A 57,671-nucleotide genomic window follows, 5' to 3' on the forward strand; every position below is an offset into this window, starting at 1 on the left:
GAGGGCTTCGGCCTTATCGATATGGCGCCCACCAAGGGTAAGCCTAATCTTGGGGTTTTTGCCCAAGACCTTGCTGATATAACGCCCAAAATTACCATAGCCACCAAGAATAAAAATATTTTTTACCATTGCCCTGTTGACCCTGGGATTTGATAGGAGCTCTGCTTAACAATTTATATTGATTTAGCTACCTTGTCTGTAAAAATTTTTTGCCCTATATACAAAATTTTCGTACTCTGCTTAAAGAGCTTTAGTTCTTTGTAGGGGGGCAAAGCCCAGAAAAGGCATGAATTCTCGGCTTGATCTCGGGATCTAGCAGTGGTGCAAGATACATGGATCCCGCGGTCAAGCCCATAGGTCTCTACACAAGTGTCTGTAATAGATGAGCCCTGTGTCTCCCTAAGGCACGTCATCCAGAGCGCAGCGAAGGATCTCCTGAATGTGGCAGGGTGCTAATCCCGGAGATCCTTCGCTGCGCTCTGGATGACGTAGTGTTGAAACAAGGAAGGACGTGACCTTATTACAGACACTTGTGTAGATACCTATGGGGCAAGCCGCGGGAATTCGGAGTGGTTAAGTGGATTTGTAATTTTTATCCTGCACAAAAACTTAGCTTTTAGGAGGGAAGATGTTAATAAAAAACATTTATGTTTATGAGGGTGAGAATTCTGAGCCCCAGCTAAGAAATGTAGCTATCATCGCTAGTCAATCTTGGAAAATACTTAGAACCGAGGCTGAATGGGCAGAAGCTGAGCTTGCTGACCCTGAGCAACTGGATGCAAATGGTTGCTATACGCTAATGCCGGGCATGCTCGACGCTCATGTTCATGGTCAAGGTGGCATTGATTTTTCGGCTATTAATTCCCCAGATGATCTTGCAGCAATTTGCCTGGCCTTAGGGGCGACAGGGCTTTCCTACGCTATGGCGACCTTTGTTTCTTTACCAATCCCGCTTCTAAAAGAAAAATTAAGTTTGCTCAATGAGTATCTCAAACGGGAAGGCTTAACAGGGGCAACCTTGCTTACAGGGGTGCATCTCGAAGGGCCCTTTATTTCTAAAGATTGTAAGGGAGCACATGATCCAAACGTTCTGCAAGATTCAATTTCAATAGACGTCTTTAGAGATATTATCTCGGCTGCCCCAGAAATTAAGGAATGGAAAGTAACCTTGGCTCCAGAGCTTCCTGGAGCAATCGATTTCATCAAAGCCAGCAAAAAACTGGAGGAGGAAGGGATTTCAGTCAAGGTTTTCCTAGGCCATTGTAACCCGGATAATTTAGAACTTATCACAGAAGCTATTGCAGCTGGGGCAGTTGGTTTTACACATCTGGGTAATGCTTGCCGCGAGACTGGCAGCCGCAAAACGGATATTTGTACGACCAAAGCCGTCGATAGTGTTTTGGTGCGATGGGTTTTACAAAATCCTGGGCGTTGTCCTCCCGGGGTCGAGCTGATTGTTGATGGAGCTCACCTTTCACAATCCTTTGTTTCTCTAATCTTTAGTGCAGTGCCTGAGAAAATCGTTGTTGTCACCGATGATTTAGGGGCTGCAGGTTTGCCAGATGGTTTATACATGTTGGCTTCATTACCGGTTTGCAAAGAACAAAACAGTTTTTATCGGGTCGATGAGGAGGGACATTTTGAGATGAAGGCAGGAGCCCATGGTCCTGAAAGAGTTTTGGCCGGAAGTGCAGCACCTTTATCCTATTGTGCGGAAAAATTTGCCGAGTGGATTGGTCCCTATGCAGAAAAACAGAATGAGCTAATGCGCTTCATTTATAGTGGGATTGTTAAAAACCCAAGGATTTCATCCTTATCTGCAAGAGCTATTGCTAATTTACCTGATGAGCAGAACTTCGTTATTTTTAACAAGCAGGGGCAGCTAGCCTTGTCAATGTGCCAGGGCAGCCTCATTTCTCATGATGGATTAAAGAAAGCGGTAAAAGAAGTTCTACCTGTCGTGCAAAGCGGTTTTTTTGCCGGTTCTTTGGCTGGTCAGAGTTCCAGGAGCCCTGGTTTAAATTTTACAGGGCCTTCTTTTTAAGAGTTAACTCCCATCTCCCCTCAGGGGAGATGGTGCCCAGAGGGCGGATGAGGGTTAACCCGGTTGTGAAAGCTCGTCTTCCTCGTCTTTTGCACCAAGAAAAGAGGGTAATTTAAGCTGTGAGAGTTTGGTATGCAGCTTGGTAAACATAATGGGAAAAGCACCATTAGCAGTAACATTGGCTGTTGTACCAAAGGGATCACAAATTAAATAAACAGCTGTAATCAAACCAACCATGTCGCTTGAGAAGCCAAGATGCGCTTCTAAAATTGGGGCAACAACAATGATAACCCCGCCAGGAACGGCTGCGACGGCGTATTTTGCCAGTGCGGTGTAGAGGGCAAAAATCGCAAAGGTCGAAATTGAGGGTAGGGGCAATCCAAAGGTTAGGATTGTTGCCAGACTTAAAATTGGAATGCCGATTGCGGAACCCAGCGTATGGATATTAATGATAGCGGGTACAAGCATTCTTGCTTTTTCAGGGTCGTTAAGGTTTTTCTCTGTCGATACAAGCAGAACAGGCATTGCTGCTGCGCTGGAGATAGTACTAAATCCAACCAAGCTTGCTGGTAAGACATTCTTAAAATAGAAAAGAAACTTTTTAAACTTGAAGTTAGCAGCTACGAGGTACCAGAAGCTGATATAGAGCCATTGGCTGAAAACGATATAAACGAGAATCGGCCCATATAAGGTCAGCGCAGTTTGTAAGAGATGCTCATATTCAAGCTTAAAAATGAACCCTAAAATGAATAAAGGCAGGAAGGGAATAAAAACTTTCTTCAAAAAGCCATTGGCCAGTTGGTTCAATTTGATGGCGACAGCCTTTGCTTTGACGCTTGGCCATAAAGAAAAGAAAATGCCCGTTGCAAAACCAATTATTAGCGCGATGTCGTTTGAAATCAGTTTCTTTAAATGGAATTGCCAAGCGGGTATTAATTGGGGAGCAGCTTCAATGGGTGCTGCTTTGAAATGCATTAGGTTAAGACCAATATAGCCGGAACTATAACCAAACATCAATGCAGTAAAATTAGATACAAAGACACAGGTTATTAATAAAAATACAAAAAAGAGAGCGCCCTTCTGCAAATTTGAAAGACAGGAGAATACAAAGCTGAAAATGATGAATGGCAATAAAAACTCTAAGATGCCCTTCATACTCAAGCTAATCGCATAGCTAACAGATTTAACTGAAACGGGAATGTGTTGACCGAGAAATATTGGAAGAATAAGTATACTTAACAGAAAAAGAGGAAGTTTTAATTTTTTTAATGATTCGGTAGACATATTAATCCTTGTAAAAAACAAAATTCTGGCTCTCTGGCGCTTAAGAACAAGCTCATTTATGAGTCTTAGTGCACAAAATACCGAAGAGCGGCAAAACCCCAGCAAGCATATTACAACTATGTGCCTCGATTTTGCAAAGAGTGTATAGCAAATTCTTAGACTCTAAAATCTTGGCAGCTTTATAAAAGTGCGCATTATATCACAAGGTAGTCCATTGTTTGTACTTTTTGCGGTTATGAGGGGATATAATTGAGCGCACTGCCATTAAGTTAAGGGCGCTACATCAAAGCTGTTCGGGTTGAGGAGGCCTTTAGGCCGTCTCGAACTGAGGTACCCTCAGGAATTTGTAACTCAAAAAATAGTTATTTATTAAATCATTGTGCTCTTTCTTATGTCGTTCCCGCGTAGGCGGGAATCCATTTCTCAAGCAAAGGCCATCAGTCTGTTTGGGAGATAGATTCCTGCCTGCGCAGGAATGACAGAAAAATAGATCAACTTATGCGAGTAATACACATTTTTTTAATCATACATCTGAATTTCAAATTCGTGGGGATACCTCAGGTCTCGAAGCCATGTACAGTGTGATGCTTCAGACGGCCTAAAGGCTTCCTCAGCATGAACGGTTATAAAATCCTTTAACGTAAGTGATAGTTGAGTTGAACGGTGCTACGGGACCTAGCAATCTTCTGTTAGAATGAGCAGCCCTTTTATTTTGAGGTCTATTATGTTGGCAAAAGATAAAATTCTGGTCGTCTGGTCTGACTACTATCAAGAGCTGGCTAAAAAGCAGCTAGATAGTTGCCTCACTCTCCTTGACCAATCTGGTTATGCTTATGCTGTTGAAACAGTGGAAGCTGGAACCTATGAAATTCCCTCTGTCATCCAGCATTATCATCGCCATAATCCGCATGCTGGTTACCTACCCCTTAGCTTGCTGCTAAAAGGTAGTACCGATCATTACGAATTTATCTGGGAACACGTTAAGGAATGCTTTATCAAATTTGCTTTGGATGGCATTTTGCTTGGCAATGGCATTATTTCTGCACCCACTATGGACGCGATGGTTGCTCGGGTAGAGAATCATGAGCGGGTAGAAGAGGCTGTGCGCGCGCTGGATTACTTAATACGTTTCAAGGCAAAATTTGTTTATGACTAAACTATTACTTATCTCCGCAAACGTTCATCAAGACTTATCTGCCAGGCAACTTGCTTATTGCGAAAGGCTAGTTAAAGAGTCTGAACATGACTATCAGATAGAGGTGGCGGCGGCAGGTACTTATGAGATCCCTTTTATCATTAATGCCTATCAACAGAGAAATCCTTTTGATGGTTATATTGCTTTGGGCTTGGTATTAAAAACGAACCTTGACCACTATGACTATATTATGTCGCATATCAAGGAGTGTTTTACTTCTTTTGCCCTGAATAGTATTGCCGTAGGCAATGGTATTGTTAGTGGGAATTCCCTCGACGAGTTGACACTTAAAATTGATAGCTCTGACCCCTGTCTTTCAGCCTATCCATCCGCTGTTAAAGCAGTTGATTATCTGGTCAAATTGAAAAAAAATCTTTCCATCTGAATTTTAGGCCTGGTCAGTAGTTTTTCTATAAAACGAAGAGTTACAGGCCTTTCTCTTTGATTAATAAAGCAAAATTAACAGTAAAAAAACAGGTTGTATTAAATTTCATCTCGTGTAAAATTTTTGCCAGCTATGATACGAATACTAATATACCTAATAATGGGGTGCATTTACCCCACATCGAGCGTTCATTGGGATTCCTTGGTTCTTAAGAGCCAAATACCAGTGATTCTATTTAAATCAGAGACAGCAAGTGCTAAGGCTCCCGCTGAAACTGAGGCCAAAGTGCAACCTAAGCCTAAGGCAAAATTAGTGGCTGCGAAGCCCACTCAGCCTAAGGTTGCAAGTAAAAAAGCAAAGGAAGAAACCAAAAAAGTTACTATCAATAGCGTGGCTTTAAAGAAGGTCCCCTTTGAGGAGCTGCCTGGATGGAATGAAACTGACATTAAAAATTCTTTATTGGCCTTTCAAAACTCCTGTAAGATTTTTTTGAAACAGGCGCCCTCCCATCGAGTAGGTTCGCGCTATATCAATTTACAGGCAAAGGATTGGCAGCCTGCTTGTAAAGAAGCAGCCGCTATGGATTCCGTTTCTGACACCGCAGCAAGGGACTTTTTTAGAAAATGGTTCCACCCTGTTGAGTTTACGCAACGAAAGCCGATTCGCGGTTTATTTACCGGTTATTACATGCCGCAACTAAAAGGCAGTTTAACCAGGACAAAGGAATATAACACCCCGATCTATAGTATGCCTGATGATTTGCAATGGAATTCCGGGCGTCGTGGTTATTACACGCGAGAGCAGATTGATAATGGTGTGCTCAAGAAAAAGGCTTCAGTTATTGCCTGGATTAACAGCCCTGTCGAGCGCTTATTTCTGGAAATTGAGGGGGCAGGTGTTATTCAACTGCCTGGTGGTGAGAAGCTATACCTTGGTTATGCAGGCGAAAATGGTGCACCCTACACTTCAGTGAGCGGGGTACTGATCAACAAAGGAATCATGAACAGGGATAATGCCTCCAAACGTGCAGTTAAGCGATATCTAAAAAATCATCCACAAAGCGCCAGATCGATTCTTCATAGGAATAAGTCCTTTGTTTTTTTCCAGGATCTTAAAGAGAAAAAGGCCTTAGGTGCCCAGGGAATGGCTTTGACGCCAGGTTATTCTTTGGCAATTGATAGAAAATGGATTCCACTAGGTTCTCCCTTATGGCTAGCTACTAAGAAGCCCTTACAGCAAAGCGAGAAAGTGAAAAAATTCCACCGTTTGGTTATTGCCCAAGATACCGGAGGGGCAATTCGCGGCTTAATGCGTGGTGATATCTATTGGGGCTCCGGCAAGAGAGCTGCCTATTTGGGGGAGCATATGAAAAACTCTGGCCGTTTTTGGCTGCTCTTGCCTAAGCATATTTTTGAGAAACTTATCAAGATGGCTTAAACAGACTTTAGCATAGCCCGTCATCCCAACCCCCTCCGTCATCCCGAACATAGTGAGGGATCTCCGGGATTGGCACTGTGCCTCATTCAGGAGATGTCTCTCTACGTTCGACATGACGTAGGTCTTTGGGAGCGTAGCGAAGGAGCTCCTGAATGAGGCACAGTGCTAATCCCGGAGATCCTTCGTTGCTGACGGGGTGGCTGACCTATTATCGATAACTCTCTTCAAGAGCCTTAATAGTCTCGACGGTATCATCCTGCGTTTCATCAACTTCGCCAAACCAAGATGCCAGAATTTCTTTAGCCACATCCTGACTAAGCAGGCGGTTTGATAAGACAAGGACGTTGGCCTTGTTCCATTTGCGGGCGCCAGCAGCAGTTTGCGCATCGGTACACAAAGCGGCTCTTATCCCCGGGATTTTATTGGCAACAATAGCAGTGCCTGTGCCTGTCCAACAGAAAAAAATGCCTTCTTCACAATGCTCATGAAAAACTGCTTCGGCGGCTTCTTGAGCAGCTTGTATCCAGGGCTCCTCTTTACCTGATTTGAGAGCGCCGAATAAGATCACCTCATGGCCTAAACGTGCTAATTCTTTAACAACAAAATCATTAACTGGATAATGCTCATCGCTACCAACTGCAATTCTCATGAAGTGTTTACTCCTTAATTAATAATAGGTCTGTTCCCCTGACGTTCGTCATCCAGAGCGCAGCGAAGGATCTCCGGGATTAGCACTCCACCACATTCAGGAGATCCTTCGCTGCGCTCTGGATGACGGGCTAGGAAAGGCTGCCTCAACCCGATTGAAATGCACAATATAGCTGCTATGCCACTGTGGCCAGCTTTCCTGATTTATATCGATACTAAAGGACTTTACCATTTTGCTATCTAACTCGGTCTCCTGATCATAGAGCAAAGCAAATTCAGCCGTGTTTTCAACCAGCGGAGAGAGCAAGAAGCCGGATTTTGCCATAGATGCGATGAGGCGATACGTCCTTTGCGAGCCGTCTTTGAGTGAAAATCTAATTTCTAGTTGCTTGGGTTTGAGCAAAATAGTGGCCAGCTTACCCCATAGGGTCGCTCTCATTTCAATTTCGACAAAGACTGCTTCATTAAGAGATGGCAGAGTGACAGATTCACCAAGCTGATGCTTCTCAGTTCTTAAGGGAGTCATTATTTTGCTTGCGAGCGGCGGGGCTTCTCTTTTTTTGAGAAGGAGAAAATCTTGCACGGCTTCATTGGGTCGATAATTCGCTACTAATAAGGGCCAACTAGAACCATCTTCCAGAGCGGGTACTCGATTATCTATCGGTTCAATACGAAAGATAATATTATCGGGGCTGTTTGGGCTTAGTAAATGATTTCTATTTTTCTCTGCTAATTGCGAGTTAAACACTGAATAGCTTTGAAATATTGGTCGGGGAGACCATTTATTAGGTGAAGAAAGCAAAAAAGCCTGTTCAAAAGAGTAGATATCTGTTGTTCCTGTTAGTTGGGGAAAGGAGGTTTGGCTATGGAGAAAGCCTGTTGTTGCTGCAAAATTTTGCTCTAGCCAGTTTTTATCGCTGAACCGGTTTTTTAGGCCGTGCCAGGCTGGTGCATAGGTTGATATCGCATTATTGCGCAGTGAGAATCTGCTATGTTGCTCAATGATGAAACTCCAGGTACAAAGAGCAGCAAAAATAATTGCTAGAGACCTTTTGCTGTCATGCACAAAGCTGAATGCTAGGGCTGCCAATAGAATTGACGTGCCGGGTATAAAAGAATGGCCAAAATGACGGGCAAAACCGGCTTTAAATGAGATAAACAAAAATACAAAAAAGAGGCTGAATAGAAAAAGCTTAGCAGCTAGAGGGCTTTGCTTTTGCCAGAAAAGGATTGCAAAAAGGAAGCCTGTACAGAGTATATAAACAAGGATTTCTGCGGGATTGCCATCAAGAGCCATCGCCTCTGAAAAGCTGGCCGCCAGGGAAAAGGTTTGCCAAAGGTAGCTAGGTAGATCGACTAAGGTTTGTCCCGCAGCAAGCCAGAAGAGTTGCATTGAACCTAGAAATGAAATCAGGCAAAGACCTGCCAATAAGGGCTTACGATAGCTAAGGTAGAAGGCGGAGCTTAGTAAGGTTGTGAACAGGCATAAAATTAAGAAAGAGCCTTTCACCAAGGCTAATAAGCCAAAGGGCGCGAACAACAGTCCAATATATTTCCTTTCTAAGCCCTCAGTAAAGAATAAAGACTTATAAGCGATTAATCCAACCAATAAAGGGTAGGAAAACAGCAGTGAATCTCGTGCATAAATCATCCCGGAGAAGAAGATAAAAGCACCTACTATCCAAGGCCAGCGCAGGGGTGTCATCAATAAAATCATTGCGAGCCAATAGGACAAGGCTAAATAGCAACTACCGGCAATCATCATAAAATCAGTAGCAGGGTGATAGGCCTTGGTATAAATAGAGGAATAAGGTCCGAGGGTGAAAATGATATCTTTGCCAAAGGCAAGTCCTTGTGCAACTGCCTGATTAAGGCCCATAGCCCAGGATGGATCTAGTCCGGGGGCGGGCATCTTAGGAGAGAGAGGGACAAAAACACAGAGCAGAATGACCAAAAGAAGAAGTTTCAATAGACTGTCAAAGAGCGGTTTTATTGGTTTCTCAGGGTTAAAAAAGGCTTTCACTACCATCCCCCTTCATAGGGACGATGCTTTTTCATCTCAGAGCTGGTGTTACCGCGATGGTAATGCAATTTCCAGTGCTTTTGCTGAGTTGTTTTATCCCAAAAAGGATGATAGTCAATTGCAAAACGGCGATCTAACTGCCCATTGTCTTTTTTTTTGTAAAGATTCAAACCGCCACCACCGGTTTTAGGATAAAGGCGCATAGCTATCTGATAGCTTCCTCTACGCAATAAGGAGTAGGTCGCAATCGACAGGGCCAAAAAGCCTGTTAGAGTTTTTTGCGCCCATTTCGATTCGGATTTTTCTCCTTCTTTTTCTGGCATTATTTGTTAATCACCACTCTAAGTGCCTGTAGCTTTAAGGTTGCGTGCTTAAGGTAATTTTCGCTCTCACTAATTTGCTCTTTAAAAAATGCGATTTCCTCCTTGCGAATGGAGGGATTAATTTTTTGCAGAGCCTCTAGACGGTTAATCTCCTGGCTAAGGTTGTCGGTCATTTGATCCTTTGCCTGTTCAAGAATCACAGACATTTGCTGGTCAGCAAAATGACTGCTATGCCCAATCATGGTATCAAGCTCATGGCGAACCTGCTTAATAATAGCTGGACCGTTATGACGTTTTAAGGGGGTGCAAAGACCATTTAGCTGTGAATAGTCCAGTATTTTTGTCAGGTTTTTACCGGAAACATCAGTTAATATCCTGATGGGGATCGTTGGCAGAAAGCGATCAAGCTGTAAATGTTTGGGGGCCGCACAGTTGATCGTATGAAAGGATTCTAGCAATAAGGTGCCAGGTGTGAGGCCTTTAACTGCAATAGTCACCATTGTCACATTACCCAGCTCGGAATCAAGTATCATTTCTACTGAATCTGCAACCATAGGATGTTCCCAGCTGAGAAATTCCATCTCTTCTCTGATCAGTGCCTTCGCCCTTGAATAGGTAACAGTAACGCCATCTTCCTTTAGCCCTGGAAAATGACTGGTTTTCATATGATCAGTGGGGCGTAGAATTTCTGCATAATCAGAATGGTACTCATGTTCTATACCGTACTCCTGGAAAACAGAGGTCATATAGTTTTCAAGTTCGAGGCTATTTTCTGCTGTTTCGATGGCGGCAATCAGTTCTTCGGCGACTTCGTTATTACAGGAATTAAGCTCTAATAAACGATCGCGACCTTCTTGAAGGGCATGAAGAATTTGCTCAGAATAATTTTTTGTTTCAGCAATTAGGGCATTAAATTGCTGTTCGTCTGGGGTATTGATTAGTGTTAAAAGTTGATTGGCAAACTTCTCATAGATAGAAAACCCAACGGAACAGCTTTTTTCAAAGGAATTAATCCCTTCGTTAAACCAACGAAAGAGCTTCTCTTGAGCGCTATTTAATAAGTAGGGCACATGGATTTCTACATTATGGCGTTGGCCGATACGATCCAGGCGGCCTATACGTTGTTCCAGCAAATCCGGATTGAGGGGTAAATCGAACAAGACAAGATGATGGGCAAATTGAAAATTACGCCCTTCACTGCCAATTTCTGAACAGATGAGGGTTTGCGCACCGTTTTCCTGCTCGGAAAAATAAGCTGCAGAGCGATCCCTTTCGACAATAGACATCCCTTCGTGGAAAGAGGTACTGCGGATTCCTTCCTGCAACTTCAAATGTTGCTCAAGTGCTATTGCAGTACTAGCTTTTGCACAAATCACAAGCACCTTTGCCGGTCGAAGTTCTGTCAGTTTGCTACTAAGCCATTGCACCCGCGGGTCAATTTTAAGCCAATCTTCGCCTGGAAGTCTTGTTTCAGGATAGAGGTTAATACCCTCTGGCTCAGATGGGAGCTCAGCATAGATTTGCGGTTGGGCTAAGGGATAGGCCTGCAATTGTCGTTCAGGAAAACCCTGAATTGCTGCTCGTGTATTACGAAAGAGTACCCGTCCAGTACCATGGCGGTCGAGCAGCTGCCTGATCGTTTCACTGATAGAATTGGTTGAATCCTCATGGAGATAATTGGCTAGCTTTGTTTTTAATTCTGCTGTTAACTCATCAGTTTGCCATTCTTCCCGGTAAGCAATTAATTGTTGCACCAGTTGGTTGAGGGCTTGATAGCCTGCTTCCTCTTTCTTGAAGGCAGACAAATCATAAAATCGTGAAGGGTCAAGGAGGCGAAGGCGGGCAAAATGACTTTGGATGCCTACTTGTTCAGGCGTTGCTGTGAGTAAGAGCAGGCCTTTGGACTGCGCTGATAAGTCTTCAATGAATTGATATTCTGGACTAGCCCCCTCTTCTGACCAGTGTAGATGATGGGCTTCGTCAACGATCAAGAGATCCCAGCCTGCCTCAATGGCTTGCTCGCGGGCTTTTTCATTGCTCATTAGAAAATCCAGACTACAGAGAACTAGCTGTTCTGTTTCAAAAAGATTTTCTTTTGTGGGATCACTATCGAATTCAATTTCTTCATCTTCAAGGCTGTCTTCAATCGCCTCGAGCTGATCATAGCGGCCTTGATCGATAATGGAGAAATACAAATTAAAGCGGCGGATCATTTCAACCAGCCACTGATGAATCAGTGAGTTTGGCACAATAATAAGCACTCTTGTCGCTCGCCCTGTCTGTAATTGATAATGCAGGATCATGCCAGCCTCGATGGTTTTACCCAGCCCTACTTCATCGGCGAGTAATACACGGGGTGCATAGCGTTGTGCTACCTCATGAGCAATATAAACCTGGTGAGGGAGATGATTTGTTCTTGAGCCTAACAATCCTCGAGCTGGAGATTGCTGCTGCTTGGCTAGCTGATTTAGAGTGTCTATTCTGAGTTTAAAGGCAGGGAGTTTATCAAACTGACCACTGAGAAGCCTTTGCTGCGGTGAAATTAGTTTGATAAAACAGTCCAGACTAAGTTCATCAATAGTGACAGGAATATCATTTTCATCCAGGCCTGAATAAAATAAGAGCCCCTGCCTTTCGTGGATTTCAGTGATTTTTATTTTCTGTTGGTCGAGTGTGAAAATCTCATCCTCTTCTTTATAGATAATACGAGTTAAGGGTGCATTGTCGGCAGCATAGATTCGTTCTTCACCTGCTGCAGGAAAGCTAATAGAAACATGCCTACCGCTTACATCGGTAATGATTCCTAAACCTAATTGAGATTCTGTGTTAGAGATCCAGCGTTGGCCAATTGAAAAGGTCATCGAGAATAAGTCCTGTCTAAACTTTAGAGTTGTTGCTAATAACTGACGTTAATAAAGTAGCCGTGGATTTTATCACGAATTTTAAATTTTCGATGGGGTTAAATTAGAAAATTAGATGAGCTAAATATTTTATTAAATACCTAATTAATACATTTTTATTTATATTAAATAGTAAATTTAATTATTTTATAGTAGGTTATCGTCGTACTGACGAATAACTAATATTTATCTATACTCTTTAAAGCTTGTTGACATTTAAGGGCGCAAGCATAAAATCGATTTTAAACGATTTTTAGCCCGAACTGACGTTAATTTATAATGGACTATACCAAATGAAGTTTTATCGCGCAGTTTTCATTTGCTTCCTTGCTTTCACTTCTGTGCTTCACGCTGATGAAAGGATATTAAAGGTAGCGGTTTCCGCCTATGAGCCGCCTTTTGTGATTCAGGAGTCAAATAATAAATTTTATGGGTTTGATATAGCGCTTATAGAAGCTATTTGTAGATCGATAAATTATCGATGCCAATATATTCCCATGCCTTTTAGTCGATTATTACCTGCTATTGAATCCAATCAAGTCGATATGGCTGTTGGATCGATCTTTATTACGCCTGAACGAGCTAATCGAGTCTTGTTTTCATCACCTTATTTCTTGAGCAGGTTACGTTTTTTGGTACGTGGAGCGACGAAAGATGGTAGTTTAAATGCACAAGCATTTGCTGGTAGAAATATTGGTGTAACCAACACCTCATTTACAGCACCCCTCAAACAATGGGGAGTAAAGAATTCTCAAATTGTTAACTATAAGCAAGAAGATGCCTTGGTTAAGGCTTTAAATAATGGCTATATACAATTTGCTCTTTTGGATAATTCTACAGCTGTTTATTGGCATCAGAATTCATCAGGGAATCTTAAGGTATTTGGACCACCCATAATTTTTGGTTACGGCGTTGGTATTGCAATTAGCCCTAAGAATGCTGCATTGGTGAGCCCAATCAATGAGGCTTTGTTGAAATATCAAAACAGTCCTGGCTTTACCCTCAATTTTCACAAATATCTCGCTGCAATCTACGACTTCTAAAGGGAAAAGCCATATTTGGCGCATCTTGAACGAAACAGGGGGCTAAAAAATACTCACATAGTGATCTATGCTCCGTTTTTTTAGCCCCCCGTTTCGTTCAACCTGTACTCAAATCTGACTTTTCCCTGCGGGATCTGAGTGATCCCCACGAAATATAATTCGCTTTGCCCGCAATGGCGTCAGCCTCACGTTCGAAGACGATATGTCCTCTCTCCCCTTGGGGAGAGAGTTAGAGAGAGGGGGGAGATGTGGCATCAATTTACTTATGTTGACGCCATTGCGTGAACGTTTACTTTCTTTGTGTCCTGGAGTTTATGACCAAGTAGAGCTAAGATGCCGGCCTTAAATTATCAATTTTAAGGTGTTTTCTGATGTTCTATAGAAAAATGTTGAAATCGAAGATTCATCGCGCCACTGTGACCCATGCTGATTTGGATTATGAGGGTAGCGTGACTATTTCTCCTGAGTTGCTTGAGGCGGCTAATATTTTACCTAATGAAGCAGTGAATATCTGGAATGTGACTGCAGGTACCCGTTTTGAAACCTATGCAATTAAAGGCGAGGCTGGGTCAAGGAATATTTGTATTAATGGCGCTGCCGCTCATCTCGTAACGCCTGGGGACCTGGTTATTATTGCTTCATTTATCCAATTGCCAGAGGAGCATTGCGCTAGCCATAATCCTACCGTTGTTTTTGTCGATCAAGCTAATCGGTTAAAAGAGATTCGGCCAGAATTTACGGCAGAGCTTGACGCGGTATAATCTCAGTTATGGATAAAGGTATATACTGGGATCATAACCAAGCAAAAAAAAGATTCTATGTTAATGCTTTTTATCCAGGGACTGGTGATTGGATTCGCTATCTCTGCACCCTTTGGCCCTATTGGTATTCTTTGTATTCAGCGAACCCTGCAAAATGGATTTTGGGTTGGCCTTGCAACTGGGATGGGGGCTGCTTTTGCCGATAATATCTATGGTTTGATCGCTGCCTTTAGTATTAGTGCAATCACTAAATTTCTTTTTGCCTTTGAATATTGGATTCGTGTTCTTGGTGGTTTGGTGCTGGTTTATTTTGGTTTGAAACTGTTGATGATTGAATCAAAATTAATGAAGACTAAAACGGATGCCATGGAAAGTATATGGCGCGCTTTTGGTTCCACCGTTTTGCTTACTCTCACTAGTCCTATTACCCTGCTTTCTTTTATGGCTGTATTCTCTGTACTAGGCTTGGGTGGTAAAAACATGGATTATTTACAAGCCCTGGCTTTAGTTTCAGGCATTTTTATCAGTTCTACATTGTGGTGGCTTGCCCTAACCTGTTCTGTGACTTTTTTTCTCGATGAGTATATCAGCCAAAGATGGATGAAATTTGTTAACTGGATTGCTGGGAGCATTATGCTGGCATTCAGTGTCTATGCACTAAAAATCATTTTTTAACGTAATAACAACTCTATCCCCAATTCCCGCGGCTTGACCCATAGGTATCTATGGGCTCAGAGTGGACACCGGATCCCGCGGCCAAGACGCGGGAATTCAATACTGGGGTGGGGGCTGACCTATTATGTTTTAACGGATACTTTTATACATTAGGTTACCAGCCCTGCCTCAGTAGTTTTCACCTGGCAGAGCTGAAGGAAGATCAAGAACAAGTTATATTGATGTTTATCACATTCGCACCAGTAACAGCACCTGAGCCTGTTCCTGGTATTATGTTACAGGTTTGATTCAAAGGTTGCTGCAAGATAGTCACATCATATGCAGTACCATTCGTTAACGCGCTAGGGAAGGTAAAGGTTCCATTCCTGATGTTCGCGGTAGTTAATGGTAAGTAATCATCAATTGTAGCGGTCTGCGAGCCTTGTGTGGTTGAAAATTCATTTTGCAAAATAATGGTTTCTCCATCGGCAAGGCCTGAAATAGTGCCTTGTATGGTATATAAAGAACCATATTTACTTACAATTAGGTCGGATATCTCCTGAATATTTTTACCCGCGGCTCCAGCGTAACCAAGAAATACTTCTCTCGGAATACTATCTAGGTTAGCGTTTGTGTTTAAAGCGAGCGCTCTATTCAATTGGCTATTAACATAGACGTTCAAGCAAGCATTGGATGCTGTAACAGCATTAGCTTCTGCAGAGCATTGACCAGGTGCGATCTCTACTCTATACACCTTACGCCCCCTCGCTATCTCAGAGGTACAGGACGGATTAGTACAGGATAAAGAGGTTGGGGGATTCAGCAAGCTTGCTGGTCCTTGGATATTAATACTATTAGGTCTCGGAGTTGAGCCGTTTGTTGCAGAGGAACTTTCATGCTCATCGAAGCCAATTCTTAGGAAACTATTTTGGAGTGCGGCAGTCTGCAATTCTCCTTGCTCATTAGCACTTGTTCCATCAACTAAGAAGAAGGAGAAGCCGTTTGCCTCTTGAGCAGCTATGTCCTCACCATAGGAATAAGCCGTAAATTGAATTGAGAGTCCCTGTTCCAAGTTAAGCAAGGGTTTAAATACTACACTCCTTTCTTGATCCATGATTACATCGGTTAATCGCAGGGCACCAAAGCCTTGACTATCTGGTGTGGGCTTATACCAGCTATTGCTGTCACAACCAGGAATTTGTCTAGATGTTGCAGATTGAGTCGAGGCGGTTAAGCAGACGCTATTAGCTGAAGAGGCTAGCGGGGTTTCCCAAGGAAATACTGTCGTTGAAAATCTAAAAGACTCAATATATGGAAGTTTTAAGGTGCAGACTACAGTTAAAGATACATCCCCTGTCAGCGTTCGAGTACCTTTACCTTGTAATACCATACAGACTTGGTTCGCTGGTTGAGTTACTACCTGAACATCGTAGTTGGAACCACTAACTTGAGGAGAAAAAGTGAAGGCTGCAGAGGGGTTCGCATTCGTACCTATTACAGATAAAGAATCTTGGTCATTATTCTGCAAGATAAGTGTTTCATCATTATTAAGGCCTATAACCGTACCGCTGACTGTATAACTTTGGGTCTCTGTTTTTCCAGCATTAAGTGCAGTTTTAGTTCCACCTAGTATAGAGGTTTGAGGAGTGGCGCTAAAGATAACTGAACAGGTTTGGGTAATTGCTCCTGTAGTATAGATAATGCCATTCCATTGACCGGCAGGACAGTCGCCGTTAACTGTAGGTGAGACGGTGAAGCCGGGATTGGCGATGACGGTAATTGACAGCGTCTGATTATAGAAAACTGGTTGCCCAGTTCCAGTCGAAATAGTCTCGTTGCCATCACCCTTGGTTGAAACATTGTAGATATTAAGATCTGCATTAAAGCTGACCGAACAAGCAGCGTGAACAAGGCCAGTTGTATACACATTACCTGACCAGCTGCCCTTTGGACAGTCACCGCCAATGAGCGTCTTATCAAGGGTATAACCAGTTTGAGGGGTTACCGTGAAAGTTGCACTGTGATTATAGTCTACGATTGTGCTGCCAGGAGATACCGTGACAAAGCTATTATTCTTGGATGATACAATGAATGTGTTAATTTTGGCCCCAAAAGAAACTGAGCAGTCACCAGTAATTTGCCCAGTTGTATAGACATTGTCTGCCCAACTACCTGCTGGACAAGTGCCTCCGACGGGTTGGAGAGTATAGCCAGTATCGGGTGTTACAGTGAACGACAGAGTATGGTTATAGTCTACTATTTGCGCTGCGCTCGATGTCACAGTGACATGGCTGTCTGCCATTGGTGTAACAGTGTATTTATCGATGGGCGTAGCGGTTGCCCAAAGAATGGGTAGCGGAACACGATTATGATTTCTTACATCACCGTAAACAAGTTGGATCCTAGATAGTCCTACTTGCTGGGGAATGAATTTAATGGTTACTGTGCAACTTGTATAGGGTACTAAGGGCAAGTTACTACAGTTATCGCTAATCTCGAAAACTCCAGGGCTATAATCATAAGCTATGGAAGGAATTGCAACTGAAGGAACCCTGTTAGTGAACGTGTAAGTAACTGAAGATGTTTTGCCCAAGGATGTGGTAGCTATCCCCATTGCAGGCGAAATAGACCACGCTACCGGATCAGAAGAAGCCATACTTTCATTGATTAAAAAAAATGACAAAACCCAAGCTAATCCTATCCGAACTATATTCATGTACATCCTCCAACTCGATAAAGCTGCTTAAGTAAACTGCAATTAAATTTGATCACAAATCCTTACTAAGAAATAAATTAATTTCTGTAAAAATAGTTAAGAAATTGGCTGTAAAAAACGGTTTTTATTATTCTTTTTTATCAATAAGATAACCTTGGATTGATGGTTTTTTTGATAAATAAAAGGAAGTCTTAAACTAGAAAAAAAGTGGGTTATCAATAGAAGTACTAATCCCTTAACCAACAAAACTGATAAAACCATTCTGCGCCTCTCTTGAATAATTGGACACTACTTTTATGCGGTTATTCCATGACTAATGGGAGTTAAAATCCAAAAACATTAGCAAAAGTGTTGGCGATTATAGAACACTTTAAATGAATCGAATATAGCAAGTTTTAAAAATATTTATAATTTTAAAACTAATTTTAAAACATAGTATTGCAATATTTTTATACCTAGGATATTTTCCTGCTAGACATTTTATAGGGATAATAAATGAAGCGATTATGCTTTAGAGTGGCAGCCCTCCTTTTAATATCAACAGCTGCGGAACCGGCTTTTTCGGCTAATACTCGAATATACGGTTTAAAAAACGCCCAAAGTTTTCATAGTAAAGCGCATGGGCCTTACTATATTCAGCTAGAGTATTTCTCATCTAAGCGAAATGCTTATCACTATAAAGAGAAAATTCAGGCAAAAACCAATCACAAAATCAGCATAGAAACACGAAAGAATCATTTCGCTGTTGTGCTTGGTCCTCTGCAATCTTCTGCAGAAGTTAGAGAGGTAAGTCATGAAATTAGTGGAAGGGTTACTCCTGTTTATAAACCCAAGCCGAAGATTTCATCACAGCCCATGCTTTCGTCAAAGCCTATGCCGTCGTCAAAGGTGGCGCAGAAAGAGACAATAAAAACCACTCGATTCAGTCCCTCTAAATTCCTTGTGAAGCCAACTATGCATTGCTCAGGCTGTTACCTTGGTATTGGCGTCGGTGAGCAATGGAATGATTTTGATCGGAACATTTTGGTTTCTAATGGTTCTGGTTCTCCTAGACCCAATGATGTGGATCGATTCTCAACCAATCAAAAAGGCCAAACTCAGCTTGCTGTGTCAGGGGGCTATCGTTGGAGCCGAGATGAGCAATGGCTGCCTAACTACAGTCTTGGTTTGCAATATAAGCACATCTTTGCAAAAAACGTTGGGCAAACGATTATGCAGTATTCCCTACCAGAATTTACCAATTACAACTATGACTGGAAGCTTCAATCCAATGTAATATTGGCTAATACGAAATTGAATATCGTCAATTATTCGCGATTCTCACCTTATCTAACAGGGGGTATCGGGGTCGCTTTCAATAACGCGCATGGTTATAAAGAAAGGGCTTTGCCAGATGTAACTCCTCGTGTAAGTCCTGCTTTTAGTAATCATGCATCTAATGAGTTTGCCTTCAATGTAGGAGCTGGTTTGGATTATCAATTATCCGATTCATTCTTATTATCCCTGGCTTATGAATACCAAGATTTAGGAAAGGTATCTTCTGGCAATGGTCGCGCGACTTGGGCTGGGCAGAATTTACATATGAGTTCTTATGCATCAAACGGGGTATTACTAAGCCTTAGTTATCTATTTGGTGAAGAGTATCATGGCTATCAGAAATAGAGCGACGTGCAGGGAGTTGGTGCGTTAAATGAACAAGAATCTATAGCTTTATCTTGAATCAACTTACCTTTTTCTCTATTTGCATTAATGCTGTGCCCTATCAGCAATAGTAGCCTGGATGTAGCGGAGCGAAATCCGGGAATTCGGAGCCACTGCTCCCGGATTTCGCTCCGCTACATCCAGGCTACATTCTATCTACATCTATCCACTAGAAATTCTCGTAATAGCTCACGTGCGATGTAGTCTCTTCGGTGCTTAATTCATGCTTCGAATAATTACGTATTTCTTTCACGCACAATATGAATGGTACTTTCGGTAACATAGCTGCCCATCTTTTCCTTAAGACTATTCCCATATGGAATCAAGCATAACCAAAAGTCATTCAGAATTAATTTTGCCCTCATAGTGGGCTTATAAAATACAGCCGAAGTTTAGAGTGTATTTTGTGCCCATTATTAATCCTCTAAACCTTTATCTTAAAATTATTTATCAAGGGGATTATTATGCATTTAGTTATTAATTTTTGTGGAACTGGCGACAATGGTTCGGGATTTCTTGATGGCTATGATTATGTTCACTCTGAGCAAGTAAAAACCCTATTTGTTGAAGGATGTGATAAAGAAGAGGTTTGCGATGCTGCAATTTTTCCAGACTTAAAGAACTTTGCCCAACGCTTTGCTCAAGGTGTATTCAGCGCTGAGGGGGAAAACCTAAGGTTAACAACTCACGATCTACACAATCTCGCGATGGGAATCAGTCGAGCAAACGTCAACGCAGGTGATGTGGCTAAATCGATAACAGGGATCACTCTCTGTGGTTATAGCCGTGGAGCTGTTACTTGTTTTGAAGTGGCAAAAGTACTAAAAGAGATTGCGCCTTCGATACCTATCGATATCGTTGCAGATCAACCTGTTCCAGGAAATATTTTTCAGGTCCCAGGCGCCAATGCGAATAGTATCGCTGATTGCTCTAAGCTTGATAATTTGGAAAACGTGAGTGTTATTCTTGGGGCTTATACTGGCCAACTTTATATGGATGATTCTAACATTCCTACTCGTATAGCAACACAGCTTGGACGGTTTGTACATCGTGCAGCCTTTTCACAAGTTGTTCCAAAATTATCAAACAAAACTAATCGTGACCTTATTGTTATTCCTCGAGAAAGTCATCATCAATTGCTAGCCAATATGCCTGTTGGTGCAGAGCATCTACACATGCAAATAGCAAAATATTTGTCTCTTAAAGGATTGGTGTCAACAGAGGCGTTGGATCGGAAAACCAGGGAAGCGGGAAGGACTTATACGAGGGATTATGGGAAGTCCGTTTATCCCTACCCACAAGTTAATAAGCTACAAAGCTTTTTTGGTCTCAGCAAAAAAGAGGCTTATCAACATCTTGATAAATTACATCCAAGTGCGCTTCTAAAAAAAGGGATGGAATGGGATTTTAGGGCGGAGAATTTAGCAGAGTGGTGGGAAAGACAGGAACGTAATTCACCAATAATTGCCTCTGGCTTTACTCAGCATTTGGCCGTAATAATTCGTCAGACCGATATATACGATGCGAACTCTCTTATGACATTATATCGTACTGCTAATAATTGGTTAGCTTATAAACCGGATAGTAAGCGTTCCTATCAAGTAGAGGCGCTAAGGGAGCACGTATTCGGCTGTTTGTTAGATCATAAATACTCAGCGAGTGATTTGCATCGAATAACCTTAGACCAATTTCATGAGGATAGCTATTTTCTGAAGCAGTGGAACCGTATTATGAATTCCTCATTCGTTAAAACTGAAGCAACCAAAATATTAGGAGATGCTTTTGTTAAACATGATCAACGGGAGTTAAGTCATAGCGAATTGCTTGGAAAAATTAATGATTGGATTGAAGGGAAAAAAGCAAGTCACAGTAGTCGTTTTCAAGAAATTGTTAAATTAAGAGATCAATTACAAGATATGATTTCCGATGCTTCTCTAGATCTTGACCAGCCACTGTCATTAAATTTAAGTCTCTGGTAAAGGTCTGCCTCACCCCAGTATTGAATTCCCGCGGCTTGACCGCGGGATCTGGTGTTCACCCTGAGCCCATAGATCCCACGGTCAAGCCGCGGGAATTCGGTATGAGGGTGACCTATTACATTCCGCTTTGCTGCATCCAGGCTACGGTATCGCTCGGCCTAAGCAACAGCGTTCGCGCAATAAAGACCGTTCGCAATGACGGGTTACCAAATTACACAGCGATTCATATTTACCATCAGACTGTTAGCCGGTGCTGCGAAAGCGGCTTGAAACTGCGGCATATTCGCAAGAGTCCCGTTAACTCGGTAGATCATTGGTGGATGTGGATCAGTCGTGACTAAATTACGAGCTTGCTGTGGGCGGATATTAGATGCCCAGACATGTGCTGTACCCAAAAAGAATTGTTGTTCAGGTGTGACAGAGTTGATAGTAGGTGCATCTTTATAATATTGGGAATTACGGAAGGCATGGTAGGCCAGAGTTAACCCGCCTAAATCAGCAGTTGCTTCACCAACAACTAACTTGCCCTGCACAGGGAGATCACCATCAACCTTATATTTTGAAAATTGCTCGACGATACAATTGGTCGCAGCTTGAAATTTTTTCAGATCTGCTTCTGTCCACCAGTTTTTTAAATTGCCGTGGCCATCAAATTGGGCGCCCTGATCATCAAAACCATGGGTCATTTCATGCCCCATCACAAAACCTATCGAGCCATAATTGACTGCTGCTGGTGCATTGGGGTCAAAGAAGGGCGGCTGTAGAATACCGGCGGGAATATTGAGGTTATTCATTGAGGGATCATAATAAGCATTGATTGTCTGCGGTGGCATTGCCCATTCACTACGATCAACCGGTTTGCCAATTTTATTGAGATCGCGTTTATTTAAAAACTCATTGGCACGAATGACATTTAAAACATAGGGGCCACGATCAACCTTTAAGGTTGAATAATCCCACCATTTGTTGGGGTAGCCGACTCGCTCTTCCATCAGGGCTAATTTTTTCAGAGCGGCTTGCCGGGTTTCTGGGGTCATCCAGCTCAGTGTTTTTAAATCATTCTGTAAGGCTTTACGAATATTATTCAAAATTTCTAGTGCAGCTTGCTTTGATGATGGGGGAAAATATTTTTCCACATAAAGTTTTCCAATAGCGAAGCCTAGGGCCCCATTCTCAGTATTTATCACTCGCTTCCAACGAGGTAATAATTTCTCTGTACCTGTCAGAGCAGAGGTCATCTTGAAATTTTGATCAACAAAGGGCTGTGATAAATAAGGCGCGTAGGCATCAATCAGGTGCCAGCGCAAATAGGTTTTCCAATCATCAAGGGGAACAGATTGCAGCTGCTCATTTAAGGCTTTAAAGAAACCTGGCATGGCCAGGTTGATGTGTTTAATTTCAGGCTGGCCAAGGCCAGTGAGATATTTGGCCCATGAAAAATTGGGTGTGGTTTGCTGAAGCTGCTGTAAATCCATCATGTGATAAATTGCATGCGGATCGCGTTGTTCAGTTTGTGACATTGACTCTTTAGCCAGGGTGGTTTCAATCTTCATTACGGTCGCGGCTTCCATCGCTGCTTTATCTGGACTATCCCCTAGCAATTCAAACATTTTAGCCATGTGCTCGACATAGGTCGCACGTATTTTTTGAAATTTTTTATCATCTTTCAGATAATAATCACGATCGGGCAAACCAAGACCGCCTTGCATTGCTGCCCCTATCATCTCTTGGCTATTCTTGAAATCCTGCATGGAGCCAAAACCAAAGAGCGCATCAACGCCAATTAGCTGCAAATGGGTGATAACAGTTTGTAGGTCAGCCAGATTTTTAATCGCTTCTATACGCGCTAACTCAGGTCTCAAGGGCTCAATACCTACTTTATTGATAAGCGCCTCATCCATACCTGAGAAATAAAAGTCCCCTACCTTTTGTTCCGTACTACCAGGCGCTGCTTTTTTATCCTCGGATGCGGCGATGAGCATTTGATGGAGCTGGGTCTGAACTTTCTCGTTAAGGATATTAAAACTTCCCCAGGTCGCATATTCCGGCGGGATAGGGTTCTGTTTTTGCCAGCTGCCATTGGCATAGGCGAAGAAATCTTCAGTGGGGGAGGCTTTGTTATCAAGCCAATCAAGATGTAATGCTTCTGCTGGATTGCTAATTGTTGCTGTCGCGAAGGCCGCAGGTATACACAGCATTGCGCTAAAAATTGCAATTGTAAATCGCATGACTTTTCCCTCTATTCAAAAATGATAAGCATGATACCAATAGCTGTGCTTTGCAAGATTAGCTTAATGCGCTTCGTCCCAATCCTTGCCAACACCAAGCGAAATCAGCAAAGGCACGGACAATTCCACAGCATGCTCCATGATTTCACGAATACTTTGTTTGGCCAGCTCTACAGCAGTCTCATGTACCTCAAACACCAGTTCGTCATGTACCTGCATGATCATTTTAACTAGCTGTTTTTCCTGAGTTGTCTGCCATTGGGCGACGGCCAGCATTGCTTTTTTAATAATATCGGCTGCGGTTCCCTGCATGGGGGCGTTAATTGCAGCGCGTTCTGCGGCTTTTTGACGCATCATGTTTTGGGCATTGATTTCAGCAAGATAGAGGCGGCGGCCAAAGATGGTTTCAACATAGCCCTGCTTATGAGCCTGGGTACGGGTGCGTTCCATGTAGTCAAGAACTCCGGGATAGCGCTGGAAATAGCGGTCCATATAATATTGCGCATCCTGTCGTTCGATACCCAACTGTTTGGCTAGGCCAAAGGCTGACATGCCATAGATTAGGCCGAAATTCACCGCTTTGGCGCGGCGACGGTGTTCGCTATCGACTTTATCAATATCGACCTGGAAGATTTCACTGGCGGTTGCACTATGAATATCCCAACCCTTGGCGAAGGCTTTCAGTAAATTTTCATCCTGAGATAGATGCGCCATGATGCGCAGCTCTATTTGTGAATAGTCTGCCGCTAAAATCAGGTGATTGGCAGGTGCGATAAAGGCTTTACGAATCATGCGCCCTTCTTCGCTGCGTACTGGAATATTCTGTAAATTCGGATCGCTCGAAGATAAACGGCCAGTTGCGGCAACCGCCTGATTATAGGAGGTATGCACCCGATGAGTTTTAGCATTGATTCGTTTGGGTAAGGCATCAATATAGGTTGATACCAATTTACTTAGGCTGCGATATTCGAGAATTACAGCTGGCAAACGGTAGTCAAAGGCAAGTTCTTGCAAAACGGATTCTGCGGTTGAGGGCTGACCTGTCGGTGTCTTGGTGAGTACTGGTAATTTTTGCTCTTCGAATAAGATTTCCTGCAGTTGTTTCGGTGAATTGAGATTGAAGGGTTTGCCTGCTAATTGCACCGCTTCTTCCCCTAAAACCTCCATGCGCTCCTTGAGGCGAGTACCTTGTTTTACTAAGGTTTGCTCATCAATGAGTACGCCTTGATATTCCATATCGGCAAGCACAGTGAGCAGTGGTACTTCAATAGTATTCAGCACGCTTCGCAACTTCTCATCAAGCATTGGATAAAGCTTATGATGTAATTTCAGCGTAATATCTGCATCCTCTGCTGCATAGGGCGCTGCTTTGCATAGCGGAATTTCATCAAAGCGCAGTTGCTTGGCACCCTTACCGGCGACATCTTCGTAGCTGATCGTTTTATGACCAAGGTATTTCAACGACAGGGAATCCATATCGTGACGATTTGCATTGGAATTTAAAACATAGGACTCAAGCATGGTATCAAAGGTGATCCCCTGCATAGTGATGCCATGATTCTTAAATACATTGAAATCATATTTCAAATTTTGGCCAATTTTACCTATCTTGGGGTTTTCAAGAATCGGTTTTAGCGCTTTGAAAACTAAGTCAGACGGGAGTTGCTCGCTACCGTCTTTGTGAGTAAGCGGGATATAGACTGGCTTATCCTCTTCAATAGCCAGGGAAATACCAACAATTTCGGCTTCCATGACATCAAGGCTCGTTGTTTCTGTATCGATACAAAAGAGTGAACAAGTTTGCAAGTCTTGCAACCAGCTATCTAATTGCTGCTGGCTGTTAATTATTTCATAGCTGGCTTCTTTAGGAGGAGCTGATTCAGTTACGGTTTCTTTGCCATTGCTCTCCTGGCCTAATAATTCTTTTAGCCAGTTTTTAAATTCCAGTTCGCGCGTCAATTCAATTAAACGCTCTTGATTCGCTGGCCTGGGCCTGAGATCGGCTATTCCAAGGTGCAATTCAACATCGGTTTTGATGGTCACCAGCCTTTTGGATAGGGGGAGTTGCGGCAGGCTGTTACGTAGATATTCGCCAATTTTACCGCCTATTGCGGCGGAATCAGCGATGAGATTATCAAGAGTGCCATATTGTCCTAACCATTTGACCGCTGTTTTAGGGCCGCATTTTGTAACTCCAGGAACATTATCAACGGTATCACCGATCAGCGTCAGATAATCGATAATTTGCTCTGGGCTGACACCAAATTTTTCCTTTACTCCGGCGATATCCAATGTTTGATTGCTCATGGTGTTAATGAGGGAAACATGCTCATTCACCAGCTGCGCCATATCCTTATCGCCTGTAGAGATAATAACCTCTTGTTTCTGCTCTGTAGCCATCCTTGCCAGGGTGCCAATGACATCGTCCGCTTCGACATTTTCGACGATGAGCAGTGGCAAACCCATTGCTTCGAGTACTTCAAGCAGGGGCTTAAATTGAGAGCTTAACTCCTGGGGCATAGGCGGGCGGTTGGCCTTATATTCTGGGTACCATTCATCTCTAAAGGTCTTGCCCTTCGCATCAAAAATTACCGCGATCTGTTCTGGTTGGTAGTCTTTGATCAGGCGTTTAACCATATTGGCTACGCCATAGACAGCCCCTGTTGGCTGTCCTTTGGAGTTTGTTAAGGGAGGGAGTGCGTGAAAAGCACGAAAAAAATAAGAGGAGCCGTCAATCAGAACAAGTGGAGAGGCCATTATTCTTCGGCCTCGTATTGCGCTAGTCGTTCGCTAAGAGCGTCTACTTTCTCGCTTAGGTTCTTTAAATTTTTGCGCATTAAAGGAATACGAGTGACAGATAATTCCTGCTCAATTGCCTTGTCTTTGGGGCGCGCTGGATTGCCGAGATAAACGTTGCCATGCTTGAGGTGCTTTTTCGGTGGTACACCGGCACGGGCTGCTAAGATAACGCCGTCATCAATGCGAACATGATCGCTAACCCCGACATTGGCTGCAAAAATAACATGGTTGCCACTGGTTGTGCTGCCCGCAATCCCGGTGAAGGCACAAAGAATATTGTGTTTGCCTAATTTCACGGAATGAGCAACTTGTACGAGATTATCAATTTTTGTTCCTGCGCCAACAATAGTTGCGCCTAAGGTCGCTCGGTCAACAACGGTATTTGCACCAATTTCGACATCATCTTCAATGATGACGTGACCGATATGCGGAACTTTTAAATGCTGGTTATCAACAAAGGTATAACCAAAACCATCTGAACCAATGACGGTCGATGCATGAATTGCGACTCTGGAACCAATATGGCATTGATCATAAACCGTTACATGAGGATGCAGTGTGGTATCTGCGCCAATCTTAACATTAGCACCAATACTGACATGACTTTTCAGCACAGAATGATCGCCGATAACGGTACCTGATTCGATCACCACATAGGCGCCAATGGAAACATTGTTCCCTAGACTAACATCCTCAGCAATCACTGCTGTAGGATGAATGCCTATAGCTTGTTTTTTGCCTGGATAGAAATGATTTAGCAGTTGAATAAAGGCCTTAAAAGGATGAGCAACTTGAATAACGGGTTTTACTTCGCTAGATGTTGAGTTGCTAACCAGGATAGCTGCTGCCTGTGATTTTTCTGCCAGTTGTAATTTGTCATTTCCGTCAGCAAATACCAGAGCGTCAGCAACAATATTTTCAATCGGTGAAAGCGAAGAAACTGTTACTTTTCCGTCACCTACAACCGTACCCTGCACTAACTTGGCTATCTCATACAACGAAGCATTCATCAATTGACCTTATAAAGATGCAAAATAGAGCGATTATAGCGCGATGTTGCCATAGTTGCGAATGATGTTTCTCTAAAATTTTATAGGCACATGGTTACCTAATTAGCAAGATGTGTATACTAGGGCTTTGTACGAGATAAAAAATAGAAACTCTCTAATTCGTTCTGAATATATAGTCCGTCATCCTGAGCGCAGCGAAGGATCTCCGGGATTAGCACGGTGCCTCATTCAGGAGATCCTTCGCTGCGCTCAGGATGACGGAATGTAGGGGCAAGGGGGCGTTATTTATTATAAAGAGTACTCGTTTCAGGATAGGTAAATATGTATGGACTACAGCCCAGACGATTAACAATAATGATCATCCTAAGCATGGTAATTTATCTTCTGCTTATGCCGTTCACCCAATTTCCTGTGAATGCCTTGTTTAAAATTATCCCTATTCTTTTGTTAATTCTATTAACCTGCCAAACAATAGCAAAAAGCCAAACAAGGACCTTGCTAGTCCTAGCCCTGTTTTTCTCGGTGTTGGGTGATGCTGTGCTAACGACGGGATGGTATTTTGCTTTGCCGATAGGTATTCTATTGTTCATCTGTGTTCATTGTAGCTATATTCGCTTATTTCTATTGCATAGCCAGTATAGGCGCCTACGGGTTATCGTTTTCCTTCCCATTGCGTTTTTTATAGCTCTAAGTTTTTATTATGAAGAACCTTCTTTGCACGAGATGAAGATACTGGTTATGGTCTATGGGGCTATTATCAGTCTAATGATATTTGCTGCCTTACAGGTCAAAGAAAAACAAGGTCTAATAGCTAGCGGTGCGCTCTTATTTTTATTTTCTGACTTTATCTTCTCCTTGAACCAATTTGTTTTTCCTTATAGTAAGGCAATCAATGGCCTGGTCATCTCTCTTTATTATTCAGCCCAGTTTTTGCTAGTTAGGGGTATTCGTTCTTTAGAAGGGATAAATCCTAATTTCAAAACCCTAACGCAGCCCGTCACCCTAACATAGCCCGCCATCTTGAGAGCCCTAAAGACGTACGTCATGTCGAACGTAGAGAGACATCTCCCGAATGTGGCAGAGTGCTAGTCCCGGAGATCCCTCACTATGTTCGGGATGACGGGGTCTTTATCGATATTTGCCCCAAAGGGGCTGGAGTTCTTTGGATAACGAATCAAACCGCAATAGGCGCTTTAATTGCTGGATGCGATTGATAATTAGTAAATTCAAAATCCTCGTATTGATAGCCAAAAAGTGAAGTGGGCTTCTGTTTTATAACTAACTTCGGCAAGGGAAGAGGGCTGCGCTCCAGTTGTGTTCTGGCCTGTTCCAGATGATTTAAATATAAGTGGCAGTCCCCACCTGTCCACACAAAATCACCGACTCCAAGATTGCATTGTTGCGCGACCATATGGGTGAGCAAGGCATAGGAGGCAATATTGAAGGGAACACCTAAAAAGACATCCGCAGAGCGTTGATACAACTGGCATGACAGGCGATTATCCGCGACATAGAATTGGAAGAGTGCGTGACAGGGCATCAAGGCCATCTTATCCAGTTCACCGACATTCCAGGCACTTACCAATAATCGGCGTGAATCAGGATTGGTCTTTATTTGGCTAATAACATCCGATAATTGATCGATTGTTCGTCCATCGGCAGTTGGCCAGGAACGCCATTGACGGCCATAAACTGGACCTAAATTGCCCTCGGCATCAGCCCATTCATCCCAGATAGTTACGCGATTATCATTGAGATATTTAATGTTGGTATCCCCACGTAAAAACCATAGTAACTCATGAATAATACTGCGGGTATGCAGTTTCTTAGTGGTTACTAAGGGGAAACCTTCGCCTAGGTTAAAACGCATTTGGTATGCGAAAACAGACAGCGTGCCTGTTCCAGTTCGGTCTGTTTTTTCCACACCCTGTTCGAGAATATGTTCGAGTAACTGTAAATAGGTTTTCATCGTTTACTCCACTTTAACCACCATAGGCCTATTAATAACATAGGAATGGATAATAATTGCCCCATTGTTAGCCAATTAAAGGCTATAAAACCAAGCTGAACATCAGGCTCACGGAAGCATTCAGCAATCAATCGGCAGATAGAATAACCGATCAAAAACATTGCCGATACATTGCCAACTGGCCGTGGCTTCGAGGCGTACCACCAGAGAAAAATAAATAGAGCAATACCCTCCAAGCCAAACTCATAGAGTTGTGAAGGATGACGAGGTTGGCCATCGGAGTTCGGAAACACCATTCCCCAGGGCGCATCAGTAATTCGTCCCCATAATTCGCCATTAATAAAATTACCAATTCTTCCCGCGCCAAGCCCTAGGGGAACAAGGGGGGCGAGAAAGTCTGTGACTTGCATAAAGGGTTTCTTAAATTTACGAGCATAGAGCCACATCGCAAGAGCAACACCGAGCAGGCCACCATGAAAGGACATCCCTCCTTCCCATAACTTGAAAATGATCCAAGGTTGGGTAAAAAACTGATAGGTATTGTAAAACAGCATATAACCCAAACGGCCGCCTATAATGACACCTAGGGCGCCATAGAAGATCAAATCGCTAATCTGTTCTGAGGTCCAATCCAGCTTGTAATGTTTAGCACGCCAATGCGCTAAAGCCCAGGCACCAGCAAAGCCTAGAAGATACATTAGGCCATACCAATGGACTTTGATTGGGCCGAGTGAAAAGGCTACAGGGTTAATTTGCGGAAATATTAGCATGTAGATACCTTAAAAAATCTTATTTAATCCCACTGCTAAAGAGGCGCATATGGGCTTTTACAGATAATGTCTAAGGCTGGGCTTTTCAGTCCAATGGCACTTAGAACGCTATGTAAAAAATGTTTTTTGTTCTCTCTCCACCGCGCTCACTGCCATTAAGTTAAGAGCATTTGTCATTCCCGCGAAGGCGAGAAACCATCTCTACATTGGCACTGTGTTTAGCTAGAAATAGTTTCCCGCCTTCGCGGGAATGACAAAACCTTCCTTAACTTAACGGCAGTGTCCCCCACGCCCCACGCAGTGGAGAGGGGAGCCTTTATACAAAAATTACAGCCACACATCCATTAAAAATTTAACAGAAATAGCTAGCAACAATAAAATAAAACAGCATTTTAATAAGTTAGTGGGCAAAATATAAGCTAATCTTGCGCCTATAGGGGCAAAAAAGACAGAGGTTAGCGCAATACAGAATACCGCTGGCCAATAAACAAAGCCGCTGCTGTAAGCAGGTAAATCTGGAGTATAAAACCCGACAATAATATAGGATAGTGTGCCTATTATAGCCACGGTCACAGTGACTATTGCTGAAACAGGTATTATCTCTCTTATATCAAGCCCGCAATGGTTGAGATAGGGGACTACCATAGCTCCACCACCTATTCCCAATAAACCAGACAGGCAGCCAATAACATAACTCGTTAAATGATTGAGCCAGGCCTTTGGAAAGCCATGACCTGTTGTTGTGGCTTTTTTGATGATGGATAGCAACATTTTTACTGCAATAGAGAGTAAGAATAGGGCAAATATAATTTTAATCTCGTTGGTGGGTAATTTTTTAACGATAAAGGCGCCCGTGATTGTGCCCAAAATAATGCCAACTGCCAAACGCTTATAGATTTCCCACTGAACCCCTTTTTGCTTTTGGTGAGCACGAACGGAGGCATATGCGGTAAAGATCATGACGGCCAGTGAGGTGCCTATGGCCACAGGCATAATTAAATTTTGCGCAACATCATGATTATATTGAAAAAGGAACATCAGCGTGGGTACAACAACAATACCGCCTCCAACACCTAAGAGCCCTGCCGATAGTCCAGCAAAAACACCCGCTAAGGCATAGGCAAGGCCATTTATAACTACAAAAGGCAACATACTATTTACCTGCTCTTATTAAACCACCCAAGCCTTCAGCTTCCAGCGTACGCTGTAAATGCATCCTAATTTCAGCAGGATGTTCAAGCTCTAACACCTCAGCGAGCACCCTGCGGGCGTGGGCTAGAGAAATGTTTCTGATGACCCATTTTATTCTTGGTAAACTTGCCGAGTTCATACTCAGGGTATCAAAGCCCATCGCAAGCAGGAGAATAACCGCAAGTGGATCGCTTGCCATTTCACCACAGATACTTACTTCGACGCCTGCTGCATGCCCGCCTTCAACTACTTTCATCAGTGTGCGTAACATGGCTGGGTGAAAGGAATCATATAGGCCGGCGACTCGGGCATTATTGCGGTCGACAGCGAGTAAATATTGGGTTAAATCATTAGAGCCAACGGAAAGAAAATCAACGCGCTTTGCTAGCTCACGAGCGAGATAGACTGCGGCGGGCACTTCAACCATGACACCTAGTTTGGGTTTTTCAATTAGACAGCCTTCTTCAAGCAATTCTTCAAAGGCTTGTTCAACTAAGTAGGTGGCTTCTTCAACTTCACTAAGATTGGTCACCATCGGCAGCATAATGCGTAAATTGTCTAGTTCTTCGCTGGCACGCATCATCGCGCGTACTTGCATCAAGAATACATCGGGATGGTCAAGCGTGACGCGAATCCCGCGCCAGCCCAAATAGGGATTATCTTCAATAACGGGAAAATAGGGCAGAATTTTGTCGCCACCGATGTCTAGTGTTCGCATGGTGACTAATCTTGGGGCAAAGGCCTTGAGAATCTGGCGATAAATAATGTGTTGCTCATCTTCTGAAGGGAAGCGATCACGGCTCATGAAGGGGACTTCCGAGCGATAAAGTCCTACGCCCTCTGCTCCAACACTCATTGATAAACCGGCATCAAGAGCAAGTCCCGTATTAACCTGTAAGGAGACGCGATAATTATCCAGTGTTTCTGCGGGTTTATCACGCAGGCTAACCAGGCTTTGATTCAACTCCTGCTCTTCCTGGGCGAGCTTTTTGAATTCGCTAAGCACTATTCTGTTAGGCGAGACATAAACATGGCCATAAAAGCCATCGACGACAATTGCCCGCCGCGATATATGTTCTACCTTCAGCCCGCGAACGCCCATAACTGTTGGGACGCCTAGCGCCCGAGCTAAAATGGCTACATGTGAATTATTAGCGCCCTTCGCAGAGACTACACCCGCTAATTGCCCTTCGGGAACTTCCGCAAGGGCTGAGGCGGTAATTTCTTCGCCAATCAAGATTGTTCGTCGTGGATAAGCAATTTCTTCACGTTGTGAGCGCTGTAGTTCGGCAAGGACTCTTCTGCCCAAATCTCGAAAATCACTGGCTCGCTCTCGCAGATAATCGTCTTCCATGCTTTCAAATTGCTGGATATGCTTCTTGATCACTGTCGATAAGGCTGCCTGAGCGCTGATTTGCTCCTCACGGATCACATGCTCAACTTCCGCTCCTAAACTATCCTTATCAAGGATTCGCACATAAACATCGAACAAAGCATGCTCATCTTCGGCCACCGTTGACTTCATCCGCCTGGATAAGCGCTGCATATCTTCTCGGGCAGCTTGTAAGGCCTCATAAAAGGTAGCTATTTCTTCTTCAACGCCATCTACTGTATGGCGCGGAACAGCATCGATGTCTGCTGGTGGATAAATAATAACGGCAGTACCAATTCCAATACCGGGAACAGAGCCAACGCCGGTCAAGGCTGTAGGTGTTATAGCTTCGCTTTTATTAGTTCCAGCCGGTTTAGGTTGAGTAAGCTGGGCTAACTCGCCAGTTGCTTCGGCATGGGCAATAATTCCACCTAGTTGGGCTGCTAGGGTAATTAGAAAAGCTTCTTCTGCATCATCAAAACAACGCTGTTCTGAGCGTTGTACAGTTAAGACACCAAAAAGTTTGCGGTGCTGGATAACCGGTACCCCAAGAAAGGCGCGTAAATGTTCTTCGCCAAGCAAGGAGTGTTGATAAAAATCCGGATGTGCGGGGGCATTTTCTATATTGATAGGTTCTTCGCGGCGGCCAACCAAACCAATCAGGCCGTTGTCCATACCTACACGTACTCTAGATTCGGATAATTTATTTAAACCATCAGTCGCTATCAAAACGTATTCGGCGTGCTTGTTATCAATGAGAAAAACAGAGACAGCTTCAGCATCAACGGCTTTGCGTACTCGCTGCACTAAAATAGTTAATGCCTCGGTCAAATGGGTTGCTGTGGTTACATCCTGTACTATTCGTTTTAATATTTTTAGCATTTATCGACTTTGATTACCTCGCCTACGTCGTGCACCAAAGGGGGTGCGGCGTTTTTTTAACAAATGTTCCAATTCTTTCATTGCCTGAGCATAAACCTGTCTTTTAAAAAAAATGACCTGCTCTTGTGGTTCGTGGTAATCAATCCAGCGCCAACTATCAAATTCTGGAGAGTCACTTAAATCCAGCCGTAGCTTCTGCTCAGAAGAGACGAGTCTCAGCAAATACCATTTCTGTTTTTGGCCAATGACTAAAGGAGAGCTCCCGTGACGCAGATATTGTTTGGGTAACCGATATTTAAGCCAGCGTTTGGTAGAACCTAGCACCTCGACATCTTCCCTGTCCAACCCTACTTCTTCACGTAATTCTCGAAACATTGCCTCTAGGGATGTTTCCCCTGCAGCCAGTCCACCCTGCGGAAATTGCCAGGCATCGTGGCCGTTTCGTCTCCCCCAAAAAACTCGACCCGAGGAGTTGGCCAAAATTATACCAACATTCAACCGGTATCCGGCGCGATCAATAACCATCTTGTCACTGCTTAGAGTAAACCGTTAATGCATTGATTTTTCCACAAACTACAAGAGCTTGGCAAATAAATCTATACTTCCTCATTAATTATGGTATTTATCCAAGAAAAATAGGGGTTAAAATACCCCATAATCAGCCCAAGGCACTCTAAAAAGATGACAATGAGAAAGCGTATTTTAATTATCAATACTGGTGGAACGATCAGTTCAGTTAAAACAGATCATGGTTATGAACCCGCTTTGGGTTATGTGCAATCGGCTTTGGCACAAATACCCGCCTTGAATCATGCAGAAATGCCCGATTATCAAATCAATGAATATCAGCCCCTATTGGATTCCTCCAATATGACAGTCAACGAATGGAATCGCATTGCTAATGATATTGCTAATGAATATCAAAATTTTGATGGCTTTGTTGTTTTCCATGGTACAGATACGATGGCCTATACGGCATCAGCCCTGTCTTTCATGCTAGAAAATCTGGCAAAACCGGTCATTGTGACGGGCTCGCAAATCCCCTTATCTGAGGTGCGTAATGATGCGGTGGATAATGTAATTACTTCTTTATGGCTCTGTGCACATCAACCGATCAATGAGGTGTGCATCTATTTCAATCAGCAATTATTGCGAGGGAATCGAGCACAAAAAATTTCTGCCCAACGGTTTAATGCCTTTGGCTCACCTAATTTTCCTCGTTTAGCTGAAATCGGGATAAGTATTGAATTGCAGAAAGAACTTTTACTGGCAGCACCGAACCAAGCTTTTCAGCTGCAAACAATAAGCCCGCAGTTTATTGCTAATTTCCGGCTTTTCCCTGGGTTTGCCACTAAGGTTCTAGATTTTATTTTGCAACAGCCCATACGTGGTTTAATTCTTGAAACCTATGGTGCCGGCAATGCGCAAAACAATGATCCGCATTTTTTAAAATTACTGGAAGAAGCCTGTGCAAGAGGCGTTGTTATTGTTAATTGCAGCCAATGCCCGCAAGGGCGGGTCGAAATGGGGCAATATGCCACTGGTCATACGCTAAAACTAGCAGGCCTAATCAGCGGCCACGATATGACTCCTGAGGCCGCACATTGCAAGTTGCTTTATTTGTTCAGTAAGAATCTGGCAAATGATGAAGTGAAAAAGCTGATGGAAACCAATTTATGTGGGGAGCTGAGTGCTTAGACTAGTGTGATCCTCATCCTTCGGGCACCTTCTCCCCGTTCACGGGGAGAAGGTGCCCGAAGGATGAGGGGCTTCTGATTCGAAGTTCTTTCCTGATATTTGTCCCAAAGGGGCTGAGTTGCTCAGCGCGAACGGTTTTGCGGTAGCATCCTTATTTTTCCAGCTATGTACCGCGCATAAAGCGCGGCTTAGTCCCTACATATTTAGGTCAATCCCTATAACCTTTCTCTCTCCTATTGGCTGATGAGATGCTGCACGAGGTTGAGAAAACAAGGTCCTCACATCAGCGATGGACAAACTACCCGTCGAACGCCTGTCTTTTTTCTTAGCTTTTTCTACACTGTCATCGACAGAACTACTTACTACTGGAGCAGACATTCGTCTATCTCGACTATCGATGGGGGGTATCTGTTGTTTTTGCTCTTGTCTGGGCTCCTCATGTGGTTCCTGTGGTAAATCTGCCAGTCTGACGTCGGGCGGAACCATTGTGTTAATTTCCTTATAGGCCTTAGTCATTTCCTCTTTGAGTACACCAGTTGCAGGTTCCCAGATCGGTAGTGCCAGGCGAGGAGTTATTGGCTGATAACCATAGCTAAGAAGCAGGCTAGTACTTCCACCCAGAATAGCGTTTAAGGCGAGTAAGACCGCTCCTTTTCTTCCCATACGATAGAGTATTTTTTGTTGGTCAGAGCTTTCCAGCGCGCCATGCAAGTTATCTATGGTTTGTGCAAGAAGATCAAAGGTTTTTACATCTGCTTTAACCTTGGCCGCGGTACCAGAAGTTAAACTCTTCCAATAACTTTGAGCAAGGCCTTCCTGATCGGGTTCTTTATATTTCAATACAAAAAAAGAAGCACAGTAATAGAGAAATTTATCGAAGGCATCGTTATATTTGTAACAAGGGCTGAACTCTTGCTCAATGAGCATAGGTAGAGACTCAGGGGGAGGACTGGTATTGAGTTGAATATCTGGATTGATGTCGGGATGAATGTTCAGCAAATTATTGAGCGCAAAAACATGGAAATAAATTCCATCAACTAAGGAGTTCGCATTAATCAGGACTGTGCGAAGTGTCCCTTCATTGATTTCTGCTTCTTGGCATAAAGTCATATTAGATCGTTGGTATTTAAAAAGAATTCGTTTCAGAGCAAGCCAACTATTTTCATCATTCTCAAGGCCTTTAAATTGTTTTATCTCTTCTCGCAAGTCTTTAACTAAGCTACGTTTTTTCTCCGAATGGTCAAGATTTCTTACTTTGCTTCCTATGTATGATTCATTGGCTTCTTTGGCTCGTTTACGTTCCTTGTCTATCATTTCAACCAGGAAGTTTTTGACTATATCAATGAATAGCGTTATTTCGGGATTAGCAAGACTAACTGCTGATTTCACCTCCTCTGCCTGATGAACTGGAAGACTAACAGGTTGCTCATCACTTGAACCCTCTTGCTGTACCTGTGGTGGCTCAATTTGCGGGGCATTAGAACTATTAACAACAAGCGGTGGTTGTGAGGGTATTAGGCTTTGTGCTTCAGGCTCCTGTTGCCCAAGATCAGTCTGAGGTTTTGGTGGCGAATCTGGGACTTTGGAGACAATCTTGGATGCCCGTTTGATTGGCTGCATTTCAGCGATTTCTTTATAAGCTAAGGTCATGGTGTCTTTGAGTTCACCTGTAGCAGGTTCCCAGGTGGGTAATTTCAGTTCGATAAAGCCAACTCCAATACCACTGACGGGTAAGATGGGTTGAAAAGAATGAGTATGGCATAAACTGATATTTCCTCCCAGGATAGCATTTAAAGCGAGCAACACAGCGCCTTTTCTCCCTATTTGATATTGCTCTCGGTCTTCTTCCGAGCTTTCCAAAGCGGTATTCAGGGTTGCCATGGTTTGTTCAAGAAGAGACAACTTTTCTGTACCTACTTTTACGGAACCAGAAAAAGGTAAGCTGCGCCAATAGCTTTGAACAATAGTTTGCTCTTCTGGTTGCCTGTATTTCTGTACTAAATAATAAGCAGAATAATAAAGGAACTTATCGAAGGCATCAGAATATTTCGTGCTTGGACTGGTGGTCTTTGTTGAACTGGAGCTAGCACTCATTACCGGGTTAAGGTCGGGATTAATATTTAGCAGATTATTAGATTCAAAAACATGGAAATAGATGCCATCAAGGAGTGCATTCGTATCAATTAGTGCTGAGCGAAGCTCACCATCTTCAAAATCTGCTGCCTGACATAAAGTGTTGTTCGCTTTTTGGTATTTAAAGATAATATGCTTCAAGGCAAGCCAGTTAGTCTGATCATCTCCAAGATCTTCAAAATTCTTTATTTCTTCACGTAATTGTCTAGCAAGGCCGATTTTTTTTGCGGAATGCGAAAGATCTCTTGTTTTACTACCTATGTAGGATTCATTACTAGACTTTGCTCGTTTACGTTCCCTGTTTATGACCTCAACTAGAAAATGTTTTGCTATATCAAGAAATATGGTCATTGCACTACTCCTTTTGTTGCAATTTTTTTATCATATCTAGTAATTACATGGTTCGCAACATAAATACAGATTGTTTAATTCCATAACTATTTATGCTGCATTAACACAGGGATATCAAAACTTATGTCATTGCAAATTGTTATTTTAGCTGCCGGACAGGGAAAGCGGATGTATTCTGCAACACCTAAGGTTCTTCATCAGCTTGCTGGAAAACCGATGTTAGAGCGAGTAGTAGAGACCGCCCAGCAACTAAATCCAGATGCTATCCATGTTATTTATGGTCATGGTGGCGAGAAAATTAGAGACGCTTTGCCTGATTTACCAGTGAATTGGGTTTTGCAGGCCGAACAATTAGGAACAGGCCATGCCGTCATGCAAGCCTTAGCTTATATCCCTGTCGCTTCTGAGGTTTTGGTGTTATCAGCCGATGTTCCCTTAATTCAGACTAGCACTTTACAAGCCTTGATTGATAAGAGTCGTGGGCAAGATGCTGCGCTAACCTTATTAGTGGCATTGCTGGAAAATCCTACAGGCCTAGGTCGCATTATTCGTAATGAGCAGGGAGAAATCCGTACAATTGTCGAAGAAAAGGATGCTACAGCAGAGCAGCGAGAAATCAGGGAAATTTACAGTGGTATTTGTTGTGCACCAGCAGTTAATTTGGCACGTTGGTTACCCCAATTACATAATGATAATGCGCAGGGCGAGTATTATCTCACTGAAATAATTGCTATGGCTGTAGCAGAGCAGTCGACTGTCGCGTCAATGCAGGCTAAGGATCTTATCGAAATTCAGGGTGTGAATAATCGCTTGCAATTGCAACAGTTAGAGCGTGTCTGGCAACAGCGAACAGCAGAGAAATTCATGCTTGCAGGAGTCACTATTGCTGATGCAAGCCGATTTGATATTCGTGGGGAGCTCCGCTGCGAACAAGATGTATCTATTGATATTAATGTGATTATCAGTGGCCAGGTGAGATTAGGAAAAGGGACAAAGATTGGCCCTAATTGTCAGTTACACAATGTGACTACCGGTGAAGGTTGTGAGATTTTTGCAAATTCGGTACTTGATGGCGTTGACTTGGCTAATGATTGCCATATTGGCCCCTTCGCTCGTTTAAGACCGGGCACAAGATTGGCTGATCATTGCAAAATTGGTAATTTTGTTGAGACCAAAAATGCCATAGTGGCTGAGGGCTCTAAGGCTAGCCATTTAAGTTATTTAGGGGATGTCTCCATTGGTAAAGAGGTTAATATTGGCGCTGGCACCATTACTTGTAACTATGATGGTGTGAATAAGCATAAAACGATCATTGAAGACGGTGTTTTTGTTGGCTCTGATACGCAACTTGTTGCGCCAGTAAGAGTCGGAGCTAATGCCACAATTGGTGCAGGCAGCACTATTCGCAAGGATGTTCCCGCTGATGAGCTTACGCTGAGTGTGAACCCCCAGAAAACAGTTTATGGTTGGAAAAGGCCGGTGAAAAAATCTTAGTCGAAACAGGTGTAATAGGTCAGCTCCTACTCCAGTATTGAATTCCTGCGGTCAAGCCGCGGGAATTCGGGATGGGGGTCACTGCCATTAAGTTAAGGGCATTTGTCATTCCCGCGAAGGCGGGAAACCATCTCTACATTGGCACAGTGCTTAGCTAGAAATAGTTTCCCGCCTTCGCGGGAATGACAAAACCTTCCTTAACTTAACGGCAGTGGGGATGGGGGTGACCTATTACAAACAGGCTACGATTCAGAGATAATTCTTAATTGATCTTTCTTTTGTATTAGGCATGTAACGTCCCATTTGTTTTTGACAAAGATTATATAGCCATAAAACCAGTGGCAAGGAGACGACTGTCGCAAGAATTTTGTAGACCCAAGAGGTTAGGGTTAGATTGAATATTTGTTCATAGGGATAAACGCCGCCATAGAGCAGGCTGTAATTGACTAGGCAAAGCAGGGAAGTGGATATCAGATTGGCAATCAAGATGCGAGAGCAACGACTCAGGCCAAGCCCAGTATATTTTAGATTTTCTAGGAACATGGCATTACTAACGAAGGTTATAAACAAGGCCAGAGTTCCTGCGGGTACTCGTCGCGGCAAGATAAAGGAATAAAAGGGATTCAAGTTAAAGAACTCGGGTGCGGGTAAGGCTACAGCGCCCATTAAAAGTAAATCAAAAATGAGTTCAGCGAGGATAAGCACCCAGGCTAAACGGAGATTCGCTTTATAACCATAGAGTTCACCTATTAGGTTGCTGGTGATGATTGCTAAGGGAAAAAGAAGAGCACTTGCGCCAAGAGTCACAGAGGTGCTAAAGGAAATCAAACGGTATTCACAGGCCAGTGAAATTAACATAATGGTGACTGAGAAACTCACCATATAGTGGTATAAGGGAATCGTTAAGTAGACCGGTAATGAGGATTTCTCTAGCTTGGCTTTAACCGGGCTAACAAGCAAATGGATGCTTAGCTGGATAACCCCAACCATTAGCAGAATGCTCGCACTCACCATCAGGGAATCGATATAGATGCGATTGAAGTTATAAACATGGGGATCTAAAAATAATAATAGAAAATCGATACTAAAGAATAAAAAACCGCCAGTGAGAGCAAGTAACAGACGCTTCTTGGGGGAAGCAAGGATGTCACTATTTTTCGCACAACAGAGTGAATGGGGTAAATAAAAACTGAGTCCAAAAGCCAAGGTTGCAGCAAAGAATTTTTTGGGGATGTCTTCAAAAACAATCTGATAAGCAGGGTTGTCATAAATACTATCTGCCGCTGGCAGGTTTACTAATAGATAAATACCTATTGAAAATAGATACAAGGCAAGGAGTGATTGATTGAGAATGTGCCTTTGCTGAGCAACACTGCAATCTTTCAAGACTAGCAAATAGATAATCGCAACCAGAGGGCATAAGACACTACTGGCTGTAAATATCATTCCTTGTAGGCTGATAATCTTGAATGAGACATTAATCAAGAGGATCAGGCAAGTCATCATACTTACTGTAAGAGTCAGATAGCTGCGTTTGGGCAATACAGTGAAAAAAGAAGTCATATTCTAGGGTGTACTCACATCGCGACCAAGGTTCATCCCGGTTTGGCTCAAAATGTTCAGGAATATAGCATTATTAACTTTCTTTTGGCAAATCCTGAGCTCTAAGTGCCTATACTAAAAGATAGGCTTGCAAAGGATTAGATTATGACTCACAAAAGTAAACCCTCCGCCAAAGCAGGGATGATGCCTGGAGCAGCAGTTTATGTTGGTGAGCATCCCCCTACTAGTACTCAGCTTACAATACATATTTACGATAACAAACATTATCAAAGAACCAGTCAGTTTGACGGACCTATACATCATTAAAAGGCGTACGATGACTCTAAGAAAAGCCATTGCTCCTTTGAGGGATATTCTTCATCGACTTGCTACAAAGCATGAGCATTTAATTGATAAGGAATATTTGTTCTATTATCAGGATTTGTATGATCATACCGAACGGCTGTTGGAATCTATTGATTTACAAAGAGAAATGATTGTTGGCATTCTTGAGATTTATTTATCAACTATAAATAATCGCATGAATGAAACAATGAAAGTCCTCACAATTTTTGCAAGCCTTTTTATCCCCTTAACATTTATCGTCGGGGTCTATGGTATGAATTTCAATTATATGCCGGAATTAAAATGGCATTACGCTTATCCGGCAGTGTTGTTGCTTATGGTAATTTTAGCGGCCTGCATGTTTTACTATTTCAAGCGCAAGAAATTGATTTAGCCAATCGGAGTTACTGAGTAAATGCGTTTTGCCCAGGCACAAAATTCTCGTCATTCGCATTTCTTTTAAGGGTTTCTCCTGTTCGCGCAAGAAATTTCAGATTGTTCGCAGAATTGGACGCGGTTTCATTCTCGCTAGGCAATTTTTTTCCATTGTCGCCTCTTTCGCTAAAGAAACGGTTTTTATGGCGTTTATGTATCTGAGTTCCTAGCTTAGTGGATGGGGCTAAGGTCACTTTACTAGCAAGTTTGCTTTCTAGCGCCAGGAGTTTTCCTCTTTCTGGTTCTTCAGACGTGACTGTAGGCTTGGCTGAGCTGTCTTCAGGGCTCTCCTTCACTCGCTGATCCAGCTCTTCTTCGAGTTCACTTATTTTGGATTTTATAGGCCGCTCTTCTTCCTGTCCTCTGAGAGAATGTTCGGTTTCACCCACAACAACGCTAGGTGCAAGGCCGCTATGCATTCCTTCTATTGTACGTCGCTCATCGGCCAACATATTCTGAAAAGACTGATTACCGAGTATAGCCAATACAAACCGGGTTAATATCTTAGGGGTACCGGCAAAAAACCAGACTGTTTCAGTTGTTGCATTGGGCACCATTACAGCTGCCCTGATCACGTATTTTCGGCTGGCTTCATTGGCATTGTTTAATTCGTCAACCGCTTTCTGTTTTAATCCTTCCCAGTGATAACTAATCAGGGGATCATCAATAAATTGCTGAGAATTTTGTAGCATTCTTGGCAAGAACACCCAGGTTATTTTGCTAACAACGGGATTTGCCCAGACTGCCCTTGCTATATTAGGAAGCTTCTCCCAGGGAACAGAATAGCCTGATTGTTTGCTAAAGAGAGATGGGAGTTTCTTTTTCCCGCCCTCTATAACCCAATCTACCGAAAAATTGATTGCTCCAACATAAAGAGCTACTGGATCGGGAATGTTACGTGAGTTTTTTTTCACTGGCTTAGGAATTTTGCCATGGGCGGCTATCCCCACCTGAGCGATCAGAAGTAACTGGTGGACGGCAGTTTCATAATAGCCTCGCGGAATACCTGCCGATAAACCAACCAGTAAGCTAGAAATTGCCGCCGGCGCTAAGGTAGCCAACTTGGTAGCAATTGCCCCTGTTGATGACTCAATCATCCAGGAAGCAAGTGCAGAGGTACCCGCAAGCGCAAGTCCATTTGCCAAGGCGTATTCAGGGTATTCTTTGAGAAATAGCTCTTGATGGCGGCTACAAATTGGTAAGAGCAGGGTCGTTATATAGCGCCCGTTATGATAAATGGATAAGGCCGAGGCAGTTCCTTCACCAACGATAGGTATATAGCTTACTAACTTAATTAGTCCCTCGACGCCATAATAGGAAACCAAATCCTGGAATGAACCTTGTACATTGCTCAAAGTTGAACATTGTTCCTCTTCGCAGATTTTCATCTTAGGGATTTTGTCCGTCCAGGCTGACGATGCCTCGACGATGAGGGTAACTGTGCGAGCAACAGCCTGCATGCCGCGTCGTTTGGTGTAGATCCAACAAGCCGTATTGAGCAGAATCAAGCTGGATTGAATTAGCGTATCGACTGATAACAAGGACTCATCCTGCTGTTGCTCATTTAAATAGGCTTGTCCTCGACGTTGGAGAAAATCATTGGTATAGGAAGCTGTCACCATTGGAAGTACATCCTGAATGCCGATGCGGACTAAATGGCTGGCTACAGTTTTGGTGTTTTGATGAAATACGATGGAATAAGCCACTTTGGGCAAAGCGCTTACCTTTCTGCAAAGATAATCAATAGTATTATAAGTAACGCTGGCTGTGCCTATGGCAAAAGCTGTGAGAGATGCATTTTCCCAGACCTTTGTTCCTACATCCTTCGCAACATCCCATGTTATCCACCAACCCATGATGCTCCCCTGCAATAGTCGGAAATTTTATTCTAGGGGGAATATAAATAAATTACCAGATTAGCTGAAATTTTTATAATTTGTCTTTGTTCGAGACAGGGAGACCCTTCATAGGGATGAAGGGAAATACAGGGGCCTAAAATCTCTTCTCCCCTTCGGGGAGAAGGTGTCCGAAGGGCGGATGAGGGGAAATAAATTTAAGTCTTATCCTCAAACTCACACAAATCACGAATAAGGCAACCCTGGCATTTAGGCTTACGGGCAATACAAACATAGCGCCCATGCAAAATTAGCCAATGATGGGCATCATGCAAAAATTCCTTGTCGATATTTTTTAGCAAGGCCTGCTCTACTGCAAGGGGCGTTGCGCCCTTTGCTATGCCAGTGCGGTTGGCTACACGGAAGATGTGGGTATCAACAGCCATTGTTGGCTGGCCAAAGGCTGTATTTAAAACGACATTTGCAGTTTTACGCCCCACCCCAGGTAAGGCTTGTAAGGCTTCGCGATTATCCGGTACCTCACCAGCATATTGTTCAACAAGAATCTTGCAGGTTTTTATGACATTTTGCGCTTTGGTATTAAACAGACCAATCGTTTTTATATAGTCTTTAAGGTGTTCTTCACCTAGGTTGAGCAACGCCTCGGCTGTGTTGGCTAGCGGGAAAAGCTTGGCAGTAGCTTTATTGACACTGACATCCGTAGCCTGTGCCGACAAAATCACAGCAATCAGTAATTCAAAGGCTGAATTGTAATTTAGCTCGGTAGTTGGCTGGGGATTTTGGGCGCGAAAGCGCTCGAAAATCTCGCGTCGTTTTTCTTTATTCATTATTTATTCTTTTTCGCTTCTACTCTAGCCATGGCCTGTTGAATATAGTCCTGTTTCGCTTTTAAATCGTGTTGTGCATCATTTGTTTGACGCGCTAGCCTGCGTTTTTCCCGATAAATCTGTTGTTTATCCTGCTCCTCACGTAATAGCCTTGTTTGCCGGTCATTAAAACGCTGTCGGGCAAAGGACTTATCATAGGTTGCTTCAGAAACGCTTTGCAATTCAATGCAATCGACAGGGCAAGGCTCTATACAGAGCCCACAGCCGGTGCACTCCGTTTTCAGAATGGAATGCATACGTTTAGCGCTGCCAATAATGGCATCAACAGGACAGGCTTGGATGCATTTGGTGCAGCCAATACATTCGGTTTCGCGAATGTATGCCAGGGCTGGTGGGCGAGTATTGGCTGCGGCGGCTGCTAAATAGGCTGTCGCATCAATGGCAAGTAATTCCGCTAAAGCCTTGACTGTGGCTACGCCTCCTGGTGGACAGCGATCGATAGGCGCTGTTCCTTGGGCCAAGGCCTCTGCATAAGGTAAACAACCAGAAAAGCCACATTCGCCGCATTGGGTTTGCGGGAGCAGGGCATCAATTGCTTTAACAGAAACCATTATTTAACCTTCATTCCCGGCTCTGCTCCTGCATCAGGCTGCAAGAGAAAAATACCCTTTCCATCACCTGCTGCCAGAACCATCCCTTCTGACACACCAAAACGCATTGTGCGTGGCGCTAAATTAGCAACCATCACAGTTAATCGCCCGACTAGCTCGGCAGGCTCATAAGCTGCTTTAATTCCAGCAAAGACTTGTCGTTTTTCATCACCTAAATCAAGTTGTAAACGGAGCAGCTTATCAGCGCCATCCACCGACTCAGCGGAGATAATTCGAGCTACACGCAAATCAACCCTGGCGAAATCATCAATGCTAATTGTGGACTCTTCTTTAGCTGGCGCTGCTTTCTTCTCTTCAATTTTGCTCACAGGAGGCTCCCGAGTTTCTAATAACATGGCATCGATTTTCTCGCGCTCAACTCTGAGCATAAGTGGTGTAAAGGTATTAATACGATGCTTAAGCAAGGGCTCATCGATGCTATCCCATACTAAGGGCGGGCAGTTTAAAAATTGCTCGGCTGCTTCGGCCATCGTAGGTATTACCGGTTTCAGATAGGTGATGAGGATGCGGAACAAGTTTAAGCCCATAGTGCAAATAGCCTGTACCTCAGATAAACGAGTTTCGTCTTTGGCAAGAACCCAGGGTTTATTTGCATCAATATATTGGTTGACGCGATCAGCGCAATCCATAATTTGTCTTATGGCACGTGCATAATCGCGTTGTACAAAGGCATCGATAATGTCAGTGCGTTGCGCTAATAATTCTTGGTAAAGCGCAGGCTCGGTTAATTCCGCTGCCAGCTCATTAGCAAAACGCTTGTTGATAAAACCGGCACAGCGGCTGGCTATATTGACGATCTTGCCGACTAAGTCAGCATTCACTCGATTGATGAAATCATCAAGATTCAGATCCAAATCGTCCACCCGGCCATTAAGTTTTGCAGCAAAGTAGTAACGTAAATATTCCGGGTTTAAATGTTTGCGGTAGGTGCGTGCTTCAATGAAGGTTCCGCGTGACTTAGACATTTTTTGGCCATCAACGGTTAGGAAGCCATGTGTAAAAACCGCTGTTGGTAGTCGGTGACCACTGCCGGCCAGAATCGCTGGCCAAAATAAGGCGTGGAAATAAACGATATCTTTTCCGACGAAATGATAGAGTTCGGTCGTCGAGTCCTTATCCCAGAATTCCGCAAAGGAGGCGCCTTGTTCATCACAGTATTTCTTAAAACTAGCCATATAGCCAATTGGCGCATCGAGCCAAACATAGAAATATTTGTCTTTGGTTCCTGGAATTTGAAAGCCAAAATAAGGCGCATCGCGGGAAATATCCCATTGCTTCAGTCCAGCCTCAAACCATTCATCCAATTTGTTAGCAACCTCAGTTTGTAAATGGCCTTTACGTGTCCATTCTCTCAATAAGGTTTCATAGCGAGGTAAGTCAAAGAAATAATGTTCAGAGTCTTTTTCAATGGGTTTTGCGCCAGAAATAGCAGAAATCGGATCGATTAAATCAGTGGGTGAGTAGGTTGCGCCACAGGATTCACAGTTGTCACCATACTGATCAGGCGTACCGCATTTAGGGCAGGTGCCTTTGACATAGCGATCGGGCAGGAACATTTGTTTGACTGGGTCATAAGCCTGGCGAATTGTTTTTTTAATAATATCGCCAGCTTCATTTAAGCGCTCATAAATAGCTGTCGCACATGCTTGATTTTCAGGGGAATGGGTTGTGTGATAGCAATCGTAGGCAATGGAGAAGGCAGCAAAATCGTGTTGATGACTTTCTTGCATTTGAGCTGTCAGGGCTTCAGGGCTAAGGCCTAGCTGTTCAGCCTTTAACATAATTGGTGTACCGTGGGCATCATCACCGCAAACGCTAATGCATTGTAGTCCTAACATTTTATGGGTTCGTACCCAAATATCGGTTTGTACATGTTCAACTAAGTGACCTAAATGCAAATGGCCATTCGCATAGGGAAGAGCGCTGGTAACCAGCATTTTACGAACTTTTGTCATGAATTCGGCCTGTCTCAATAAAAGGGCGAATTATAACGTATAGTCTTGGGGAATGCTTCTTTTCTGCATATAAACTGCTAATCCCCTTTTAACCACGGGAATTCGAGTTTTTGGGGAAGCTTATTTTGTCCCGTATAAGGGAGTTTAATGATTACTTGTATCTGTTCAGGGGGGATGTTTGAATCTTGGTAAAAGTTTGGTTTTTCTCACAAGATGCGCCAAATACAGACTATTCTGCGCAGAGGGCGTGGATGCTTAGGGTGATTTTTTGATAAAAAAAACGCGGCATCTGCCGCGTTTTCCATTACTCATCTAGACTTATTAGTGACTATTGCTGAGTGATTGTTGGCTATCAGCAAGAAGTTGTTCTTCTTCTTCAACAACTCGTCCTTTCTGACCACCGCGACGAAGGTCAAAGCCATGGCCGTGAGTATCTTCAAGATCACGCTCATTCTTGTGGCCTTTACGTCCGCCTAATCCTTTTAGGTGTGTTGCACTTTCTTCAAAGTCTTCATCGTTGCCTACTTTAGGACCTTTTTTACCGCCATTGGTCTTAGTTGGGTTAAAGAAACGATCCAATGCATTGTAAGCAGCAGCAAAAACGTTAACTACAGCACTAGCAACGATAGTAGCAGCGAAAGCAAAAGCACCGACAACTGCAGCAGCAGCAGGGATTGAAAGAGCAGATAGGAAAGCGAAAGGTGCGACAGCGCCAACGAAAGGCAGAGTAACAGATAAACCAGCAATTGCGGCTATTGTTGCAGGCCAGAAGAATATTAAGGCGGCAGTTACTGCAGCGAAAGCAATCAGACCGAGAACTACAGCAGCAGTCGCAGCCCAATGACGGCTTAAGAAATTACCAGTTGCAGAAGCAGCAGATGCAATTCCACGACCTACAGCAGCAAAACCATTACCAACAGCGCGAGCGCCCCTAGATACTAATTGAACTAACTTCGACATATTTACTCCTAAGGTTAAAAATCGAAGCGGATCATATCAAGGGATTTTGAAAAAGTGAATCAAAAATGCGCAATATGTTGTAACACAATTGTAAAGTGTATGTTTTTAATCAGAATAAATCGTAAAAAATAAGTAAAAAAATTGAACACATTAGGCATATATTGTTTGATCTGTGATATAAGCCTCAAGAAATCCCTGCTTGCGAAGGGTACAACTGTCGCAATGACCACAGGCTTTCCCATCCTCAGTTGCTTGATAGCAAGAGACAGTCATCGAGTAATCGACGCCTAATTTAATCCCTTGGCGAATGGTTTCAGCTTTGGATAGATGTAAAAGAGGGGTATGAAGTCTGAAGGGAGAGCCTTCTACAGCTGATTTGGTTGCCAAATTGGCGAGGTTTTGAAAGGCAGCAATATATTCTGGGCGGCAATCAGGATAACCAGAATAGTCGACGGAACTCACACCAATAAACAAATCTTGGGCGTCAAGCACTTCGGCATAACCTAAGGATATTGCTAAAAATACGGTATTACGTGCGGGTACATAAGTGACAGGTATTTCTTTGCTACCACTATATTCGGGTACTTGAATTGATTGATCTGTTAAGGCAGACCCACCAAATTGACCAATGTCCAGATTAATTATGCGATGTTCGCTAACAGCAAAATGCTTAGCAATTCGTTGGGCTGCTATCAATTCCGCTGTATGGCGTTGGCCGTAGGCAAAACTTAGAGCGTAACAATCGAAGCCTTCGGCCTTGGCTATTGCCAGACAAGTTGTCGAGTCCAAGCCTCCGGATATTAGAACAACAGCTTTTTTCATAGTAATCTCGGGCAAAAATTGGGTTGATTATAACTATAATCGCAGGCATAGTCTTTAGTTCATTAGCCTGATAGCCAATCTAAAATGAAAATTTACCCCTCGTTTGCACTAGCACTAAGCCTATTCCCCTTATTCACTTCAGCAGCTGAGCCTGTGTTCGCAATCAAAGCGATTGGAAAGGCGCCGCAAATACTTGTTGATAAGCAGCAAGTACTCAGGGAGTACAAGGTTGTAAATAACAGTGCTGTGAGATTGACCAATAATCACCTGGTTGAGCTTCCTCCTGGCGTCAGGCAGATCACAACAGGAAAGGGTTCTTGCCAAAATTCTTTTGACTTAGCTCCTCGTGCAAGCTGCAGGCTTATTCTTGAAATCAATGCGGCAACTATGAATGCTGATATTCAGGGTGGCCCAAAAATTTGTTCTGCAGAGGATAAATCGACCTGCTCTTTGCCTGCAACAGGGGACAGTTTGGCCTTTAAGAAGAACGAAGACTTGGACGCTATTTTCAATAAGGTCAAATATCAAAGTGCAACCTGGGGTTTGCAAGTTATCGATCAAAGCACGGGTGCCCTCTTAATTGATTTGCACTCTGATCGACATTTTTACGTCGGCTCAATTCGCAAACTCTTCTCTGTTGGTGAATTATTGGAGCAGCTAGGACCTAATTATCAGTTTAATACCCCTGTCAGTTATCAGGGATCACTAGATAGTAAAGGTGTCTTGAAAGGAGATCTTATTCTTGAGGCCTCGGGTGATTTAGCAATGGGAGGGCGCACCCTGCCTGATGGCAGTATTGCTATTACTGATTTTGACCATAATGAGGCTAATTCACTTGGCAACGCAATCCTTACAAGCCCTGATCCTCTTGCCGGTTATAAGAAGTTGGCCCAACAAGTTTATTCTTTTGGAATTCGGCGAATCAGCGGTAATGTCGTTATTGATGACCGGTTATTTACTCCCTTCAATTTTCGTGACGAGTTTCAGGTCAGTGCGATTTTTGTTAATGATGATGTTGTTGATCTTATAATAAACCCAGGTTCTGCAGAGCAGCTTGCCGAAGTGAAGTGGCGACCAATTTCTGCAGCCTTTACAGTCTTATCCAATCTAAAAACAACAGCAGATAAAACAGAAGCAAGTTATAAATTGGAACCCGAATTGCTGACTTGTATTGGGGCTACGCCTTGTCAGGGAAGGGTTACAGGTAATCTTCCTAAGGACTTTATTCCGCCCTTAACTGGAAAATACCCTCTTGTGCAAACTTTCAGGATAACTAAGCCTGCCAATTATGCCCGCAGTGTTTTTATCGAAGCCTTGCAGCAAGCTGGTGTGACTGTTGATGCTCCAGTAGTAGCTAATAATCCATCGCCACCGAATGGCCCTAAGACAGCGGTAACTAGTTTGGTTTCCCAACCCTACTCCGAGTATGCCAAATGGATCCTGAAGGTTAGTTATAATATTGGCGCAGATACCAGCCTGGTTCTTTGGGGCGTGGCAAATGGTGTAAAAACCATGTCTGAAACTTTAGAGCTAGAAAAAAATCGTTTAACAACACAATACCATCTGCCCGCAAAACAATTTTCCTTTGTTGATGGTAGTGGCGGCGGGGAAACTAAGCTCACCAATTCTGTGGCTACCCAATGGCTGGATATTATGGCGAAGAGCCCTGTTTTCCAAACCTTCTTCGATGCTCTGCCTATCTTAGGTGTTGATGGTTCACTGGCCACAATTAAGAACTTTCAGTCTAATCCTTCTCTGAGTGAGGCGATTGGCAAAGTACGAGCAAAAACCGGAACTTATGCGATAGGAACAGAAAAAGGTCTGATGCTAAAAGGCCAAGGTTTTGCTGGCTATATCGATAGTAAATCTGGCAAACGTCTTATTTATCAGTTGGTGGTTAATGAAGTCCCTATTAAGTCTATCGATGATATCTTAGAAGTGTTTCAAGATGAGGGAACTATGTCAGCAATTCTCTGGCGTGATTTTTAATCGTCACGCGCGTAGATTGTGGCCTGGATTTCGCTATGCTGCATCCAGGCTACGGGCTAATCAGCTCAAGAGCAACGAGGAATACCTGCCCCTATGATTTTTCCTACTAAATTTCTGTAAATTATTTATCAATAACGTAAAAACGCTATTTACACCTTGTCCTACTATTTTGTGATATGATATAAAAAAGAACAGTTTGAGCTTTTTGAGCATATTTCTTCCAATCATCAAGCTACTTTAATGATGAGGTGTAATCATGGCCGGCAGTAAAAAGATTCCCATCACCGTACGATCATCTTACGGTTTATATAGTGACAATGAAAAAGCCGCTGTGAAGAAACTTTATGAGAAAACTAAAGATCATAGTAAAGATGAGTTGCCACCAATTCCAGAAAAAACAAAAAGCGAGAAAAACAAACGTCTAGCCGCTTTAAGAATTCTTGTGGATAAAATCGTTGATCAAGACAAAGAGGTCAATCCTGAGGGAAAAGACTTAGATCGATTTCTTTTAGCTAGAGAAGATGGATATTTTGCCGATTATGAAGCCGATGAGCTCGATGATGAGTCCTCTGCAGATGAAGAACAATCAGAGGTCAATGATGTACGTAAGCTAATGAAAAAGATTAGCAAAGAAAGTCAAAGACTGCTCAAATCTTCTCCAACAAGACGAATACAAATAGCAAAAAGAGAAGCAGCACTCCGTGAGCTTTTAGAAAAGGAAGAAGAGGAAAGCAAGGCCGCGACTATACACAAGCTTCGTGAAGAAAGGGAGCAACTTCTTTTAGATACCCAATTATTAGCAACACAACGTCATAGATTGCCTACGATGCTCTCTTATTATATAGCGGAGCTAGGCAAAACTAATCCAGCAAGCTTTCGTTTCTTGACGGAAGAGCAAAAGTTGCGGCTGGAAAACAAATTGCACCAAACCTATCTTGCCATCTATAGCCAGTATCAACTGGATAAATCAGAAGGTAAAAGCCATCTTTTGGCCGGTCATCGGGATTTATTGAATCTTTGCAGTCAACGAATTGAAGAATTGTGGCTCCAACCCAATAGAGGGGAAAAAATTGATTTTCAAGATGACTTGAATCAAGAGATCAATTTATTCACCAAGGCACTAAAATATTTAGGACTTACATTTCTTGCGGCTTGGATTGTTGAGAAAGTACTTCAACTCATCAAGAAGCCAACGGTTATTAAAGATTGGATGACTGAGATCAATGGCAAACGTCTCTACTGGGTTTGGGGTGGTGGAATGCTGGCCTCTATCATAGCATTCTTACCGGCGACCTTTTATAGCGCGGCACAAGCATCTGACAGGTTAGGAGCCCCTTCACCAGTGACGGGGTATATGAGTTGGGTTTTATACTTCTGTCGTCTAGGAATTAATTCGATCTTATTGTTTAAACATACGATTAATGGCCCATGGATGAGTGAAGAAGAAAGTAAAATCCCTGCTTGGGAACGCTTTACAACCCAACTCGAACAGCGAATATTTGCAATTTTGAACGATTTGCTCTGGGCTCCCATCAATATGGCATGTTTCTTCTGGCTTAAGGGTGCAGGAACCTTGGGCTATGTGGGTAATATAGCCACTGTAATCTTGTTAACGATGGATTTAGTGCTCAGCCTTATAAGGCACTGGCATGAAACCACTAAACATAACAAGGAAATGCTGGAAATTGATAATGAAAAAGCTGCTTTACGGCAAAAGATCGAGGAGCATGAGGCTTTACGAGATCGCGCAAGGGATTTAGAAGAAAAAGCGGTATATGATGCAAAAATTGCGGAATTGGAGGAGCAGCTTAAAGATCTGCAAAAAATGCAAGCCAAAGCGAAGTTTGATTGGAAATATAAAGAGCTAGCCTTAGTGAGTGATTGCTGCTATGCCTTGGGATTATTACTCGCTTTTTGCGTAGTCATTTGCTTCTTCTTCCCGCCTGCTAGTCTTGCTCCAATGACAGTTCTGATTATTGGACTGATCGGAGCAGCTGCCTGCTTCCTGGCTACAACGATTTATACAGCCTATAACTGCCATTTGGAGAGAGCTAAGACTAAAGAGCAGCAACAGATGGCAAAAGACGAGTGTGCAGAATTATTAGAAAAATTCAAAAGCACCGACGATCCCAATCTGAGAAAGCAGTTGTATCTGGAAATGAGGGGTTTGATGGCTGAGTCCGATTATCAACATCGGCTTGCCAGATACCAGTTGGTAAAATCATTCGTGTCTGTGTTTATCGATGTTGCATTTCCTGCTGCTGTTTTTTCAACTATTGTATTTGCTCCGGTCGGTCTAAGTATTTGGGCAATTATAGGAATCGTAGCGGCAGTTGCAGCTGTTTCCTGGTACTTTAATAATATGGTACTGAAAAATGTAGAGCCAAAGCCTCATGAGTTATCGGAGTTTAATGATGAGGAATATCAGGCTTTTGAAGAAGCAGCTTTAGAGAATTCAGGGGTATCCCTTGATGATGTTTCTGAGTTTTTACAGCCACCAGAGCAGGGCAAAGCTACAACTTCAAGCAGCCGCTTTTTTGATAGTGCTGAGCCTTCGGCTAGCTATTTCAGGCTAGGGCCTCGTCGTGAATCATCGTCAGACGGTGAGTTGCCAGATGAGGGGAGTAGTGATGAGGATGATCCATTGTTAGGCTTGTCTGGCTCTAGCAGTTTCTAAGGAGTTTGACCCCGTGGTCGAAGATGCCCATAGGTATCTACACAAATGTCCCTCCTTGTCTCAACATTACGCCATCCAGAGCGTAGCGAAGGATCTCCTGAATGTGGCACTGTGCTAATCCCGGAGATCCTTCGCTGCGCTCTGGATGACGTGCGTCTATTACAGTCACTTGTGTAGATACCTATGGGTCGAAGCCACGAGGATTCGAGGTGTGAGGCTCCTCCTACCCGATTTATCGAAATCCCGCAGCTTCGATCGCGGGGTCTTAAGCTTTAAAACTCAGGCATCGACAAAAGTAGATTTAGTAAAAGCTTGGGTAAACCAACAAGAAAGTGTATAATCGCGCGATTTGCTGCACAAAAATTTTCCTACCATGAATCTTGAAAAACACTATGATGTCATCGTTGTGGGTGGTGGTCATGCCGGCACCGAAGCAGCGCTGGCCGCTGCGCGCCTTGGCGCCCAAACCTTGTTATTGACCCACAATATGGATTTGCTTGGGCAAATGTCTTGCAACCCTGCGATTGGTGGTATTGGTAAAGGTCACCTAGTCAAAGAAATTGACGCCCTTGACGGTGCTATGGCGAGAGCGGCAGATCAGGCGGGGATTCAATTTCGTATTCTTAATGCCTCTAAAGGCCCAGCAGTTAGAGCAACACGTGCTCAGGCTGATCGCGTGCTTTACCGTCAGGCAATCCGTCAAATTCTTCAGACTCAACCTAATCTGACACTCTTCCAACAAGCTGTTGATGATCTAATAGTAGAGGGCGATCGAGTAACAGGCGTCGTCACGCAAATGGGTTTAACCTTGCGTGCCCGTGCGGTAGTGTTGACTGTTGGTACTTTTTTAGGCGGCAAGATCCATGTAGGTATGAGTCAATATGCCGGTGGACGAGCAGGTGATCCCCCTGCCATTGCTCTAGCCCTGCGTTTGCGTGAATTAGATCTCCCTGTTGGGCGCTTAAAAACAGGAACCCCTCCACGAATTGATGGGCGGACTTTGGATTACAGCCAAATGACGGTTCAGCCTGGTGATAGTCCCTTACCTGTTTTTTCTTATCTAGGTAAGGTTTCAGATCATCCGCAACAACTACCCTGTTACATCACTCATACAACTGAGCAAACCCATGAAATTATTCGTGCGAATCTGCATCAATCGCCAATGTATGCTGGCGTGATTGAGGGGATCGGACCACGTTATTGTCCATCCATTGAAGATAAGATTGTTCGTTTTGCAGATAAGCTGTCGCATCAGATCTTCGTTGAACCAGAAGGATTAACGACAGATGAAATTTACCCCAACGGTATTTCCACTAGTTTACCCTTTGAAGTTCAGGTTCAATTTGTTCGTAGTATCCAGGGCTTTGCCAACGCTCATATAACCCGCCCAGGCTATGCTATCGAATATGATTATTTTGATCCGCGAGGTTTAACCGCCTTTTTACAAACCAAGCCTCTACCCAATCTCTTTTTTGCGGGTCAAATCAATGGCACAACAGGTTATGAAGAGGCTGCTGCGCAAGGTTTAATTGCGGGGATGAATGCGGCCTTACAAGTGAAAGAACAGGAGCTATGGTGCCCACGCCGAGATGAGGCTTATATCGGTGTACTGATTGATGACCTGATTACCTGTGGTACCCAAGAACCCTATCGGATGTTTACTTCAAGGGCCGAGTATCGCCTCTTGTTACGTGAAGACAATGCAGACTTGCGTCTAACGGAGAAAGGCCGTGAGCTTGGATTGGTTGGCGAGCAGCGATGGCAAGCGTTTTCAGCGAAAAAGGAAGGCATAGAGCAGGCACAAAGTCGCCTCAAAGATACCTTGGTAAGAGTTGCTCATAGCGAAGCCTTCGGGTCTCTTCTTGAGAATCCCTTGCAACAAGACTGCCGGGCAGCTGATTTATTGAAGCGCCCAGAGATTAGCTATGTCGACTTACAAAAGGTTGCTGAACTCGATTTACCTGAGTTAGCGACTGATATTGCTGAGCAAGTGGAAATCCAGTCAAAGTATGCAGGCTATATTGAGCGCCAGCTTCTTGAAATCGAACGTTTGCGAAAACATGAAAATACGCAATTACCCGCTAGCCTTGATTACACAAAGGTCACAGGCCTATCTACAGAAGTTATGCAAAAGCTGACTAAGATAAGACCTGCCACTATTGCACAGGCAGGACGCATTTCTGGCGTAACACCAGCTGCCTTATCTCTGCTCCTGGTTCATCTGAAAAAACACCGAGAACCTGCATGAGCTCAGCCGCATCATTAGAAGAGCTACTATCTAAAGGCTTGGAACAATTAGGATTAGCACTAGCTGCTAATCCTTTAATGTCTTATTTATTGCTCTTGCAAAAGTGGAATAAAACCTACAACTTGACCGCTGTAAGAGACTTGGATGTCATGATCACCCGCCATCTATTTGATAGCTTGGCGATCCTTCCCTGGATTCGGGGAAAGCATGTATTAGATGTGGGAACAGGCGCTGGTTTTCCTGGAATCCCCTTAGCCTTGGCAAAACCAGACACGCAATTTGTACTCTTAGATAGTAACGGTAAAAAAACACGATTTCTGCAAGAAATAAAACGCCGATTGCAGTTGGACAATGTCGAGGTGATACAAAGTCGCGCGGAAAACTACCACCCTTCAGTCGATTTTGATACAGTAACAAGTCGAGCTTTCAGCGAATTGGCGCAAATGTTGAAGTGGACCCATCACCTCATAGGCACAAATGGCATCTGGCTTGCCATGAAAGGCCGCTATCCTGAAACCGAGCTGGCGAGCATCAGCCTGCCTTATCAGGTACATCCCTATACAGTACCTGGTTTGGATGGTGAGCGTTGCTGTGTCATCATCGAAAATGCAACCAAGGAATAATCATGGCGAAAGTCATCGCAATAGCCAACCAAAAAGGAGGCGTAGGTAAAACCACGACGTCAATTAACCTGGCCGCCTCTATTGCTGCGAATCATATGTCGGTAATGCTTGTGGATCTTGATCCACAGGGGAATGCGACAATGGGTTCTGGGGTTGATAAAAACGCCTTAGTACATACTACCAACGATGTGTTATTACGTGATTGCCTTGCAGAGCAAGCTTGTCTGACCACAACCTGTGGCTATGACTTGCTGCCGGCCAATGGCGATTTGACTGTTGCAGAAGTCAGTTTAATGGAAAGAAACCATCGCGAGACTTTTTTATTTAAAGCCTTGCAACCCCTGCAATCTGCCTACGATTTCATTTTGATCGACTGCCCGCCAGCATTAAATACACTGACTATTAATGCCTTGGTAGCAGCTGATTCTGTGTTAATTCCCATGCAATGTGAATACTATGCCCTTGAAGGGTTAGCCGCCTTGATATCAACCATTGAACAGGTTAAAGCGTCGGTAAATCCGCGTCTGCAAATCGAAGGGGTATTACGCACAATGTATGATGCGCGCAATCGTTTGTGCGCAGACGTCTCTAAGCAATTGCTAGAGCATTTTAATTCCAAAGTATATAGAACCGTAGTGCCGCGCAATGTGCGTTTAGCCGAGGCTCCAAGTCATGGAATGCCTGCGTTGCAATATGATAAATCATCACCAGGCGCCGCTGCTTATATGGTTTTGGCTGCCGAGGTCATTAGCAAGCAGACGGTTGTTGCTTAAATTGAGGTATATATGACAGTAAAACGCGGTGGTTTAGGACGCAATTTATCTGCTTTATTAGGTAATTCAACAGCGGCTGTAGTTGCTGAAAAACCAGTTGTCGAGAGACTTAAATTAGCTGTTGATTGCCTGCAACCAGGAAAATATCAGCCACGGGCAGAGATTGAAGAAGAGCCCCTTGCTGAATTAGCGGCGTCGATCAAACAGCAGGGTTTATTACAGCCAATTGTCGTGCGTGAGATTGCCGAAGGGCGTTATGAAATTATCGCGGGAGAACGTCGTTGGCGCGCTTGCCAGTTAGCAGGGCTTAATGAGGTTCCTGTAGTGCTGCGTCAGGTTGATGATGAAACAGCTATGGCGATGGCTTTGATCGAAAACCTGCAGAGGGAAGATTTAAATGCCATGGATCAAGCGCGTGCAATGTATCGTCTTACAAGTGAATTTGGCCTTACGCATCAACAGGTCGCCGATCTACTATCAAAATCCCGTACCGCCGTAAGTAATTATCTGCGATTACTGAGTTTAAATGCGGATGTCAGGCGCTTATTAGAACATGGTGATTTGGATATGGGGCATGCAAGAGCCTTGCTTATGCTTGATGAAGCGATGCAAAGTCAGGTTGCACAATTGGTTGTTAGCAAAAATTTATCGGTTCGTGAAACTGAAAAATTAGTTGCGCGAGTGAAAGAAGGCAAGGCAAGTCCCCAAGTCAAACCAGAACTTAGTTCATTAATAAAGGAACAGGTGCAAAACTTGGCGAACCACTTACAGACCAAAGTAAAAATAAAACCTGGAAAGGCTGGAAAGGGTACACTTGTGATTCATTACGAGACTATGCAAAGTTTGCAATCGGTTATTGACCAGCTGACTAGTAGGTCGGACGGATAAAGTCGTAGCCTGGATGCAGCGAAGCGAAATCCGGGAGCAGTGGTACGACTTTCCGGATTTCGCTTCCAAA

43 protein-coding genes (1 of these 43 cut by a window edge) are annotated in these 57,671 nt (G+C 43.4%); 20 read left to right on the top strand and 23 right to left on the bottom strand.

The genetic code is table 11. From position 1 onward, the window contains the following. Nucleotides 1–129, bottom strand: the beginning of a protein-coding gene (locus BN1094_RS02730; RefSeq protein ID WP_043872858.1) for a saccharopine dehydrogenase family protein. It extends 993 nt beyond the left edge of the window; only the first 129 of its 1,122 coding nucleotides appear in the window; its start codon is at nt 127–129; the stop codon falls past the left edge of the window. A gap of 499 nt (nt 130–628) precedes the next feature. Here BN1094_RS02730 and BN1094_RS02735 point away from each other — a divergent pair, with 499 nt between their 5' ends. Next, nucleotides 629–2,044 carry an N-acetylglucosamine-6-phosphate deacetylase gene (locus BN1094_RS02735; protein WP_099908960.1) on the top strand — a complete coding sequence of 472 codons (1,416 nt, stop codon included), beginning with the start codon at nt 629–631 and terminating at the stop codon, nt 2,042–2,044. A gap of 54 nt (nt 2,045–2,098) precedes the next feature. On the opposite strand, the gene BN1094_RS02740 is transcribed toward BN1094_RS02735, so the two are convergent. Beyond that, nucleotides 2,099–3,328, bottom strand: coding sequence for a cation:dicarboxylate symporter family transporter (locus BN1094_RS02740; RefSeq protein WP_043872859.1), 1,230 nt, complete (start codon nt 3,326–3,328; stop codon nt 2,099–2,101). Nucleotides 3,329–4,052: 724 nt separating this feature from the next. Here BN1094_RS02740 and BN1094_RS02745 point away from each other — a divergent pair. From BN1094_RS02745 to mltA, 3 genes are all read left to right on the top strand, one after another. Continuing rightward, nucleotides 4,053–4,484 (top strand): 6,7-dimethyl-8-ribityllumazine synthase, encoded by a 432-nt coding sequence (locus tag BN1094_RS02745; RefSeq protein WP_245614135.1) that lies wholly within the window; start codon nt 4,053–4,055, stop codon nt 4,482–4,484. Next, nucleotides 4,477–4,908, top strand: coding sequence for a 6,7-dimethyl-8-ribityllumazine synthase (locus tag BN1094_RS02750; protein WP_043872860.1), 432 nt, complete (start codon nt 4,477–4,479; stop codon nt 4,906–4,908). Before BN1094_RS02745 ends, BN1094_RS02750 begins: the two co-directional genes overlap by 8 nt. Before the next feature lie 225 nt (nt 4,909–5,133). Further along, on the top strand, nt 5,134–6,345 hold the full coding sequence (gene mltA, locus BN1094_RS02755) for a murein transglycosylase A (RefSeq protein ID WP_245614136.1): 1,212 nt from the start codon (nt 5,134–5,136) through the stop codon (nt 6,343–6,345). 208 nt (nt 6,346–6,553) lie between these two features. Here the strand turns inward: mltA and BN1094_RS02760 are convergent, their stop codons facing one another. From BN1094_RS02760 to rapA, 4 genes are all read right to left on the bottom strand, one after another. Next, the gene (locus BN1094_RS02760; RefSeq protein WP_043872861.1) at nt 6,554–6,994 is read right to left on the bottom strand and encodes an RpiB/LacA/LacB family sugar-phosphate isomerase; all 441 of its coding nucleotides are present in this window, start codon (nt 6,992–6,994) and stop codon (nt 6,554–6,556) included. 96 nt (nt 6,995–7,090) lie between these two features. Beyond that, on the bottom strand, nt 7,091–9,016 hold the full coding sequence (locus tag BN1094_RS02765; protein ID WP_052403095.1) for a hypothetical protein: 1,926 nt from the start codon (nt 9,014–9,016) through the stop codon (nt 7,091–7,093). Continuing rightward, nucleotides 9,016–9,339, bottom strand: coding sequence for a hypothetical protein (locus tag BN1094_RS02770; protein WP_043872863.1), 324 nt, complete (start codon nt 9,337–9,339; stop codon nt 9,016–9,018). Before BN1094_RS02770 ends, BN1094_RS02765 begins: the two co-directional genes overlap by 1 nt. After that, nucleotides 9,339–12,200, bottom strand: a complete 2,862-nt coding sequence (rapA, locus tag BN1094_RS02775; RefSeq protein ID WP_043872864.1) for an RNA polymerase-associated protein RapA — start codon at nt 12,198–12,200, stop codon at nt 9,339–9,341. Before rapA ends, BN1094_RS02770 begins: the two co-directional genes overlap by 1 nt. A gap of 332 nt (nt 12,201–12,532) precedes the next feature. On the opposite strand from rapA, the gene BN1094_RS02780 reads away from it, so the two are divergent. From BN1094_RS02780 to BN1094_RS02790, 3 genes are all read left to right on the top strand, one after another. Beyond that, the gene (locus BN1094_RS02780; RefSeq protein ID WP_043872865.1) at nt 12,533–13,282 is read left to right on the top strand and encodes a transporter substrate-binding domain-containing protein; all 750 of its coding nucleotides are present in this window, start codon (nt 12,533–12,535) and stop codon (nt 13,280–13,282) included. A gap of 371 nt (nt 13,283–13,653) precedes the next feature. Then, nucleotides 13,654–14,043, top strand: a complete 390-nt coding sequence (gene panD / locus BN1094_RS02785; protein ID WP_043872866.1) for an aspartate 1-decarboxylase — start codon at nt 13,654–13,656, stop codon at nt 14,041–14,043. Between the two features lie 57 nt (nt 14,044–14,100). Then, nucleotides 14,101–14,718: a LysE family translocator gene (locus BN1094_RS02790; protein WP_043872867.1), complete on the top strand. Its 618-nt coding sequence runs from the start codon at nt 14,101–14,103 to the stop codon at nt 14,716–14,718. Nucleotides 14,719–14,920: 202 nt separating this feature from the next. Here BN1094_RS02790 and BN1094_RS02795 read toward each other — a convergent pair whose 3' ends face one another. Continuing rightward, complete coding sequence (locus tag BN1094_RS02795; protein WP_043872868.1) at nt 14,921–17,413, bottom strand: hypothetical protein; 2,493 nt, start codon at nt 17,411–17,413, stop codon at nt 14,921–14,923. Nucleotides 17,414–17,908: 495 nt separating this feature from the next. Here BN1094_RS02795 and BN1094_RS02800 point away from each other — a divergent pair, with 495 nt between their 5' ends. Both BN1094_RS02800 and BN1094_RS02805 read left to right on the top strand, forming a co-directional pair. Continuing rightward, entirely contained in the window at nt 17,909–19,075 is a 1,167-nt protein-coding gene (locus tag BN1094_RS02800; RefSeq protein WP_052403096.1) for an SPOR domain-containing protein, read from the top strand. A gap of 503 nt (nt 19,076–19,578) precedes the next feature. Then, a complete protein-coding gene (locus BN1094_RS02805) occupies nt 19,579–21,093 on the top strand; it encodes a hypothetical protein (protein WP_043872869.1) in 1,515 nt (504 codons plus the stop codon). Between the two features lie 203 nt (nt 21,094–21,296). Here BN1094_RS02805 and BN1094_RS02810 read toward each other — a convergent pair whose 3' ends face one another. From BN1094_RS02810 to lpxD, 3 genes are all read right to left on the bottom strand, one after another. Beyond that, nucleotides 21,297–23,291 carry a M13 family metallopeptidase gene (locus BN1094_RS02810; protein ID WP_245614216.1) on the bottom strand — a complete coding sequence of 665 codons (1,995 nt, stop codon included), beginning with the start codon at nt 23,289–23,291 and terminating at the stop codon, nt 21,297–21,299. A 93-nt stretch (nt 23,292–23,384) separates the two neighbouring features. Next, nucleotides 23,385–26,078 (bottom strand): DNA polymerase I, encoded by a 2,694-nt coding sequence (gene polA, locus BN1094_RS02815; RefSeq protein WP_043872871.1) that lies wholly within the window; start codon nt 26,076–26,078, stop codon nt 23,385–23,387. Then, nucleotides 26,078–27,130: a UDP-3-O-(3-hydroxymyristoyl)glucosamine N-acyltransferase gene (gene lpxD / locus BN1094_RS02820; protein WP_043872872.1), complete on the bottom strand. Its 1,053-nt coding sequence runs from the start codon at nt 27,128–27,130 to the stop codon at nt 26,078–26,080. The genes polA and lpxD overlap by 1 nt, the downstream gene beginning before the upstream one ends. A 321-nt stretch (nt 27,131–27,451) precedes the next feature. On the opposite strand from lpxD, the gene BN1094_RS02825 reads away from it, so the two are divergent. Then, nucleotides 27,452–28,141: a lysoplasmalogenase gene (locus BN1094_RS02825; protein WP_043872873.1), complete on the top strand. Its 690-nt coding sequence runs from the start codon at nt 27,452–27,454 to the stop codon at nt 28,139–28,141. Between the two features lie 163 nt (nt 28,142–28,304). Here BN1094_RS02825 and thyA read toward each other — a convergent pair whose 3' ends face one another. The 5 genes from thyA to BN1094_RS02850 all read right to left on the bottom strand — a co-directional run bounded on the left by thyA (nt 28,305) and on the right by BN1094_RS02850 (nt 33,839). Next, nucleotides 28,305–29,099: a thymidylate synthase gene (thyA, locus tag BN1094_RS02830; RefSeq protein WP_043872874.1), complete on the bottom strand. Its 795-nt coding sequence runs from the start codon at nt 29,097–29,099 to the stop codon at nt 28,305–28,307. Continuing rightward, nucleotides 29,096–29,869, bottom strand: coding sequence for a prolipoprotein diacylglyceryl transferase (lgt, locus tag BN1094_RS02835; RefSeq protein ID WP_043872875.1), 774 nt, complete (start codon nt 29,867–29,869; stop codon nt 29,096–29,098). The genes thyA and lgt overlap by 4 nt, the downstream gene beginning before the upstream one ends. Before the next feature lie 327 nt (nt 29,870–30,196). Next, nucleotides 30,197–31,021, bottom strand: coding sequence for a sulfite exporter TauE/SafE family protein (locus tag BN1094_RS02840; protein WP_043872876.1), 825 nt, complete (start codon nt 31,019–31,021; stop codon nt 30,197–30,199). A gap of 1 nt (nt 31,022) precedes the next feature. Beyond that, entirely contained in the window at nt 31,023–33,314 is a 2,292-nt protein-coding gene (gene ptsP, locus BN1094_RS02845) for a phosphoenolpyruvate--protein phosphotransferase (RefSeq protein ID WP_043872877.1), read from the bottom strand. Then, nucleotides 33,315–33,839 (bottom strand): RNA pyrophosphohydrolase, encoded by a 525-nt coding sequence (locus BN1094_RS02850; protein WP_043872878.1) that lies wholly within the window; start codon nt 33,837–33,839, stop codon nt 33,315–33,317. It lies immediately after the preceding gene. A 162-nt stretch (nt 33,840–34,001) separates the two neighbouring features. Between BN1094_RS02850 and ansA the strand changes: the two genes are divergently transcribed. Then, nucleotides 34,002–35,012, top strand: a complete 1,011-nt coding sequence (gene ansA, locus BN1094_RS02855) for an asparaginase (protein WP_043872879.1) — start codon at nt 34,002–34,004, stop codon at nt 35,010–35,012. Between the two features lie 195 nt (nt 35,013–35,207). Here ansA and BN1094_RS02860 read toward each other — a convergent pair whose 3' ends face one another. After that, on the bottom strand, nt 35,208–37,496 hold the full coding sequence (locus BN1094_RS02860) for a hypothetical protein (protein ID WP_043872880.1): 2,289 nt from the start codon (nt 37,494–37,496) through the stop codon (nt 35,208–35,210). A 123-nt stretch (nt 37,497–37,619) separates the two neighbouring features. Here BN1094_RS02860 and glmU point away from each other — a divergent pair, with 123 nt between their 5' ends. Continuing rightward, entirely contained in the window at nt 37,620–38,990 is a 1,371-nt protein-coding gene (gene glmU, locus BN1094_RS02865; protein ID WP_043872881.1) for a bifunctional UDP-N-acetylglucosamine diphosphorylase/glucosamine-1-phosphate N-acetyltransferase GlmU, read from the top strand. 249 nt (nt 38,991–39,239) lie between these two features. Here the strand turns inward: glmU and BN1094_RS02870 are convergent, their stop codons facing one another. Continuing rightward, nucleotides 39,240–40,553, bottom strand: a complete 1,314-nt coding sequence (locus BN1094_RS02870) for a VUT family protein (protein WP_043872882.1) — start codon at nt 40,551–40,553, stop codon at nt 39,240–39,242. Between the two features lie 144 nt (nt 40,554–40,697). Between BN1094_RS02870 and BN1094_RS20030 the strand changes: the two genes are divergently transcribed. Then, on the top strand, nt 40,698–40,859 hold the full coding sequence (locus BN1094_RS20030; RefSeq protein ID WP_245614138.1) for a hypothetical protein: 162 nt from the start codon (nt 40,698–40,700) through the stop codon (nt 40,857–40,859). A 10-nt stretch (nt 40,860–40,869) separates the two neighbouring features. Next, the gene (locus tag BN1094_RS02875) at nt 40,870–41,271 is read left to right on the top strand and encodes a CorA family divalent cation transporter (protein ID WP_052403097.1); all 402 of its coding nucleotides are present in this window, start codon (nt 40,870–40,872) and stop codon (nt 41,269–41,271) included. A gap of 10 nt (nt 41,272–41,281) precedes the next feature. Here BN1094_RS02875 and BN1094_RS02880 read toward each other — a convergent pair whose 3' ends face one another. The 6 genes from BN1094_RS02880 to queC form a co-directional block, all read right to left on the bottom strand. After that, nucleotides 41,282–43,168 carry a hypothetical protein gene (locus tag BN1094_RS02880; protein WP_043872883.1) on the bottom strand — a complete coding sequence of 629 codons (1,887 nt, stop codon included), beginning with the start codon at nt 43,166–43,168 and terminating at the stop codon, nt 41,282–41,284. Between the two features lie 197 nt (nt 43,169–43,365). Further along, the gene (gene nth / locus BN1094_RS02885) at nt 43,366–43,995 is read right to left on the bottom strand and encodes an endonuclease III (RefSeq protein ID WP_043872884.1); all 630 of its coding nucleotides are present in this window, start codon (nt 43,993–43,995) and stop codon (nt 43,366–43,368) included. After that, complete coding sequence (locus tag BN1094_RS02890) at nt 43,995–44,606, bottom strand: RnfABCDGE type electron transport complex subunit B (protein WP_043872885.1); 612 nt, start codon at nt 44,604–44,606, stop codon at nt 43,995–43,997. The genes nth and BN1094_RS02890 overlap by 1 nt, the downstream gene beginning before the upstream one ends. After that, nucleotides 44,606–46,621 carry a methionine--tRNA ligase gene (gene metG, locus BN1094_RS02895; RefSeq protein ID WP_043872886.1) on the bottom strand — a complete coding sequence of 672 codons (2,016 nt, stop codon included), beginning with the start codon at nt 46,619–46,621 and terminating at the stop codon, nt 44,606–44,608. The genes BN1094_RS02890 and metG overlap by 1 nt, the downstream gene beginning before the upstream one ends. A gap of 321 nt (nt 46,622–46,942) precedes the next feature. Then, nucleotides 46,943–47,581, bottom strand: a complete 639-nt coding sequence (locus tag BN1094_RS02900; protein ID WP_043872887.1) for a hypothetical protein — start codon at nt 47,579–47,581, stop codon at nt 46,943–46,945. 150 nt (nt 47,582–47,731) lie between these two features. Next, the gene (gene queC, locus BN1094_RS02905) at nt 47,732–48,403 is read right to left on the bottom strand and encodes a 7-cyano-7-deazaguanine synthase QueC (RefSeq protein ID WP_043872888.1); all 672 of its coding nucleotides are present in this window, start codon (nt 48,401–48,403) and stop codon (nt 47,732–47,734) included. Between the two features lie 84 nt (nt 48,404–48,487). Here queC and dacB point away from each other — a divergent pair, with 84 nt between their 5' ends. From dacB to BN1094_RS02935, 6 genes are all read left to right on the top strand, one after another. Next, complete coding sequence (dacB, locus tag BN1094_RS02910) at nt 48,488–50,392, top strand: D-alanyl-D-alanine carboxypeptidase/D-alanyl-D-alanine endopeptidase (protein WP_245614140.1); 1,905 nt, start codon at nt 48,488–48,490, stop codon at nt 50,390–50,392. A gap of 256 nt (nt 50,393–50,648) precedes the next feature. Further along, on the top strand, nt 50,649–53,069 hold the full coding sequence (locus BN1094_RS02915) for a hypothetical protein (protein ID WP_043872889.1): 2,421 nt from the start codon (nt 50,649–50,651) through the stop codon (nt 53,067–53,069). Nucleotides 53,070–53,442: 373 nt separating this feature from the next. Beyond that, nucleotides 53,443–55,317: a tRNA uridine-5-carboxymethylaminomethyl(34) synthesis enzyme MnmG gene (mnmG, locus tag BN1094_RS02920; RefSeq protein ID WP_043872890.1), complete on the top strand. Its 1,875-nt coding sequence runs from the start codon at nt 53,443–53,445 to the stop codon at nt 55,315–55,317. Beyond that, complete coding sequence (rsmG, locus tag BN1094_RS02925; RefSeq protein ID WP_043872891.1) at nt 55,314–55,940, top strand: 16S rRNA (guanine(527)-N(7))-methyltransferase RsmG; 627 nt, start codon at nt 55,314–55,316, stop codon at nt 55,938–55,940. Before mnmG ends, rsmG begins: the two co-directional genes overlap by 4 nt. Nucleotides 55,941–55,942: 2 nt before the next feature. Continuing rightward, a complete protein-coding gene (locus BN1094_RS02930; protein ID WP_043872892.1) occupies nt 55,943–56,713 on the top strand; it encodes a ParA family protein in 771 nt (256 codons plus the stop codon). A 12-nt stretch (nt 56,714–56,725) separates the two neighbouring features. Next, nucleotides 56,726–57,601, top strand: coding sequence for a ParB/RepB/Spo0J family partition protein (locus BN1094_RS02935; RefSeq protein ID WP_043872893.1), 876 nt, complete (start codon nt 56,726–56,728; stop codon nt 57,599–57,601). Nucleotides 57,602–57,671: the final 70 nt, after the last annotated feature.

The sequence above is a fragment of the Legionella massiliensis genome, from assembly GCF_000756815.1.
Taxonomy (GTDB): domain Bacteria; phylum Pseudomonadota; class Gammaproteobacteria; order Legionellales; family Legionellaceae; genus Tatlockia; species Tatlockia massiliensis.

What these genes read in the sequence shown, in the direction of transcription:
- BN1094_RS02930 (WP_043872892.1), top strand. Translation starts at nt 55,943, where the DNA reads ATGGCGAAAGTCATCGCAATAGCCAACCAAAAAGGAGGCGTAGGTAAA.
- BN1094_RS02880 (WP_043872883.1), bottom strand. Translation starts at nt 43,168, where the DNA reads ATGGGTTGGTGGATAACATGGGATGTTGCGAAGGATGTAGGAACAAAG.
- metG (WP_043872886.1), bottom strand. Translation starts at nt 46,621, where the DNA reads ATGACAAAAGTTCGTAAAATGCTGGTTACCAGCGCTCTTCCCTATGCG.
- BN1094_RS02790 (WP_043872867.1), top strand. Translation starts at nt 14,101, where the DNA reads ATGTTAATGCTTTTTATCCAGGGACTGGTGATTGGATTCGCTATCTCT.
- BN1094_RS02915 (WP_043872889.1), top strand. Translation starts at nt 50,649, where the DNA reads ATGGCCGGCAGTAAAAAGATTCCCATCACCGTACGATCATCTTACGGT.
- nth (WP_043872884.1), bottom strand. Translation starts at nt 43,995, where the DNA reads ATGAATAAAGAAAAACGACGCGAGATTTTCGAGCGCTTTCGCGCCCAA.
- polA (WP_043872871.1), bottom strand. Translation starts at nt 26,078, where the DNA reads ATGGCCTCTCCACTTGTTCTGATTGACGGCTCCTCTTATTTTTTTCGT.
- lpxD (WP_043872872.1), bottom strand. Translation starts at nt 27,130, where the DNA reads ATGAATGCTTCGTTGTATGAGATAGCCAAGTTAGTGCAGGGTACGGTT.
- rsmG (WP_043872891.1), top strand. Translation starts at nt 55,314, where the DNA reads ATGAGCTCAGCCGCATCATTAGAAGAGCTACTATCTAAAGGCTTGGAA.
- mnmG (WP_043872890.1), top strand. Translation starts at nt 53,443, where the DNA reads ATGAATCTTGAAAAACACTATGATGTCATCGTTGTGGGTGGTGGTCAT.
- BN1094_RS02805 (WP_043872869.1), top strand. Translation starts at nt 19,579, where the DNA reads ATGCATTTAGTTATTAATTTTTGTGGAACTGGCGACAATGGTTCGGGA.
- rapA (WP_043872864.1), bottom strand. Translation starts at nt 12,200, where the DNA reads ATGACCTTTTCAATTGGCCAACGCTGGATCTCTAACACAGAATCTCAA.
- BN1094_RS02780 (WP_043872865.1), top strand. Translation starts at nt 12,533, where the DNA reads ATGAAGTTTTATCGCGCAGTTTTCATTTGCTTCCTTGCTTTCACTTCT.
- BN1094_RS02840 (WP_043872876.1), bottom strand. Translation starts at nt 31,021, where the DNA reads ATGTTGCCTTTTGTAGTTATAAATGGCCTTGCCTATGCCTTAGCGGGT.
- thyA (WP_043872874.1), bottom strand. Translation starts at nt 29,099, where the DNA reads ATGAAAACCTATTTACAGTTACTCGAACATATTCTCGAACAGGGTGTG.
- dacB (WP_245614140.1), top strand. Translation starts at nt 48,488, where the DNA reads ATGAAAATTTACCCCTCGTTTGCACTAGCACTAAGCCTATTCCCCTTA.
- BN1094_RS02760 (WP_043872861.1), bottom strand. Translation starts at nt 6,994, where the DNA reads ATGAGAATTGCAGTTGGTAGCGATGAGCATTATCCAGTTAATGATTTT.
- BN1094_RS02850 (WP_043872878.1), bottom strand. Translation starts at nt 33,839, where the DNA reads ATGGTTATTGATCGCGCCGGATACCGGTTGAATGTTGGTATAATTTTG.
- ansA (WP_043872879.1), top strand. Translation starts at nt 34,002, where the DNA reads ATGAGAAAGCGTATTTTAATTATCAATACTGGTGGAACGATCAGTTCA.
- BN1094_RS02900 (WP_043872887.1), bottom strand. Translation starts at nt 47,581, where the DNA reads ATGTCGAAGTTAGTTCAATTAGTATCTAGGGGCGCTCGCGCTGTTGGT.
- glmU (WP_043872881.1), top strand. Translation starts at nt 37,620, where the DNA reads ATGTCATTGCAAATTGTTATTTTAGCTGCCGGACAGGGAAAGCGGATG.
- BN1094_RS02745 (WP_245614135.1), top strand. Translation starts at nt 4,053, where the DNA reads ATGTTGGCAAAAGATAAAATTCTGGTCGTCTGGTCTGACTACTATCAA.
- BN1094_RS02875 (WP_052403097.1), top strand. Translation starts at nt 40,870, where the DNA reads ATGACTCTAAGAAAAGCCATTGCTCCTTTGAGGGATATTCTTCATCGA.
- BN1094_RS02750 (WP_043872860.1), top strand. Translation starts at nt 4,477, where the DNA reads ATGACTAAACTATTACTTATCTCCGCAAACGTTCATCAAGACTTATCT.
- panD (WP_043872866.1), top strand. Translation starts at nt 13,654, where the DNA reads ATGTTCTATAGAAAAATGTTGAAATCGAAGATTCATCGCGCCACTGTG.
- lgt (WP_043872875.1), bottom strand. Translation starts at nt 29,869, where the DNA reads ATGCTAATATTTCCGCAAATTAACCCTGTAGCCTTTTCACTCGGCCCA.
- BN1094_RS02800 (WP_052403096.1), top strand. Translation starts at nt 17,909, where the DNA reads ATGAAGCGATTATGCTTTAGAGTGGCAGCCCTCCTTTTAATATCAACA.
- BN1094_RS02770 (WP_043872863.1), bottom strand. Translation starts at nt 9,339, where the DNA reads ATGCCAGAAAAAGAAGGAGAAAAATCCGAATCGAAATGGGCGCAAAAA.
- BN1094_RS02810 (WP_245614216.1), bottom strand. Translation starts at nt 23,291, where the DNA reads ATGCTGTGTATACCTGCGGCCTTCGCGACAGCAACAATTAGCAATCCA.
- BN1094_RS02735 (WP_099908960.1), top strand. Translation starts at nt 629, where the DNA reads ATGTTAATAAAAAACATTTATGTTTATGAGGGTGAGAATTCTGAGCCC.
- BN1094_RS02935 (WP_043872893.1), top strand. Translation starts at nt 56,726, where the DNA reads ATGACAGTAAAACGCGGTGGTTTAGGACGCAATTTATCTGCTTTATTA.
- queC (WP_043872888.1), bottom strand. Translation starts at nt 48,403, where the DNA reads ATGAAAAAAGCTGTTGTTCTAATATCCGGAGGCTTGGACTCGACAACT.
- BN1094_RS02795 (WP_043872868.1), bottom strand. Translation starts at nt 17,413, where the DNA reads ATGAATATAGTTCGGATAGGATTAGCTTGGGTTTTGTCATTTTTTTTA.
- BN1094_RS20030 (WP_245614138.1), top strand. Translation starts at nt 40,698, where the DNA reads ATGACTCACAAAAGTAAACCCTCCGCCAAAGCAGGGATGATGCCTGGA.
- BN1094_RS02825 (WP_043872873.1), top strand. Translation starts at nt 27,452, where the DNA reads ATGTATGGACTACAGCCCAGACGATTAACAATAATGATCATCCTAAGC.
- BN1094_RS02860 (WP_043872880.1), bottom strand. Translation starts at nt 37,496, where the DNA reads ATGACCATATTTCTTGATATAGCAAAACATTTTCTAGTTGAGGTCATA.
- BN1094_RS02870 (WP_043872882.1), bottom strand. Translation starts at nt 40,553, where the DNA reads ATGACTTCTTTTTTCACTGTATTGCCCAAACGCAGCTATCTGACTCTT.
- BN1094_RS02890 (WP_043872885.1), bottom strand. Translation starts at nt 44,606, where the DNA reads ATGGTTTCTGTTAAAGCAATTGATGCCCTGCTCCCGCAAACCCAATGC.
- BN1094_RS02740 (WP_043872859.1), bottom strand. Translation starts at nt 3,328, where the DNA reads ATGTCTACCGAATCATTAAAAAAATTAAAACTTCCTCTTTTTCTGTTA.
- ptsP (WP_043872877.1), bottom strand. Translation starts at nt 33,314, where the DNA reads ATGCTAAAAATATTAAAACGAATAGTACAGGATGTAACCACAGCAACC.